We start from the raw sequence: 56,401 nt of genomic DNA on the forward strand, positions 1-56,401 counted from the left end.
CTGGTGGGCGAACAACCTCAGCCGCGCGTGCATTGTCTGCTTCGACCTGCCCGAGGGCGTGGCGGGCATCCAGATGACCGGCTGCCGGGGGATCGAGATCCGCGGCGTCAACTTCTGCCGCACCACGCCCGGCTGCCTCATCACCGACAGCAACGCCGAGGGACGCAACTCGGGTGACCACACCTTCGCCGAGTGCGGCTTCTACCGCCGCACGCACGACGCCAAGGACGACATCCCCGACCTGCTCGGCGGGCTCGCCATGGACGAGCAGGCCGGCCACTACGGGCTGGGCGTCTACGGCTCCAATGGATGCGACGCGTACACGTTCGTCGACTGCGTGTTCAAGAGCCTCGACCGCGGCGTTGACCTCGACTGCCCGCAGACCACCCGCATGATCTTCGTCCGCACGCACTGGCGGCGGTGCGGCACGATGGGCAGCTTCCGTGGATCCGGGAACATTGCCTGCCACTCGTGCGGGCGGTACGACAGCGGACCGCTGACGCTCGAAGACTGCCCTGAGGCATTGACCTCGGTCGCCTGGATAGGCGGCTGGCTCGACACGTCGCGCCGCAAGGCCCAAGAGTCCGGCATGCAGCCGCTGGTCGACTTCAGCAAGAACCCAACCGGCCGGCTCGTGCTGGTCGGGGGCAACGGACGGAAACTAGGCAACCTCGCACCGGGAGTACAATCGCCGCCGCTGGTGATCCCCCCGCGGGACCGCTCGAAGCTCAGCCTGCAGATCGACGGGCCGTGGTCGGCCAACCAGGCTCTGCTGCCGCCCGAGGGGGGCGCGGAGTAACCGGCGCCACGTCGAGCCAGCATTCGCGGATAAACGCCGGCTGCTACTTTTTCTTGGTAGCCTTCTTTGTCGTCGTCTTCTTCTTGGCGGCCTTCTTGGTCGCCTTTTTCTTCGCGGCCTTCTTGGTGGTCTTCTTCTTAGACCCTCCGGCGGCCGCCCGCGCGGCGAGCAGGTTGAGGGCTTCGTTGAAGTCGAGCTCGTTGGGGTCGGCTCCCTTGGGCAGCGAGGCGTTGGTCTCGCCGTCGGTCACGTAGGGTCCGTACCGGCCCTCGAGCAGCTGGACCTTGGTCCCGGTGATCGGCGACTCGTCGAACTCCTTGATCGGCGGCTTGGCGGCGCCCCTACCACGGCCACGGGCCTTCGGCTGGTTGAGCAGTTCGATCGCCTGCTCCACGGTCACGTCCAGCGGCGAGACCTCCGCCGGCAGGCTGCGGGTCTCGTCGCCGCACTTAACGTACGGGCCGAAACGGCCGTTCTGCACGACCATGTTCTTTTCGAGCTTGGGGTGCACGCCGAGGTCCCGCGGCAGGCTGAGCAGCCTCAGGGCCAGGGCCAGGTCGACGTCGTCGACGCTCATCCCCTTGAGCAGCGAGGCGTTCTTCGGCTTCTCGTCGTCCTCCATCGTGCCGCGTTGGATGTACGGTCCGAAGCGGCCGGTCTTGAGGTAGATCGGCTTGCCGGTCTCCGGGCAGGTTCCCAGCGGCTCGTCGGCTTTGGCGGCCTGCAGCAGCAGTTCCAACGCGTACTCGAGCTTGACTTCGTCCGGCGGCAGCTCCTCCGGCAGCGAAGCTTTCCGCTCGCCCTTCTCAACGAACGGAGAGAACTTGCCGACCCGCACAAACACCTCGTCGCCGTCGGCTTCGCCAATCTTGATGCGGCTGACGCTGCGGGGGTCGATGTCGTCAATCTTGTTCTCGAGCTGCTTCTTCAGGCCCGGCTTGCCGTTGCCGAAGTAGAAGTTCTTGAGGTAGTCGAGGTACTGCTTCTCGCCGCGGCTGATGGCGTCGAGGTCGTCCTCCATCTCGGCGGTAAACTGGTAGTCGACCAGCCCGCCGAGGTGGTCCTCGAGCAGCTTGATGACGCTGAACGCGACCCAGGTCGGCACCAACGCGCCGCCCTTCTTGAACACGTAGTTGCGGGCCTGGATGGTGTCGATAATTGACGCGTAGGTCGACGGGCGGCCGATGCCCTTCTCCTCGAGCGCCTTGGTCAACGCGGCTTCGCTGAAGCGGCTCGGGGGCTGGGTGGTGTGGTCCTTGTTGAGCATCTCGACGCAGGAGAGCTTCTCACCCTCCACGACGCTCGGCAGGGACTTCTCCTGGTCGGCCAGCTCGGCGTCCGGATCGTCCGAGCCCTCGACATACGCCCGCAGGTAGCCGGGGAAGTCGATGGTCTTGCCGCTGACCTGGAAGACGCAGCCGCCCCCCTCGATCGTCACGACGATCCGGCGGCCACGGGCGTTCTCCATCTGGCTGGCGACCGTCCGCTTCCAGACGAGTTCGAAGATCTTGAACTCGTCGGAGTTGAGCGTGCTCTTCAGGTCCGACAGCAGCGGGAACGGGTGGCCGGCGGGGCGGATCGCCTCGTGGGCCTCCTGGGCGTTCTTCACCTTGCCGGTGTAGGTGCGGGGTTCGCTAGGCAGGTAGTTGTCGCCGTATTCGCTGGCGACCAGGTTGCGTGCGTCCTCGACCGCCACCTTGGCCAGGTTGGTCGAGTCGGTACGCATGTAAGTGATGTGACCGTTCTCGTACAGGCTCTGGGCGGCGCCCATCGTCCGGCGGGCGGTGAATCCGAGCTTGCGGTTCGCCTCCTGCTGCAGCGTGCTGGTGGTGAACGGGGCGTACGGCTTGGTCGTGTACGGCTTCTCTTCGACCTTGCTGACGGTGAACTCGCCCGAGCGGAGCTTCTCGGCCAACGCCGCCGACGCCGGGCCGTCCAGCAGCAGCATGTCGGCGTTCTTGAGCAGGCCGGTGTGGGGGTCGAAGTTGGAGCCGCTGGGGATCTTGCGGCCGTCGACCGAGACGATGCCCGCCTCGAGCTTCTGCCCGTCGGACTTGGCGAACGTGCCGATCAGGTCCCACCAGGTCGCGGAGACAAACGCCATGCGGTCGCGTTCGCGCTCGACGATCAACCGGACCGCGACGCTCTGCACGCGGCCGGCCGACAGCTTGGGGCGGACCTTCCGCCACAGCAGCGGCGAGACCTCGTAGCCGTAGAGGCGGTCGAGGATGCGGCGGGTTTCTTGGGCGCGGACCAGGCCCTCGTCGACCTCGCGGGGTTCGGCCAAAGCCGCCTGGATGGCGTCTTTGGTGATCTCGTGGAACACCAGCCGGTGCACCGGCACCTTCGGCTTGAGGAGCTCGAGCAGGTGCCAGCTGATGGCCTCCCCTTCGCGGTCTTCGTCGGTCGCGAGGTAGAGGGTGTCGGCCTTCTTGAGCTGGTCTTTGAGGAGCTTGATCTGCTTGGTTTTCCCGGGGGAAACCACGTAGATCGGCGCGAAATTGTCCTCGACGTTCACCCCGAGGTTGGCCCAGGGCTCGCCCTTGTACTTTGCGGGGATCTGCTTGGCGCCCTGCGGCAGATCACGGACGTGCCCCACCGAGGCCTCGACGGTGTACCCCTTGCCGAGGTACTTGCCGATGGTCTTGGCCTTGGCGGGTGATTCCACAATCACTAACGCGTTGGTTGGAGACCCGCTTGCTGCCTTCTTCTTGGCCATTGCTTCCTACTTATTCGCGTCGTCCTGTCGGCCGCGGTCCCGGCCCCGACGGTGGGGTCCTGAGATCATCGTAGGACGCTATCCCTGTTTAGGTGAACTGGTGTTAGTCGAATTTCGGCAGCCGGAGTCGCCCACACTCCCGATTGCCATTGCATTTACGTCAATCTGCCATAGAATTGCCCGCTTCTAATCGATTGGTCGGGTTGTCAAGGATATAGGAACCCGCCGCAGACGCTGTCAAGTGTGCCCCCGGCCGCTTGGGGGCGGAAATGCTCAACCGTAAAGCAGAAAATGGCTAATTCATCTTTTGACTATTTCCGCAAGCACAGCAAGGTCGCCGTGGTGGCGTTGGGCATGCTGTGCATCCTGGCCTTTGTCGTAGCCGACCCGCTGATGCAGTGGCTGAATGCGTCGCAGGGCGGGGGAGGCGGCGGTCAGCGTGACCTCGGCGAGGTGGCGGTGAGCTGGGACGGCGGCGAGTTGACCGAGGGTGAACTCAGCTCGCTGGTGGCGAAGCGGAATATCCTGGCCGCGTTCCTGCGGCAGGTCGAGCAGGTCGGAGCCTACGAGGCGGTCGCGGCCGGAGCCCCCGCCAACCTGCCCCCACGGGTCCAGCCGCTGCGGCTCGCCACAGAGTACGAACAAGGCGTTGAGAGCGATGTCCTCCGCACCCAGGTGCTGGCCGACGCCGCCCGCGACGCCGGCATGATGATCAGCGACGACACCATCGTCGAGTACCTGCTGGCCCTCGGACGCGACCGCGTCAGCCGGGCGACCATGCGGGAAATGATCGGCGGGATCAACCTCGGCCGCAGCCGGGCGACCCCAGAATTCATGTTCGACCTGCTCCGCGACGCCCTGCTCTCGCAGAGCTACCTCGCCAGCCACACCTACGCCCAGGCGACCGTCACTCCCGAACAGCGGTGGTCCGACTGGCTGAAGGTCAACGACCGCGTCGTGGTCGAGACCGCCGCCCTCGACGTCGACGACTTCGTCTCGGAGGTGAAGGATCCAACCGACGCCGAACTCAAAGAGTTCTTCGAAGAGTACCGCGACGTCGTCCCGACGCCCGTCATCGTCAACAACCGCCAGCTCCCCTCGCCAACCCCGGGCTTCCGCAGGCCCGCGAAGGCCAAGCTGCAGTGGGCCCGCACCGACTACGCCCAGGCGCTCGAAGCTGCCCGCGACGAGGTGACCGACGAGGAGATCGCCGCGTACTACGAAGAAAACAAGGCGATGTTCGTCAAGTCGGCGACCGACATGTTCATGCCGGCCACCGGCCTTGAGGGCGCCGAGGAAGACCCAACCGAAGAAGAAGACGCGACCGAGGACGACGCCACCGAGACCGAAACGGCCGACGACGAAGCAGCCGCAGAGGACGCGTCGGAAGAAGAGGCCGACACCGAAGAAATGACGGCGGACGTGCTCGCCGACGAAGAATCGACTACCGACGAACCGACTGCCGACGGCGACGACGCGGGCGATACCGATCCGCCCGCAGAAGGTGACGAGGAGTCGACCGAGGCAGCCCCGGAGCAATCGAGCAGCGTTAACGCCCGCAGCCCGTTCCGCCTGGCGAGCTTCCTGCAGGAGGAAGAGGCCAGCGACGAGACTAACGAAGAAGCCAGCGAAGACGCGGAGGCCTCCGAGGGCGAGGCCCCGGCGTCCGGTGACGATGCTGCCGAGCCAGCTGAAAGCGGGTCGAGCCCGCTCGACGACTTCATGGAAAACGGCGAAGCGGCCGCCGCCGACGACGGTCAGGACGACGCCGCCTCGGCCGATGAACCGACGACCAACGACCCCGAGCCGGAGGTTGAGTACCAGCCGCTAGAAGAGGTGACCGAGGAAATCCGGACGAACCTTGCCCAGCAGAAGGCGATCACCAATCAGCAGCAGAAGCTGGACGACCTGATGGCGGTCCTCAAGCGGGACTACAACGTCTACTTCACGCAACGCATCGACGCCGAGGCGGCGGAGAAGGACGCTCCGGAGCCGCCCGCGGCGCTGGTCGACTTCAAGAAGCTGGCGGCCGACAACGGCCTCGAGTACGGCGAAACCGAGCTGCTCTCGTTCTTCGAGATGCAGAAGCTCGAGTCCCCAACGCTGATGTACTACTTCCAGCAGGCCGACCAGTCGCGGCCGCTGGCGGTGCAGGTCTTCCGCCGTGACGGGATGGCGCTCTTCGAGCCCGACACCGCCTACGACACCGACCGCAACTTCTACCTGGTGATGAAGATCGAGGAGGAGAAAGAGAGCGAGCCTAGCCTCGACAAACTCCGCGACGAGGTTGTCGCGGCCTGGAAGCACAAGCAGGCGGCGGAGCTGGCCCTCGCCAAAGCAGAAGAGATGGCCAAGCAGGCGACCGACTCCGGACGCTCGTTGGAAGACCTGTTCGCCGACCGCGACGGGACCGAGATCGAGGAGTCGGACATGTTCGCATGGTTCGAGCCGGTAGGGACTTCGGCGACGGGCATGTACGCCCTGCGTCTGGACGACCCGGGCTCACCCGAGAATGTTGGCCCCGAGTTCATGGAAGAGGTCTTCGGCCTCGGCCCGAACCAGGCGGGCGCCGCCCTAGACCACGGTCACGACAAGGCTTTTGTTATCCGGATCGCGCAGCGGGAGCGCTCGCGCTCGGAGCTGCGGGACTCGTTCCTCCGCGAGTGGCAGGTGTGGCCCGGCATCTACAGCATGCAGCGGAGCCACGTCAGCGAAGCGGCCCAGGCCGTGCTGCTGAACCTGATCGGCGGCGAGGCTCCCGACTGGAAGCGGACCCCCGACCAGTCGCCGATGGAGCGTGATGCTGCCGAAGGGGTGTAGCTCGGCTGCGGTGCAGCCCAGGCGGGACGAACCGATTTCGGCCGCCCTGGCTGCATGAACCGCGCGGCCCTGGCTGCATGAACTGCGTTGCGTGGGCCGAGAAGTGCTGCTTGCTAGGAACGCCGCGGCTTGAGCACGATGGTCGACAGCGGCGGCAGCGTGACCTCGAGCGAAGCGGGGCGGCCGTGGCTCTCGAGCGGGGCGGCCTGGATGCCGCCGCCGTTGCCAAGGTCGCTGCCGCCGAAGTAGGTCGAGTCGCTGTTGCTGATCTCGTCGTACCAGATCGCCTCGGGCACGCCGATCTTGTAGCCCTGCCGCGGGACCGGGGTGAAGTTGCTGCAGACCAACAGGTAGTCGTTGGGGTCCTTGCCACGCCGCAGGTAGGCCAGCACGCTGTCCTCGTGGTTGTGGCAGTCGACCCACTCGAACCCGCCGCTCTCGAAGTCGACCTCGTGCAGGGCGGGCTCGTTGCGGTACATGTGGTTGAGGTGCGACACGTACTTCTGCACGCCCTCGTGGCTCTCCCACTGCAGCAGGTGCCACTGCAGCGACTCGTTGTAGTTCCACTCGTGCCACTGGCCGAACTCGCCGCCCATGAACAGCAGCTTCTTGCCGGGGTGGGTCCACATGTAGCCGTACAGCAGCCGCAGGTTCGCAAACTTCTGCCACATGTCGCCGGGCATCTGGTCCAGCATGCTGCCCTTGCCGTGCACGACCTCGTCGTGGCTGAAGGGGAGGCAGAAGTTCTCGGTGAACGCGTAGATCAGGCTGAAGGTCAGCTCGTCGTGGTGGTACTTGCGGTGGATTCCCTCGTGGTGGAAGTACCGCAGGGTGTCGTTCATCCAGCCCATGTTCCACTTCAGGCTGAAGCCGAGGCCGCCGACGTACGTGGGACGCGAGACGCCGGTCCAGGAGGTCGACTCCTCGGCGATCGTCAGCACGCCCGGGTACTGCAGGTGGGTCTCCTCGTTGAACCGCTTGAGGAAGTCGATCGCCTCGAGGTTCTCACGGCCGCCGAAGCGGTTGGGAACCCAGTCGCCGTCCTCACGGCTGTAGTCGAGGTACAGCATCGACGCCACCGCGTCGACCCGCAGTCCGTCGATGTGGTACTTGTCGAGCCAGAACAGCGCGTTGGAGATGAGGAAGTTGCTCACCTCGTTGCGGCCGTAATTGAAGATCTTTGTGCCCCAGTCGGGGTGCTCGCCCTGACGCGGGTCGGAGTGCTCATAGAGCGACGACCCATCGAAGCTGCTGAGCCCGTGGTCGTCCTTGGGGAAGTGGGCCGGGACCCAGTCGATGATCACGCCGATCCCGCCCTGGTGCAGGACGTCGATCATGTGCATCAGGTCTTCGGGGGAACCGTAGCGGCTCGTGGCGGCAAAGTAGCCGACGGTCTGGTAGCCCCAGCTGCCGGTGAACGGGTGCTCGCTGACCGGCATCAGCTCGACATGGGTGAACCCCATCTGCTGGCAGTACTCGACCAGCTGCGGGGCGGTCTCGCGGTAGCTGAGCCAGCGGTCGGGCTCCGACGGGTCACGCCGCCAGCTCCCGAGGTGCAGCTCGTAGATCGAGATCGGCGCGTCAAAAGCGTTCAGCTTCTCACGCTCCGCCATCCACTCGCTGTCGCCCCAGGTGTACTGATTCAGGTTGGTGACGATGTTGGCGGTGCGGGGCGGGATCTCCGCGGCGAAGGCGTACGGGTCGCACTTCTCGACCACGCGTCCGTCCTGCTGCGTCACCGAGAACTTGTAGAGCGTGCCCTCGTCCAGGCCCGGCAGGAAGAGCTCCCACACCCCCGAGGGGATGTGCTTGCGCATCTGGTTGAGCTTGGCGCTCCAGCCATTGAAGTCGCCAACGATGCTCACCCCCTTAGCGTTGGGGGCCCAAACCGCGAAATTGACGCCGGTGACCCCGTCGATGGTCCGCAGGTGGGCACCCAGCCGCTCGTAGCTCGCCCAGTGCTTGCCCTCACCGAGGAGGTGCAGGTCCATTTCGCCGAGCAGGGGTTCAAATGCGTAGGGATCGTGCATGGTCGTCTGCTTGCCGTTCTTATCGATTACCTGTATTGCGTAACTTGCGCCGTCCAGCTGGCAGAGTCCGTTATCTTCCGTGGAATGGATCGCTTCGTATAGGCCCGCTGGGTGAATCCGCCGCATCGGACGATGCTGCCCGTGGGCGGCGTCGACCACCCACGCCTGCTTGGCGTCTGGCAGGAATGCCCGCACTGCCAACGCCTTGCGGCCGTCCTCCTCGACCTGGTGCGGGCCGAGCAAGGCGAACGGATTCTCGTGGTGACAACCGATCAGCGGCGAGATCGAATCGAGTGGAACTTGGGTGCGCATAATGGGTTGCGTTGTTCTCGAGGCAGGCGGCGCGCGGGTCTAACTGGCAGACGCCCGGGCGTACTCTGGGGAGACTTCGTCGCTCAGGTTGAGCCGCAGTCGGTTGCGTTTGGCCGCTGATCGAACCACTAGTAAAGCAGGTTCACGCAAAAACGAGGCCGAGATCCCCCCAGCGGGGCGGGGAGCAAAAGTCGGCTGCACTTTCTCGCTGCGCGGCTGATCGGCGGCCGAAACCTGGCGGGAGTTTGGTTGACGGGCGGGAAGGTTGGCGGCCTGGTGACCGGTGTGGTCTGCCACACATACCCGCCAGGATCGACACTGCACCTGATGGATCTGCAGAGCCTGATCAACTCTCTGCCAAAGATCGACATCGCGAATCGTCACGAGTCGTCCAAACCGTTCCCACTTCCAGCCGTTGCTCTTCCAACCGGCAAGTCCGGTCCGCAGACCGTCACGGAGAGTGCGGCACGAAGTCAGCACGGTCACCTGGCCGGGGCGTGGAACCGCCTCCAGCCCGCGCACCAACGCCAGCAGGGCCAAACGGTCGAGGTCGAAACCGGGCTCGGTGTCGCTCGCCACGACCAGCTGACCGGTCGATTGGTCGGTGAGCGTAAACCGCCACTCACCGGCAGCGGCGTGCAGGCAGAGCGCGTCTGCCTGGAGCAGGAAACTTGGGGAGGTGGGGAGCATCTTCAGGAAGGCGGGGTCAGGCGGGGTGCTGCAGTCGGCAGGGATGCCAGGCGGGGGCAGCAGATTACCTGAAAGACGTTATCGCCAAGAAGACCCCAGTCCCTCCAGTTTAACGGAGGGCGATACGCTAAATTCTATCCACCTACCGACAAATCGCCCGGCAGGTTGACAGCCTTCCCCGCCCCGGCAGCGCCGAACAGGGTGTGCAGGCCGCGGTCTAGCTCCAAAATCGACTCGAACGCCCGCTTGGCCTGGGGCTCCGAACTAACCAACTTGCCAAGTCGCTCGATCGCGGCCTGATCGGCGCTGCCGTCGATGGCGGCCCAACCGAGCGCTAGGACTTCGTGGTCTTCCGACGCGCCGAGGTCGAAGCCAAGAACGACCGAGTCCTCGCTGTCGCTGATCGGGGAAGGGCCTTGGTCTGGTTGCATGGGCATGGAATCCGTGTGTCGGTTTGGAATGCTGGAAAGGGTGCGGCGTTCGCCGCCGCCCTCACTCCAAAGGCAAACGTTGGGCCAAATCGAAGCGGAGCGGTTCGTATTGCGACAACGCAAGGCTGTATCACTAGTTGCGCAGTCTGGTTGAGCCCGACCTCGGCTCCCCCACCAGCCGGTGGGGAGGTCCGATCGCCTCAATTTGTCGCAGCTTCGCCTAGCAAATTGGCGCCGATTGTAGATCCCGAAAACCCGCTGCAAACCGGCCTCGCCCCTATCGGCTACGCGCAGATTGCCGCGGGAACCGCTGCGTCGTCGGGGCGACTGACACACGCTTGAGTAGAGGGCCGTCGAACACCCCCACTCACTTCGCCGCAACGGGAGGCGCGCATGCGTTTCGGACTCTACCTGTACCACCAGAAGGTCATTACCGCCGAACAACTGATCGACGCCGTCGAGGAGCAGCAGCGACGCACCCCCCCGGTTGGGGAACTGGCGATCGAGGCCGGCCTGGTCTCGGTTCACAACCTGTTCGAAATCGTGCGGGCCCAGTCGGGCGTCCGCAGAGACCGCTTCGGCACGATCGCCATGGAGATGGGTCTGATGTCGCAGACCGAACTCGCTGAGGTCCTGATGCGGCAGGCCGACCTCCGCCCGCCGCTCCGCGAAATCCTCGTCGATCGAGGGATCCTCACGCACGAGTGCGCCGACGCCCACTACGACCACTTCCAGCGTCACATGGAGGATACTGGGGTCTTCCAGATGCCCCACTCAAAACAGACGGCTGGCGCCTAGCACTGCCGAGCTGCCTGCTAAGCTTGCCCCCCTCGTTGCTGGCGTCTATCCTGAGCTGTTCGGGCGACCGGCAATGGTCGGCGCCGCTTTGTTGGACAGGCAGTTAGCTATGGCTCAGGTTCTTCGCAATCGGACGCTGCGGGCGGCATTGGTCGCCCTCTATGCGCTCGTGGCGGGCCTGGATCAGGGGCTGCACTACCTTGCCCCTGCTGGGTCGTGCCACCAGCATTGCGACGCGGAACCGTGTCACGACGGCTGCTGCCAGGACTCCGCATTTGCCGGGTGGCGTCAGTCCCGCGGCCAAGTCCTGACGGCTTCGTCGCCGCGGCGGGCCGCCTCCCCGGCCTGGGAACGGGGCGACTCGCCCCCCGCATCGCACGATTGCGTCATCTGCCAGTCGCTGCGGCAGTTGGTCGGCCACGCCAGCGCCGGATCGCAGTCGCTCGACTCTTGCTCGGCCTCCAGCCCAGCGCTGCTCGGCTGCCCTGCCCAGGCCGAACGTCTTTCGCTAGGAACCCCGGCGGCCCGCGGCCCGCCAGCAGTCGTCGTTTGACGGCCTGCCTGGGCAGTTAACGTGAATCATGGGAGTTGGCGCCCTGCCCTCCCCTTCTGCGTTGCTGCGAATTTTTGCCGCCGGCGAGATCCGCCGCGGCAATCGGCGACGAGTCGCTCGCCGCCGTTCCTAGCCCCTAGCCGACGCCTCCTGCGCGTCAGGACTATCGATCATGAATAAACGTGGTTTTACGCTTGTTGAGTTGTTGGTGGTGATCGCCGTGATTGGCGCGTTGATCTCCCTGCTGCTGCCCGCTGTCCAGGCCGCCCGCGGAGCCGCGCGGCGGACCCAGTGCGCGAACAACCTCAAGCAGCTCGGCATCGCGATCCACCTCTACGCCAACGATCATCGAGGCCGCTTCCCCGAAGTGGCTCACTCTGACCACGACCACGATCATGGGCACGACGACCATGACGAGGATGAGGAGGAGGAAGACGAGCCCGTCTCGTGGGTCTACTCACTCGCCCCCTACACCGAGAAGACCGACAGCATCCGCATCTGCCCCGACGACCTCCGGCCCGAGACCCTGCTCGACCGGCAGAGCGTCTCGAGCTACGCGTTCAATGCCTACCTCGTGATCAAGACCGACCCCCGGCCGTCCTACGACGTGTCGGTCCGCAACCTGTTCGACCTGCCCCAGAGCCACAACACGATGATGCTGTTCGAGGCGCCCCCGGCCGAGCACCACGAGCACGACGGCGAAGAAGAAGAGGAGCACTCCTTCTTCGACCACGTCGACTCGCACGAGTGGTTCGTCGAGGAGGAAGGCCACGAGGACCACGACCACGACGACGAGGCCTCGGTGTTCGAGCGGATCCGCCACGACATCGCGATCGAACGGCACCAGGGGCAGTGCGCCAACTACCTGTTTGCCGACGGGCACGTGCACGCGGTTCCTGCGTCGCAGATCTCGGAGTGGGCCGCCGAGGGGTTCAACTTCGCCGAGCCGGCGCAGCCCTAGCCGAGTCCGCGACGCGGCCGGCTAGCCGACCCGGTCGATCGCTTCGGCGAGCAGTTCGGGCAGGTTCCGCAGGTCGCGCATGTCGTCGGCAACGCGGGGGTGCACAAACAGCCGCACCCGTTTGACGTAGTCGTCGAACTGCTCGCGGGCCAGGGTCCGCACGACCGGCGACACGTCGCCCAGCCGGCGGTAGGCGCGCTGCTTGGCGAAGTAGACGTCGATGTTGAACTCGACCTCCAGCCCAACCGGCGGGGCGTCGAACAGCACCTCGTGCGGGGCGACCACGCGTGACATCGCGGTGCTCGCGACCGACGCGAACTGCTCGGCGACCGCCGAGAGCCACGGGAACGGCTTGCGGGCGAGCCTAGCGTACAGGTGCGGCTCCTCGAACAGGCTGTACTGGGCGAGCCGCTTGTAGAGCCGCCGGCTAGGGCCGAACAGCCCGTCGAGCAGTTCGGCGGCGGGTCCGTCGCCGGCGGCGGCGCACATCGCGTCGATCATCGGCAGCTCGGTCATCCGGAACAGCGAGTCCATGTCGAGCGATCCGCTCAGCAGGTAGAACGCCCGCTGCAGCATGGCGGTCGCCGCGCGGACGGCGTGGTGCCAGTAGACCTCGCTGAACATGACGTAGCGGGCGAAGACCATCATCTCCGCGGCGGTCTTGCCCTTGTCGGTGATGGCCATGCCGTCGCCGGCCTCGTTCAGGCAGAGGCTCTGGATCAGGCGGCCGCGGTCGAAGTTCTGGCCGTAGGGGACGCCGGCGTGCAGGCTGTCGCGCATCAGGTAGTCGACCTTGTCGACGTCCAGCGGCCCGGAGAGCATCGACTTGAGGATCTTGCTCTTGCGGTCGGTTGGCTTGCCCGAGAGCAGCGTCACGACGTCCCGCGGGTTGACGCCCCAGTCGTCGCGCAGGCAATCGGCGACCTCGCCCTCGAGCAGGAAGCTGTTGGCGAACAGCTCGTGGTCCGGGGTCTGCGGCAGGCGGATGTCTTCGATCGGGTGGCAGAACGGCCAGTGCCCCAAGTCGTGCAGCAACGCCGAGACCAGGAACAGCTCGGCGTCCTGCACGCTTACCACGGCGGTGAAGCGGTCGTCGCAGGCCAGCCGGGTGAGGTAGTCGAGCGCCGAGCGGAACACGCCCAGCGAGTGCTCGTGGCGGGTGTGGTTGGCCGCCGGGTAGACGTGGGCCACCAGGCCGAGCTGGCTGATTCGCGAGAGCCGGCGGAACTCGGGCGTGTCAATCAACTGCCGGACGCGGGGCGTGAGCGGCACGTCGGTGTGCGGCGGGATCCGCACCAGGCTGGCTCCGCCGCGGAGGCTCGCGAGTTCGGGGATGTCGAGCAGCTTAGACACGGGGCCCGTGGTTTCAGAGGAAGCGTGTGCGGGCCGACGGCTACGCCCCGAGCCCGGGGAGGGCCGGCAGGTCCATCACCAGCCGGAGGACAATCGTGACGACAAAGTAGAACGCCGCCAGCAGGGTCGCGCTGATCGGCTCTAGGTCGAACGCCACAAAGGCGGCCAGCCCGCCAATCCCCAGCGCAAACCCGGCCGCGAAGAACGTGTAGACCATGTCGAGATCTCGGATGGGCCAGTCGCCGCCGCCGAAGTAGTAGCCGACATAGCAGTAGACGCCCCACCCCAGAGCGAACGCCAGCCCGCAGCCGGCCGCCCGCAGCCAGGCCTCGCCACCGCTGTACGGCTGCAGCTCGCTGTCGCGGAGGATCGGGTAGCCGGCCCAGGCGAGCAGCGGGCCGAGCAGCACGGCCCCGCCCGCGAGCACCCACTCGTCCGGCGACTGACCGCGGAGCAGGAACGCGCCGAGCAGCATCAGCAGCACCACGCCGCCGACGGCCGACGCCATGATCGGGTTGAACTTGGCGTCCTTGTACTTGGCGGTCTTGAGGACCGAACGCCCCTTGGCGTCCTTGGGGCCGCTGGTCTCGTCCGGGGCGTGGATGACCACCTGGTCTTCCAGCTTCGGGATCTCCATGACCGTCTTGCACTGCGGGCACGGCCCCTTCTGACCAGAGAACTTGTCGCTGACCTTGAATCGCTTGTGGCAGCCCGGGCAGGTGACGTCTATCGGCATGGGATCAGCAGCAACCGCCGTCGGAGCGGTTCATCGAGTAGGTGGCGGCGAGACACGTTGACTCGCCGGCGAGGAAGGACACGCGCCGCGTCGGCGCCTAGTTATCATAGTCCTTCAGCTCGTCCTCGTGGATCAAATGGAACCCCTTCGACTCGAGGGTCTCGAGGGTGTGTTCGATGTTGTCCACCATCAGCGCGACCGCGGGCCGCCCGGTGGGACGCACGATCAGCGGGTAGACCTGCGAGATATTAATCTCCGCGGCCAGCAGCGCCGTGCAGACCTGCAGCATCGGCTGGGGCGAGTCGGGCAACTCGACCCCCACGAGGTCCGACTCGACAATCGCCAGACCGGCCCGTTCGAGGATCTCCCGCCCGATTTCGGGATCGCTGAGCAGGAAGCGGACCAGGGCGCACTCGGTCGAGTCGGAGATGGTCAACGCGACAATCCGCACGTTGCTCCCCTCGAACCGCCTGACAACCTCCATCAGCTGCCCCACGCGGTTCTCGAGGAAGACCGTGAACTGGCGGATAGTTGGGTAGTCCCGACCACGAGCGGTCATGAAGTCGGAACCGAGTCCTTCGCCCGTGCTCATAACGGTTGCCCTGTTGGATCCTAAGAAGCTAAAACGGGGTGACGCGGTGGGCCGGCCCGTTTCGCCATGCCCTGCAAAACGGCCGCAAGTGTAAGCAATGAAAGGCCTTGTTGCAACTCGGCCGCCGCCCCACGCCCCCTCCCCGACCCCACTTGGCTGGATGTCCCGCGAGTTTCAATTCGACCTGACGGTCCGCTACTACGAGGTCGACGCCCAGGGCGTCGTGCACCACGCGAACTACCTCAAGTACCTCGAGATCGCCCGGATCGAGCAGTTCAGGTCGGCCGGATACGACTACGCCGAGTTCGAACGCAGCGGCCTGATGCTGGTGGTGAACAAGATCGCCTGCAAGTACCACCGCCCCGCCCGCTTTGGCGACACGCTCACCATCTGGCTGCGGACCGAGCGCGCCCGCGGCGCCCGCATCGATCACGTCTACGAGGTCAAGCGGGGCGGCGAGCTGCTGGCCGAGGCGACCAGCACCATCGCCTGCATCGACCGCGACGGCCGCGTGCAGCGGATCCCCGAGTACCTAGAAATCGAGTAGGCGCTGGCTAGAGGGCGCTGGCCGCTAGGTCCTGAGACTTGGCTCTGCTTCATATTCATAAACATAGCGAGGGTGCCCGGGGCGCTCCGCGCTAGCGGAAGCCCCGGACTGTTGAGCCTGCCTCACGAGTAGCTCTCGGGGGCTTCCCTGCGGGAGCGCCCCCGGCACCCGCTCTCGAATTGCTGGTAAACTCTACCCCAACAATCCAGCGCGCTCCAACTAGCGCCCCACACCCTCTACCCACCCATCAAGCATGCCCAAGAAAATCCTCGTTCTCGCCGGCGACTTTGTAGAAGATTACGAAGTGATGGTCCCGTTCCAGATGCTGCTGATGCTCGGCTACGAGGTCCACGCGGTCTGCCCGAACAAAAAGGCCGGCGAGGTAGTCGCGACCGCCATCCACGACTTCGAGGGCGACCAGACCTACACCGAGAAGCGGGGGCACAACTTTGCCCTCAACGCCGACTTCGCCGCCGCCAAGGCAGACGACTACGCGGCGTTGGTGCTGCCCGGCGGCCGCGCGCCCGAGTACCTGCGGCTCGACCCGGCGGTGATCAAGCTGATCCAGGACTTCAACGCCGCCGGCAAGCCAATCGCCGCCACCTGCCACGCCGCCCAGCTGCTCGCCGCGGCCGACGTGGTCCGCGGCAAGAAGTGCCAGGCCTACCCCGCCTGCAAACCCGACGTGCTGTTGGCCGGCGGCGAGTGGGACGAGCCCTCCGCCGGGCTCGACAGCGCGTGCGTCGATCAGAACCTGGTGACGGCGCCGGCCTGGCCCGCCAACCCGGCGTGGATCCGGGCGTTGGCGGACACGCTGGGGGCGTCGATTTCGCTCGGCTGAACGGGCGACGGTGGATAGCGATCATCAGCGGGGTCACCCCGGCGTGCGCGGGACGATGAAGCCGGCGCCGTTTGGCAGCTCTTGAATCTGACCGAGGTTATGACAAGCTCAGCTGGTTGGTCCCTTTTCTCTAGCGCAGCGGCCGATGCATCCTGAACGGCAAACGGTCTCTGCGAATTGCGCCGCGAGCCTGCCCTGAGCTGCCTCGACGCCTCCGCACGCGATCACTACGGTTGACAATCCAAATTGCCGAGGCCGGCCAGAGACTCACTACGGCTTAGCCACCGTCCTGCTCGTCCTACTGCTCGAGGGTGATCGTGACCTTGTCAATTTTCCCTGTGAAGCGGCTTGAGTGCTCGTCGTAGTCGGACGAGACAGGCGTCTCCCGGTCGACGCCCACGTTAGCGGTCTCGTCGGCAGACCAGATCGCGAATTGGGTCTTCTCGACCTTGCCCGATCCGACCTTCTTGCCATCGATCAGGAGCGTAGCCGTGCCCCCCGCGCCGAGTTTCTGCTGGCCGTCCGACGACTGGCCGGCGTAATCGAACTCGAGCTTGATTGTGGCCTGCTTCTTCGGCAGGGCCTCGTCGGATTTAATGGTGTAAGAGTCGAGGCCCAGGAAGTTGTACGTGTAGACCGGCTTGCCCTGTTGCACGTACAGACTCCAGCCGCCGAAGCGGCCGCCCTGGCTCACGATCACGCCGGCCGCGTCGCCTTCGGTGTTGTCAATCTGGGCGACTATCTCGAACGACGTGTTCTTGGTGTCGATGAAATCATTCTCCGGCAGGAAGCCGAGGCCCTCGTAGACGGTGAGCGACTTGCGGTCGCCCATCAGCGTCGGCCTGCCGGCCAGCTTCGCATTGACCCGGAGCTGGCGGCGGTCGTCGAGCGGCAACACCTTATATTTGACCGCCTCGGACAGGAACATCTCCTGGAGCTCCTTGAGCTTCTCAGGACGCTCGTCGGCGAGGTTGTTGGCCATGCTGAAGTCCTCGGTGACATGGTACAGCTCCCAGTCGTCGTTCTCGAACGTATTGCGCGGCGGCGCCCAAGGGTACATGTGCACCGTTCCAGCGAACCAGCCGTCGTAGTACAAGCCGCGGTTGCCCATGATCTCGAAGTACTGCACGAGGTGGCGGTCGGCGGCCTCGGCGTCGTCGAACGAGTAGGCCATGCTCACCCCCTCCATTGGCCGCTGGCCGACGCCGTTCACGGTCCGCGGCTGAGGGAGGCCGGCCGCTTCGAGGATGGTGGGCGCGATGTCGATCACGTGGTGCCACTGGTCGCGCAGCTCCCCCTTGGCCTTGATTCCGTTGGGCCAGTGGACGACCGTCCCCTGCCGTGTGCCGCCGTAGTTGGCCGGCACCTGCTTGGTCCACATAAACGGCGAGTCGAAGCAGACCGCCCATCCGGCCGCCATGTGTGGGTAGGTGCTGGGGCCGCCCCACTCGTCGTAGTGCTTGAGCATGTCGGGGACCGTCTCCTCGACGCCGTTGAAGTAGGTCATCTCGTTGTACATGCCGATCATCCCCCCTTCGGCGCTGGTCCCGTTGTCGCCGGCCATAAACACGATCAGCGTGTTATCCAGCTCGCCCATCTTCTCAACCGCATCGATCAGCCGACCGATTTCGGCGTCGGTCATGTCGAGGAAAGCGGCGAACACTTCCGCCTGCCGCGAGAACAGCTTCCGCTCGTCGTCGGAGAGGTCGTCCCAGTCCTTGATGTCCTTCGGCTTGTCAGCTAGCTCCGCGTCCGCCGGGATCACGCCGAGACGCTTCTGGTTCTCGAAGATCCGCTTGCGGATGACATCCCACCCCTCGTCGAAGGCGCCCTTGTGCTTGTCTATGTACGACTGGGGAACATGGTGCGGCGCGTGCGTCGCGCCGGGGGCGAAGTAAACGAAGAACGGCTTGTCAGGCGTGAGTGACTGTTGCGAGCGCACCCAGTTGATCGCTTGGGTGGTCATGTCGTTCATGAAGTGGTAGTCCGGGTCCCCCTTCGCCGGGTCGTCGACCGGCGTGACGCCGTCGTAGATAGCGGGCGACCATTGATTGGTCTCGCCCCCGAGGAACCCGTAGAACTTGTCGAACCCGGAGAGCGTCGGCCAGCGGGTGAGCGGACCCGAGGGGCTGATCTCCCAGGCCGCTACCTCGTGGCACTTGCCGAAGTGGGCCGTGCTGTAGCCGTTCAGGCGAAGCGTCTCGGGGAGCTTAGCGCAGCTCTCCGGTAGCTTGCCGGTCTGCCCAGGAAACGAAGTGGCGATCTCGGTGATCGACCCCATGTTGACGCTGTGGTGGTTACGGCCGGTCAGCAGCGCCTGCCGCGTCGGGGAGCAGAGCGCCGTAGAGTGAAACTGGTTGTACATCAGCCCGTTCTTCGCCAGGCGGTCGAACGAGGGCGTCTGGGTGACGCCGCCGAACGCGCTGGTCCCGCCGAATCCGAGGTCGTCGATCAAGATGATCATCACGTTTGGCGCGTCCTTGGGCGCCTTTACCTCGAACACCGGCGGCGCCTTGGCGTCGCGGGCGTCGAGCGTGTGGATCGGCGGCTGCCACGGCGCGGCGATAGGAAGGTCACGTCGGTTGACGGGGACTTCGTAGTCGTTTTCCTGAGCTCCCGATGGAGTCGCGATGAGAGCAGCAACGATTGTCGCTAAGCATGTTCGAATTAGAGCAAGACGAGAAAGTGATGTAGTCACGATAGAGCTCCGGCACTGTGATGTGGTCGTTCGGAAGAATATGGCCATTCGGCTTCCCATTACCGGGGGGCAATTTCTCGATAGGTCGCTTGGTTTGGCAGTTTATTGATGACTGCGCGGCGAATGAGCCCCTGATTTCCGGCTTCGCAGCACGAAACCGGCCTCCCGACGGTCGGCCTCGGCTCATTGGCGGCGCAGGGATCGATAGGACTGTGGCGAAGAACGCGACAAACGGCTGCGGTATTGCCCCCCCAGCAGCTGAAGTGTAGCTCCCACCGCATATTGGCGGAGTCATTTAACTGGCGGAATCACTCAAGTAGTCCGGTATGAACCTGCGCCTGCCAGGGTCTGCTGTCGTCGGAAATTCTAAGGCTGGGCCACCCGCTGCGTCAAAGCGTTCGGCACAACTGGGCGAGGTGTCCCCAACCTCAGCGACCTTGAGTCTCGTTCTTGGTGCACCGGCGCGACGCTGCTGCGCGGGCTGAGACTCGAAGAACACCGGGCGGAGCCAGTGGCGCCCGATCGAGGCCAGGAGCAGGAAGACGCAGAGAGCGCAGAGTGCTGGCGTGCCTAACTTCTCTCTGCAATCTCTGCTGCCTCCTGTTCCCAGCGTCAACGGCCGACCTGGCCCGCCGACAAACTCCCGATTTCTTTGTAGAGACGCTCCGCTCCGCGCGGTCCAATGAGAGTGGCGAGGGTTCCCTGCAGGGCCAGGCCGCGAGTTCGTTCTGGGTAGCTACCGGCGGAAGCCGGCAGTTTGCGGGGTCGGTGCGCGCGCTGGGGGCACTGAAAACCTCCGGCTTCCACCGGAGGTTGCTGATGGGGTGGGTCTGCGGTGGCGGACAAAACCCCATGGCCTGCCTGCGACTACCAAGCCGCAAATCGTTACTTGGAAGGGGCTTGTAGCATTGGGCAGGCGGCGTGCGCGGGGGTTTTGTCCCCTCCGCTCGATATTTCGGACTTAACCGACTGCCGCTCTGGCAACGGACAAAACCACGTTCGTACAAGAAGGAGGGCCACGAACGACGCGACGCGGGCGGCGGTTTCGGCAGGGGTCAAAAAGTTATGGCCCGGCAAGACGATCCTTGTCTTGCCGGGCCATAGTCCACGCGGGAATCAGACTGCCCAGGCTTCCGTGCCTGTGGATGAAGCGGCCTGCCCCCCGTGGCGCCGGGCTGTCTGCGGGGACAACCCGGCCGCGTTCGAGAGCAACCGCAGGCTAGGCGACCAGTCGCATAGCCGAGGCGCCTTCCTTTGCGCCCATCAGGAACTCCTCGAAAATCCGTAGGTCAAGCGCCGAGGCGGTGTCGGCCTCGGGGTGGAACTGGGTGCCGATGGCAAACCAGTCCGGTGTGTTCGACTCGATCGCCTCGATGACGCCGTCCGGGCAGCGGGCCGAGACGTGGAAGCACGGGGCCAGCTCGTCGATCGCCATGTGGTGGCGGCTGTTAACGCGGAGCTCGCCGTCGCCGTAGACCCGCTCCATCAGCGTGCCGGGGGTCAGTTCGAGCGTGTGGCGGTGGGCCGGGTCGATCGGGTCGCGGTGCGGGAGGGCGCCCGGCACGTCCTCGGGGATGTGCAGGAACAGGTTGCCGCCCTGCGACACGTTCAGCAGCTGCATGCCGACGCCGATGCCGAAGGCCGGCACCCGCATGTCCGCGACCACGCGGGCCAGCATGCGGTCGAACGACTCGCGACGCGGGTCGAGCGGGCGGACCGAGGAGTGCAGCATCCAGCCGTCGCGACGCGGGTCGAGATCGGCTCCGCCGACGAGCATGACGCCGTCGACCTGTTGCAAAATTTGACGCAAATCGGCCTCTTCCTCCAGCGGGGGAAGGATCATCGGGATGCCGCCGATCTCGAGGATGGCGTCGTAGTACCCCGAGGCGAGGTACGAGAAGGCGGGCTTGTCGGCGGTTCCGCTACGGTAGTCGGCGTTAATCGCAATAACGGGCTTAGACATGACTTGGAATCTCCCTTTCCACAACATCCACAACGGGATGTCGTCCCTGATAATGTAGGGGTCGTGCTGCAGCGGCAACGCAGAAAGAGACAGGCGCCCGGCGAGGGAGCCTTCCAGTCACTCAACAATTTGTTGCAAGGCGGGGCGACAAGTCCCGGCAGGACCTGGCGTCGACTCGAGGCGTGTGTGCCCGACAAGCGGACAACGTGTCTTCCCTAACACGCCAGCGTGACTCTGTACCCACAGGCGGTTCGCCGCTTTGCTAGCGAGCGGAACGCGTCTGATTGGATATCCCTATCGATGTTGAAGTAGCGGCAAGACTCCTTATGGTTACAACCGTGTCACGCGGCTGCGTTGGGGGGATGCAAGTCGCCCGTGAGCCTACAGGACCGAGAGGGGGGAACAACCGCGGGACAGGATTTTGGGCCCACACCTGCGTGCTTGCACAAGATCGTGTGCGACGGTCGCGGGGCGTCCATGAACGTCTTGAACGTTTGTAACGGCCAATACCATTCCAAGTAGATTGCTTAACACGCACGTCGGTTTTCTGCTAGCCAGCGAACACAATGCGGTAGCCAACGGCAAAAATCGCCGTGTCGACCAGCAGGTGCCCCAGCCACGGCCCCAGCAGGCTTCGGCTGCGGTGGTAGAGCCAAGCCCAGAATCCGCCGCCCACCGCAACGCACAGGCTCAGCAGCACCGCCACGAGCGGGACGTGCGAGAAGTAGGTTGCTAGCACCAGCACGTGGTGGAGCATGAACCCGACCGACGAAACCGCCACGGCCCAGCCTAGGGGGAGGTGATCTCGCAGGCGACCAAACACGAACCACCGCCAGTAGTACTCCTCGAGCAGCGAGTGCACCGCCGCGTAGAACGTCCCCACCAGGGCGAACGCCAAGGGGCGGTCGATTCCCAGGCTGGCGACCTTTTCACGCACCTGAGTGGTGGCGTCCGCCATGAACTCGGCGCCCGCCAGGCCGCTGTAGCCAAACCAGGTGACCAGCAGCACCGCCACACCAAACAGCACGCCGACTAGCGCGTCGCCGCCGGAGCCCCAGGACCACCGCGGACGCCGCCGCAGCACGCCGAACACCCAGACCACCGGCAGCAGGAACTGAACCGCCTTGCCGACCCCGTAAACCCCCTGCTGCACGGCCGGCGACGCCGAGGCGACCAGCTTGAAGTAGGCCAGCGTCACCACGGTTGGCAGCAGCAGGGCGACGACCAGCAGGACCTTCTCTTGCCTGGGACTCGGCACAGGGCGCTCGGGGTTGGGGTCGGTTTACCTGCAGAATGCCACAAGATACCTTGATTACGAACGACCCGCCCCAAAGTTTGAACCGATTCCTATGCAATATTCGCGTGTCTGCCTCGAAGGGCTCGGCTGCGTCCTGCCCGAAGAGCGGGTCACTACCGCCGAGATCGAGCAGCGGCTGGCCCCGCTGTACGAGCGGCTCCGCCTGCCGGAGGGCCGCCTAGAACTGATGTCGGGCATCCGCGAGCGTCGGTTCTTCCCGCCCGGGACCCGGCCGAGCGACATCAGCATCCAGTCCGCCAACCAGGCGATTGAGGCCTCGGGCATCGAGCGGCGGCACTTCGGCGCCCTAGTGCACGGCTCGGTCTGCCGTGACTTCCTCGAACCGGCCACCGCCTGCCGCGTCCACCATGAGCTGGGCCTGCCCAGCGATTGCATGGTGTACGACGTGTCGAACGCGTGCCTGGGCGTGCTGACCGCGGCGGTGCAGGTCGCGGCGATGATCGAGCTCGGGCAGATCCGCGCCGGCGTCGTTGTAGGCACCGAGAGCGGCCGCGCGCTGGTCGAGAACACCATCAGCCGCCTGAACGCCGACCAGACGCTCACCCGCGACAAGGTGAAGCTTTCGGTGGCGTCGCTGACCATCGGTTCGGCTTCGGCCGCCATGGTGCTGTGCGACGTGGAGCTCAGCCGCACCGAGAACCAGATCACCACAGCCGTCTGCCGCAGCGCGACCGCCGGGCACGAGCTGTGCCAGAGCGTCGGGCTTTCGGAAGTTATGCAGACCGACAGCGAGCTGCTGATGCGGCAGGGGGTCGACGTGGGCGCCGAGACCTTCGCCCAGCTCAAAGCCGAGAGCGGCTGGTCTGCCGACGACCTCGACAAGACCTTCTGCCACCAGGTCGGCTCGGCCCACCGCAAGATGATGCTCGAGCGGCTCGGCATCAACCCGGCGATCGACTTCCCGACCTTCGAGTGGCTTGGCAACACCGGGTCGGCGGCGCTGCCGGCTGCCCTCTGTCTGGGTCGCGAACAGGGGTGGCTGGACCCCAATGACCGGGTTGCGTTGCTCGGTATTGGTTCGGGGATCAACTGCCTGATGATGGGGCTGCAGTGGCGAGAAAGCCCCGTGCTCAGCGCCAACGAACGCTCGGCGGCAGTCAACGCGTAGCGAACAACAGACGTTGTTGCTACGACGGCTTGATCAGATCAGCTGCCCGTCGAGTTGGCGATCACCAAGACAATCGCGATCAGGATGGCCACCGCCAGGCCGCCGAGCAGCCAGGCGACCCAATTTGTGCGGTTGTATGGGTTCTTGTAGCCCGGCGGGTGCAGCGGGTTGTATTCGCGACGGGCCTGGGCCTTGGCTAGCTCGGCGGCCTCGCGTTCCTTTTCTTCGAATTCTTCCTCGAAGATTGAACGCTTCTTCGCGGACGCCGAGGACGCCTTGCGGCTCGACGAGCCCGTGGCCGAAGAGTCGTCCGAAAGCACACCGGACGACGGCGCCGCCGGCTTCGGCTTGGGACGCGGGCCTTCGGCTTCTTCGTCCAACGGCGCGAGCTCGAGGTCTTCCTCGCTCACCGGGGCCGTGTCGGGGCCGTTGAGCTTGGTCGTGTCCCGCATGGGGGAGGAGAGCCCACCGCTGCTTTTCGGCGAGATCCCCGGGCCGCCGCTGGGGGGTTTGACGGAGAACCGGCTGAGGATGCCGCTGCCGACGCCGCTGTCGTCGCTGGACTCGTTCTTGCGGGCCCCGCCCGGCTTGCGGCCGCGTTCGCTGAGCCACGCGGTCATCGCCGCGGCGACCTCGCCTGCCGACTGGTAGCGTTCGTCGGCTTTCTTCATCATCATCCGGGCGCAGATCTCGAGCAGCGAGAGCGGCGCGTCGGGACGGAACTTGATGATCGGCTCGGGGGTCTCGACCTGGTGCTTCAGCAGCCGCTCGCTGATGGTCCCGTCCGGGAATGGCGGGCGACCGGTCAGCAGGTAGTAGAGCGTGCAGCCGAGGCTGTAGATGTCGGCCCGCTCGTCGGCGGTGTGGCTGTTGAGGGCCTGCTCGGGCGCGAGGTAGTCGGCGGTCCCCAGCACGTTCTCTTCGTGCGCCAGCGTCAGCGAGGCCTCGTCGTCGTTGGCCATCTTGGCCAGCCCAAGGTCCAGCAGCTTGACGGTCTCGTGCTGGTCGACCAGGAGGTTTGCGGGCTTGATGTCGCGGTGCACCAGGCCCATTTCATGGGCGTGCTGCAGCCCATTGGCCGCCTGGACCAGGTAGTCGGCGGCCGTGATGAAATCCAGGGGCCCGTTCTCGGCGACAATCTGATGCAGGTCCTTGCCGTCCACATACTCCATAACGATGTAGTGGACGTTTTCCTCGCTGTCGATGTCGTAGGCGCGGACGATGTTGGGGTCGTCCAGTCGGGCGACGGCGCGGGCCTCGAGCTGGAATCGCTCGAGGTAAGATTTGTCTTTGACGCGGCTGCGGGGCAGAACCTTGATGGCCACCCGGCGTTTCATCATTACGTGTTCGGCAAGGTAGACGCTGCTCATGCCCCCCTTGCCGATCTGGCCCAGGAGCTTGTACTTGCCGAGACGAAACCCTTTGTGCTTGCCGGCTAGCAGCTTGTCCGACTGCCACTTGGTGAGCATGCCGGCCTCGATCAGGCGATCGACGATCGCCTGATTATCTTCGGGCAGAGCGCCCCCGGACGCCTCAGCAAGCTCGTTGAGGAAATCGTCTAAACGATCCTCTTTGATGAGCCCGCTTTTGCGGATCAGCTCGACAAGTTTGTTGGCGGTCAATTCAGGCATGAGGGACGGGCCTGACTAGGCTCGGCGCTCGTTCTCGGTTCCGGTGCGTGAACTCACGTCCGCTTCTCTCGCTACGATAGGACTGGCGGTACAGCCCAACCGCTGTTCGCTTCCGATCGATGGATTTGTTGCGGTGTCGAATGTCTTCCTGACCTCTTCTTTCTTACTCCCCCACCTTGGGAGCCCACCTGAGAAAAGGCGCCTCCGTCGCGTCACTGCCGCCTCTAGGCAGGCCGCGCGGAAACCGTGGCTTCCGTACCCGGAAAACCACTTACTAGCATGGTATCACTAGCTACCTAAGTCTGCCAGCTTCTGCCAGTTACGAAAACTCCGATTCGCTCCATTGCGGCTTGCCGAATCCGCAAACTCGGCTCTGGCGGTGCAACCCGACAAGGTTACATGCAGTACCGCAGCCCAGCACTGCCGCTGGGGCGGGTTAGCCGCGATTCTCCACCGCCGACCGGACAATTGACTCGTCGAAGTAATTCACCCGCATCCCGGCGTCCAGAACGAGGTGCTGGGCGTTGATGCCGGAAGACCGCGGACTGAGCAGAAAAGCCGCCGCGGCCGCGACCTCGCTCGTCTGGACTGCCTTGCCCCGCAGCGTGGCCTGCTCGGCGTAAAGGTAGGAGTCCACGTACCCCGGAATCCCGGCGGAGGCCGAGGTCTTGAGCAATCCCGGCGCGACCGCGTTGAATCGGACCCGCGAGAAATTGCTGAACGACTTGGCCAGGAACGCCAGCGAGGAGTCGAGGGCCGCCTTGATGGGGGCCATGTAGCCGTAGTTCTCGCTCGCCATTTCGGTCGTCGAGATCGAAACCGTCACGACCGACGCGTCCTCCGACAGGCAGTTCTGCAGGGCATTGCAGAGTGCAATCAGCGAAAAACACGAGATATCGAATGCCCGGAGCATGGCCCGGCGGGTCGTCTCGTGGAAGGGCCGCATGCCGTCCTCGTAGTCGGCGAACGCAATCGAGTGGACCAGCCCATCGATCTTGCCGTGCCGCTGAGCGATGTCGCCTGCCAGGCGGTCGATCTGTTCCTGGTGCTCAACATCACAGACAAAGATGTCCTGATCACCGCCTAACAACTTGGCTAGCTGCTCGCGGCGGGCCTCGCTGCGGACCGAGTACAGCACCCGGCAGTCGGCGTCACTCAAGGTCTGAGCAACGTGCCAGGCGACGCTCTTCCGGTTGGCGACGCCGCACACCAGAATTGTCTTGCCGGCGAGTTGGAGGAAGTCTTGGGGCATGTCATTCCGCAACTGATTCTGGGGGATGGATCGCTAACTTTATCGAATCACCGCCAAGGCAACACAAGGGTCAGCCGACCACGTGCCAGGCGCCCGCTCCCGCGGGAAACCCGCATTGACCGTGTCGAGACTGAGATCCTGGCCCACAGGCCGATCCCCTGCCAAACCTCTGTGAGCGGTCGATGCCAATCCGGAAGATTTGCGCAGCAATGCTCGCCATTTTGCTGCTCACTGTATCGACTGCCAGGTCCGGCAGCCCAATGGGTCTCCCCAACCGTCGGGTTCAGATCTACGTACTTAGCGTCTTCAACCTCGGAGACGAGGACTTTGGGGCGTGTTCGCCAGTCTCGATCTGGTACGACAAGACCAACGATCAGCGGACCCGCATCGCGTTCGTCGAGGACGAGATCGACGGCTACGGCGAGATGTGGCGGCCGCGACCTGGCAGGCGGCGTTGGTGGCGGCGGACCTGTGCGGCCGGAACCTGGCGGGCGTGCGAATCTTTCAAGAGCGGAGCGGGCGCGTTGACGGGCCGAGCGCAGGGCGATAACTACGATTGGGGTGCTTGCCGCCCTGCGGGGCGACACCGTTAAACCGGACGTGGCGATGACCGGCACTATCAACCCCGACGGGCGGTCGGCCCGGTCGGCGGGATCTACTACAAGATCGCCGGCGCCGCCCAGGCCGGCATGAAGACCGTGCTCATCCCTTACGGCGCCCGCACCGAGTGGAATGCCGAGGTCGACAAGAACGTCGACCTGGTCCAGCACGGCTCCGACCTGGGCTTGGAAGTTCATTTGGTGGGCGACGTCTACTCGGCCTACAAGCTGGCTACCGGCGCCGCCCTCCCCCGCCCTCCCCCGCCCTCCCCCGCCCTGCGCCGGCGTCGGCGACCGCGTTGGAGAACCACGTCTATCAGAGCATCCGCATCTGCACGGACGAGTGGCTCGTCCGGTATCAGGATCAGCTCGCCAAGTACAAGGAGGTCCCGTCGGAGTACCACAGCGACTACTCCGATGAGCTCATCGCGGACGCCGCCGAGGCGGCTGGGCGGATCCACGCGATGGTCGCCCAGGGGCAAGCGCCGTCCGCCTACAGCGCAGCCTATCAAGCCGCGTTGGCCTCTGAGTTGTCACGGGCTTTGTGGGTAGACGACAAACGGGGGAGGGATCAGGCTCGGCTGTACGTCGCCCGGTTTGCCCAGACCAATTCGAAGATCAAGAACGCGGTCCAGAAGCTGAAGAAATTCCGCCCCAAGAACCTCGGTCAGCTCGGCAAGTTGATCTACTCGTACTCTTCCCTCACGCAATCGATTTGCCAGCACGAGATCGGCCAACAAATGGTCAGCGGCGAACTTAAGATGCCCACGTACCTCGAAGACGCCGATGAAGATGAAAAAGAGTTGGAACGACTGCTCGAGGCAGTCGAGTTCCTGCAATCGTCTGCCTACGATTGCCAGATCCTGGACGACATGCTTGAGATGGGCGTCGGGATGGAAGGGAAACCCCTGCCGGAAGACATGCCCATCGAAGCGACCTCCGATTTCTTTCGGCGGGCGTCACAGGCCAACCTCAACCAGTTCGAGAAGTCGGTCATCGACAGCTCCGCGGATTCGCAGCACGTCACGTTCGAGCTGGCGCAACGGGCCATGCTCTGCAAGGATATCGACTACCTGCTGGTCTGGTGGGAGGCAAACAAAGCCCAGCGGCAGATGCTGTTGATGTTCGACGAGACCACCATTGAGTACGCCCGACTCGGCATAGCGATCTCCAGCTACTCGTACTCCTACCTCCTAATGGCCAAGTACTACTCACTCGGCGTCATCTACGACGAGGATGAAGTGATAACCGGCGTGCGCCGCGAAGCCGCCCTCGACTACATGCTCGACTTCTCTGAAGACCAGGCCCGCCGCAATATCCAGTTCTTGACGAGCAACGGCGTGGACGCCTCGGACGTGATCTTCAGTCAGATGGGGGCGTCCCGACTTGCATCGGGCGACACGTGCGACCGGCTCATGGCGCTCCAGTACCTCTGGGAGGGCAATATTGGCGCCCGCACACTCGCCTACTTGGGTGGGTTTGCCGATGTCGGGACCCCACCGAACAGCGCCGCCCCGTAAAAAACACCTCCCAACCGACTTTTTACGTCACCATTTCATGGTTGGTGGTATTAGTCAGGTGGGTCGTGTGTCTGTGCCGATATCGAGCCCCCTGCTGCGCGGGCCATTTATTGCAGACACACCGCCATCGAGCACTAGATTTCGGTTATTATGTCTAGCTGCTCATTCCCGACCGGCTGAGTTGCCGCGTCGTTGGATTTAAGATGAGGTTAATCGCACAGGAGGATCACCCGATGCCACATGAGTCCGTCAATCGCCGTGGCTTTCTAGCCACGACCGCAGCGGGCGCCGCGCTCGCCGCAGCGCCGGCGGTAGCCGCCAGCGGGGCGAACGCCAACAACCGTCTCCGTCTTGGTTTCATCGGCGTGGGTGGCCGCGCGCAGACCCACATCAACTCGGCTCTCGCCCTGCAGAAGGAAGAGAACTTGGTTGAGATCGCAACCATCTGCGACGTCTTTAACCGCTACCGCGACACCACCGCGAAGCACGTCGAGACCGAGTCGGGCAAGCGTCCCAAGACGACCGGCGACTACCAGGAGATCCTGGCCGACGATTCGATCGACGCGGTGGTGATCTCCACCCCCGACCACTGGCACGCCAAGCAGACGATCGACGCCCTCAACGCGGGCAAGCACGTCTACTGCGAGAAGCCGATGACGCACTCCGTTGAGGAGGCGCTCGCCGTGCATCAGGCCTGGAAGGATTCGGGACAGGTGATGCAGGTGGGCGTGCAGTCGACCTCGCTGCCGGTATGGGAGAAGATCAACGAGCGGATCTGCAGCGGCGACCTCGGCAAGGTGATGCAGTACCAGACCGAGTTCTTCCGCAACTCCGACATGGGCCAGTGGCGTTACTACAACCTGGCCCAAGACATGACCCCCGACAACATCGACTGGGAGATGTTCCTGGGAACCAAGTACGGCCTCGCTCCGGAGATGCCGTTCGACCGCGCTAAGTTTGCCCAGTGGCGATGCTACTGGGACTTCGGCTCGGGCATGTTCACCGACCTGTTTGTCCACCGCACGACCTCGATGCTGAAGGCCACCGGCCTGCGGTTCCCGGGGCGGGTGACTGGCGCCGGCGGCATCTACCTTGAGTACGACGGCCGCACCGTGCCGGACGTCGCGACCGTCGTGGCCGACTTCAATGAAGGCGTCCAAGGCCTCGTGACCGCCACGATGTGCTGCGGCGAGACCCCCATCAAGCAGCTCATCCGCGGCCACAGCGGCTCGGTGGTGCTCGGCGTGGGCGAGGAGTTCACCGGCTACGACTTTGTCGCCGAGCGTCCGCAGGTCCACCACGAACGCGACCTGAAGAGCGAACGGGTGGAGGTAGGCGGGGTCAACAACTCCTCGAAGGTCCACTTCAAGAACTTCACCACCTCGGCGATCGCAGGCGACCCGAGCGCGGTCAACTGCTCGCCCGAGCTGGGCGCCGCGGCGATGACCATCGTCAAGCTCGGCTCCCGCAGCTACCGCGAGGGCAAGGTGTTCCACTTCGACCAGGAGAGCATGACCTTCTCCGACGGCAACTCCTCGTGGGCCCAGAAGTGGGAAGAGCGTTCGGCCGATCGCGGCGAGTGCTCGCATGTCGCTGGCTGGGCGGCCGAGCCGGCCGACCGGGGCAGCAAGCTGTTCCCGCGTCCCTATCAGAAGCTCGAGGGCCCGTGGATCGACGGCAAGGACCCCGCCGCCACGACCTAGGCTGCGTTTGCTGCAATCCAAGCCCCGCCGCGGCCACCGCGGCGGGGCTTTTTTTGTGGGCGGCGCCGATTGGGTAAGGCGGCGCGGCGCCCTAGGGCGCGCCCCGTGCAATATTCGTCGCTCCATCGGTAGCCCTCGGTCTTGCTAGCAGTTATTCTGTGGCGTTGAGCGGGCGGACGCTCTTCGCGCTGCTGATCTCTAGAATCACGGCCCCCGACGCTCGCAGGGCCGGTTCTCGTCTGTGTAGAAGGAGTCCAGAGTGGGTGTCGCAACACGGCTGAGCGTGATGATGTTCCTGCAGTTCTTCACCTGGGGGGCGTGGTTCGTCACGCTGTTCCTCTGCCTCGGCAATGCCGGGCTGGGTGATTTTGTCGCGAACGCCTATCAGAGCGCGCCGATCGCGGCGATCGTCGCTCCGTTGTTCCTCGGATTGATCGCGGACCGGCTCTTCCCGTCTCAGATCGTGCAGGGGGTCTTGATGCTGGTGGGCGCCGGCTTGATGTACGCCGCGGCCCAGGCGGTGCAAGCCAGCAATGGGACTCTCGCGGTGTGGCTCTTCATCGCCTACATGCTGTGCTACATGCCGACATTAGGGCTCGGCAACTCCATCGCCTTCGCCAACATCGATGACCAGAACAAGTTCCCCGCCATTCGCGTGTGGGGAACGATCGGCTGGATTGTCGCCGGCCTGTTCGTGGGAGTGCAGCAATGGTCTGACAGCGTCAACATTCTTTGGCTAGCCGCCGGTGCTTCGGCAGTGTTTGGGTTGTACAGCTTCACCCTCCCCCACACGCCGCCCCCCGCGAAGGGTAAGCCGCTCGACATGGGCAGCATGCTTATGCTCGACGCCTTCGGCTTGATGAAGAGCGTCCCGTTTCTTGTTTTCATTGTCTGCTCCACGCTGATCTGCATTCCTTTAGCGTACTACTATCAGTACGCAAGTGGAGTCATCGCACAGGTTGGCTTCGAGCAAGCCGCGTCGACGATGTCGCTCGGTCAAATGAGCGAAATCGTCTTTATGCTGCTAATCCCATTCTTCTTCCGCCGTCTGGGGGTGAAGTGGATGATCCTGGTCGGCATGGCGGCATGGGTCCTCCGGTACCTCTTGTTCGCTTTCGGCGCCCCCGAGCAGACCACCTGGATGATCCTGCTCGCCGTGCTGCTCCATGGCGTCTGCTACGACTTCTTCTTCGTCACCGGCTTCATGTACACCGATCAAAAGGCGCCGGCAAACGTTCGCGGCCAGGCGCAAAGCATGCTTGTCTTCTTCACCCAAGGTGTTGGCATGTTCATCGGTTATGCGGTCGCGGGCGAGTTGTTCAAGTCCACCATGACCACTCAAGAGGCTTACGGCGAAGCCTTGAAAGCCGTTCAGCCTAAGGAAACCCTCGGCTATCTCGAGTCATTCGGCCGGATGTTTAGCACATCCGACCTGGCCGGAATTGACCAGCAGTTGCTCTCCGAAACCATGCTGCAGTGGAAGGAGTTTTGGCTCGTGCCCGCCGGCATGGCCGCGGTCATCTTTGTGATCTTCCTGGTCGCCTTCCACGAAAAGCCCGAGGTCGAGCGGGCCGCCGCGGAGCAGCTCGCCGAGCCGCCGGCCGAAACGCCCGCCTAGCGGCGCCGCAGTGGGAGTTCCCACCCCTGGCGGGGTGGGCTGCGATAGACGGCGCCGTTTGATTGGAGGTCCTCTGATGTTGCTGCGCGCTGCGTTGTTGTTAGGAGCGGCTCTTGCCTCGGTCGCGGCCGCCGATGACCGGCCGCCCAATGTTGTGGTGATCTTCATCGACGACATGGGCTACGCCGACATCGGGCCGTTCGGCGCGGAATGCCCCACTCCCAACCTCGACCGCATGGCGGCCGAGGGCCGGTTGCTGACCGACTTCCACGCCGCCACGGCGGTCTGCAGCGCCTCGCGCGCCGCGCTGCTGACCGGCTGCTACCCGGATCGCGTGGGAGTGCAGGGCGCGTACGGTCCGCACTCGCGTGTTGGCTTGAACCCCGACGAGGTGACCATCGCCGAGCTCTGCCGCCAGCGGGGCTACGCCACCGCCTGCTTCGGCAAGTGGCACCTGGGCGATGCGCCCCAGTTCCTGCCGACCCGCCAGGGCTTCGACACGTGGTTTGGGCTCCCCTACTCGAACGACATGTGGCCGCTGCACCCCGACCTAGTGAAGCTGCCGCCGGACGCCGCCGAACGCAAGAGCCGCTACCCCAAGCTGCCCCTGTACCGCGACGAGCAGATCGTCGACCCGGAGGTCACTGCCGAGGACCAGGCCCAGCTCACCACACAGTACACCGAGCACGCGGTCGAATTCATTGACCAGCACGCCGACCAGCCGTTTTTCCTGTACCTGCCGCACTCGATGGTGCACGTGCCGATCTTTGTTTCCGACAAGTTCAAGGGCAAGAGCGGCGCCGGCCTGTTTGGCGACGTTGTGATGGAGGTCGATTGGTCGGTTGGACAGGTGCTCGACGCGCTCGAGGCCAACGGCATCGACGACAACACGCTTGTCGTCTTCACTTCGGACAACGGACCCTGGCTCTCGTACGGCGACCACGCCGGCAGCGCCGGCCCGTTCCGCGAGGGCAAGGGCACCATGTTCGAGGGCGGCTACCGCGAGCCGTTCATCGCCCGCTGGCCCGGCAAGATCCCCGCGGGCACAACCAGCGACGAGCTCGCCACCACGATGGACCTGCTGCCAACCATCGCCGGCCTGATTGGCGCCGAGGTCCCCACCGACCGCAAGATCGACGGGCAGGACATCTGGCCGCTGCTCTCGGGCGACGCCGACGCCGGATTCACCCACTCGCCGTTCTACTGCTACTGGCTCGGCGAACTCCACGCCGTCCGCGACAACCGCTGGAAGCTCCACTTCCCCCACAAGTACCGCACGCTCTCGGGCCGCCCCGGCGGGACCGGCGGCGTGCCGGTCGGCTACGATCAGGCGACTATCGGCCTCGCTCTGTTCGACCTCAAGTCCGACCCCGGCGAGACCACCAACGTCGCCGCCCAGCACCCCGACATTGTCGAGCGGCTGCAGGCCATGGCCGATGAGGCCCGGGCGGACCTCGGCGACCGGCTGACTGGCGCCAAGGGCGACGGCGCCCGCCCGGTGGGCCGCGTCGAACGCCAACGCCAAACCCAACGCTAAACGGCTACTGCGGCTCGGCCAGCGTGCAGGCGAACTCGAACCGGCACGCCAGCCTGCCCGCCGTAATGTTGGTGACCTTGGCCTTCATGAAGAACGCGTCGGCCAGCCGCTCAGTCAGCTCGACCGTGTACTCGACCGTGTCGCCCGGCCGCACCATCTGGCGGAACTGCACGTTGTTCGCCCGGGTGGCGACCGGCACCTTGCCGTCGGTTTCGCTGCCGAGCATGCCCGACAGCATCACCGCGCCGGCCTGCATCGCGCCCTCGCATAGCAGCACGCCCGGCATGATCGGGAAGTCGGGGTAGTGCCCGGCGAACCAGAACTCGTCACCGCTAAAGGTCTTGGTGCAGGTGATCGTGTTCTCGCCCCGCTCGGTGACCTCATCTATCAAGAGGAACGGCGGGCGGTGGGGGATGGCGTTGGTGATTTCTTCGGAGGACATGAAAACCGCGGCAATTCGTGCAAGGTGGACCTGGGCGCCCCAGGGGTTCTATAATCTAGGTATGAGCAACGTTATCAAGGTCGATCCGGAAATCCTAGGCGGCGCGCCCTGCTTCGCGGGCACGCGTGTGCCGGTCGTGTCCCTATTCGATTGGCTGCAGCGGGGGCACAGCATCTCGTACTTTCTAGAGCAGTTCCCTTCCGTGAGACGCGAGCAAGTTGTCGAACTCTTGGAAGAAGCAAAGGCTCAGACGATCCCACACACGACGGCCTCATGAGGTTGTTGCTCGACGAGAATCTGCCGCACGAGTTCCGCAATGACATAGTGGGGCACCAATGCGAGACCGTCGCCTACAATGGGTGGAGCGGGAAGAGAAACGGCGACCTCCTCCGCACGGCCGCCGCCGCCGGGTTCGACGCGTTGGTCACGAACGATTCGAATATCCCCCATCAGCAAAACATCGCGGCGTTACCGCTGTCGATCGTAAACCTGCTGGCGCCCACAAACAACCTCGAAGACCTGAGGCCGCTCGTGCCGGCGTTGCTAGAGTCGCTTCAAGCTCTTGAAGCTAACCAAGTGACCTACGTCAGGTAACGAAGCTACTATCTGCCTGAACGTGTAACACTGGCGAGTGCGTCGTGGCCTACACAGCCCCCGTCTGTCGCTCCCAAACCAAACACTCCTTCTCATCCACGCGGCCCGACGCCCCCAGGCCGAAGGCCTTCGGGTGGATGTTCTCGACCTTAAACGTCAGCCCGGTCGCCAGGCCCCACTCGAACGGGGCGGCATTGAGCTGCAGCGTGCGGTAGCCCCCCATCGCGATGTCGCCGTTGGCGGTGATTTGTCGTCGCCAGACGGGCGTCCCTAGGGCGTAGGTGGTCACGGTTCGGGCACGGTCGTTGGTGATCACCGCGTGCTTGAAACGGTCGAGCTGTCCACGGAACCGGTGCACGCAGTCGAGCGGCCAGTGCTGCAGCACGTCCTTGATCACCAGCAGGTCGGCCGCGGGGAGCTCGTCGCGGTTCGCGTCCAGGCAAACAAACCGCCGCCGCTCGTTGCCAAACCGCGTGTTGAGGTCGTCCACCAGGTCGGGCACGACATCCACGCCGGTGTAGTCGACATTGTCCCAGCCGAGGTTTTGGGTCGCCGTCCAGTCGCCGCAGCCGACGTCCACCACGCTGCCGACCGACCTGCTCTCGGCAAACTCCGCCAGCCACGCGTGGTACTCGGCGGTCGCCTTCGGCACCGAACCCGGCCCGCTGCGGCTCTCGCTGCCCCAGGCGTGCGAGCTGTAGATCATCGAGAACGCCTGCTCCGCAGTCTGACCCATGCTTGTCCTGCACTGGGATGAATCTTGTTGCCCGCCCGCGGCTCGTCCTTGTGAGTCCTAGCCCGCCGACACGTCCTCAACCACGCTCCGCTCCACCTCGCCCGTGTTGCGGCTGGCGTTGTTTTCCAGGCAGCCGTCGACCTCGTTCGCGACAATCACGCCGTAGTTCATTGCGCCGAGCCAGCCGCTCATGATGATGCCCACGCTGCCCGCGTGGTACAGGCCCTGAACTTGCTGCGGCAGGGCCCGGCTGACCGCAAGACCCTCGAACTTGGTGCCAAAGCTCGAGCCGGCCGGGTGGTGCGTGTAGTGCTGGAAGCTGCGGGGCGTGCTGGCCTCAACATGGCAGACCCGCTCGCGGACGTTCGGCAGGTACTTGTCGAGCGCGTCGAGGGTGGTCTCGCACAGGTCTTGCTTGCTCGCCTGGTACTCGTCCTCGGGCAGGTCGGCCCAGTCGGAGTAGTTGGCGTTGGTGCTGCTGACGACCAGGCACCGCGGGTCCTTCTGCGGGCGGGTCTTGGGGTAGTAGAAGCTGTAGGTGCGGCTGGTGATGTCTCGCGACAGCAGGGCCTCGGTGTGGAAGGTAGGCGCCGTGCTGCTGAAGAGCAGGTCGCCCAGCTCGTTGACGTCGAGCCGCTCGTCGTCGTTCATCGCGATGTAGACCTGCGTGCTGCTGTTGTTGAGCCGCACGGCCTTGGCGTCGTCGATGAACCCGCGGTCGAATTTCTCCTCGCCCACCAGGTCGAAAACCGTCTGCCGCACGTTGGCGTTGCTCACCACCGCGCCGCAGCGGATGGTGTGCGTGGCGCCCTTGGCGTCGATCTCGACCGACTCGACGCCTCCTCCCCCCGGACCGCCCTTGGTGTTGATCCGCTTTACGTCGCAGTTGATGCGGATGTCGACGCCGGACTTCTTCAGCTCGTCCTCCATCTGGCCGATCAGCTTGTCGGTGCCCCCCTGGAAGGTGAACACGCCCTTGGACATGAAGTTGCTGAACACGATGCCGTAGCTGATCGCCGGGTCCTCCAGCGTGCTGCCGTTGGCGTAGGTGATCGGCTCCATCAGCAGCCGCGTGACGTCCTCGCGGCCGGGGAAGAACTTCTCGAACAGCTCGCCGGTGGTCATGCCCTGGTCGTCGTAGAAGTTCATGCCGCGGGCGGTGTCGAAGAAGTCGTTGACCGTCTGCGGGGCGACGTTGAATTTTTCGATCAGCTGCTTGGTGAAGTCTTCCCGGGTAAAGCTGGTCCAGAGTGAGAACATCGGGTTGTCGAACCGGACGCCGTCGAGCTGCACGATCGACTCGGCGATCTCTTTGGACCAGTACCGGCGGCAGCTCTTCACCATGCCGAACGGGAAACCGTGCAGCGAGATGTCGAAGATGTGCCCGCCCGGCCGCTTGAACCAGGTCGCCATGCCGCCCAGCTTGTAGTGCTGCTCGACGAGCAGCACCGAGCGGCCCTGCCGGGCGAGGATATTGGCCGAGGTCAGCCCGGCCAGGCCAGAGCCGATGACGATGACGTCGTAGTAGTCCTGGGCACCTTTGAGGAAATCGCGTGGCATAGCGGGCGTGTTGCGTGGGCTCGTCGAGTGGGTCTGGTGTCCGGGATCCGTCTCGGAGAATCCAGTAGTTTAGCAGTTTACAGCGAGGGGCTCGATGGGCGCCGGCGGGGCGACTTTTGTCCCTTATTCGCGCATCCATTTATAGGGACAAAAGTCGGGCTCTGCAGCGGCCCCTGAAGTGCGTCCCACGCTTGTATAGCAGCGTCTTCGTCACATTGGGCGACTCGTCCGACGGCGACTTTTGTCCGTATTTGCACACTGCAGGGGACAATAGTCCGGGTTGAGGAAAAGACTAGCGGCAGAACCCGCAGCCACCCCTTGTATACCGCCGTGGGTGGCTCTTTGCGATCTAAAACGGAGCGGAGAATCGAGAGAGTGGGGCCCGAATCGGAATCTTGCATGGGGCATTGCCCAGGGCTGTGATAGCGCCCCGTTGGGGCTTTGATCCGCTGGCGACGACAACCGGAACGCGGGGCCCATTCCTTGGCCTGAAGGGCCAATCTACTGCAGCCCAGGGCATCGCCCTGGGTTGCCGACCGGGTTCAACCAATAAAACCCTGAACGGACGCGCTAATCCCAACCGCAGAACTAGCGCGTCCCGTTGGGACTCTCTGGACCCTTGGCGTCCGCCATCCCAGGGAGTTGCCCTGGGCTATGATAGCGCGCCCCGTTGGGGCTGTTGTTCGCTGGCGACGCCAACCGGCGTGCAAGTCCGCAAGCCTTGGGCTGAAAGGCCAACCTACTACAGCCCAGGGCATCGCCCTGGGTTAGAGACCGGGTTTAACTATCGAAGCCCTGAAGGGGCGCGCTATTCCCACACGTAGCGTTCGTCGAACTCAATGCCGTACCGCTCCAACAACGTCCGGTACTCTTCCTGGAATGACGCCTGACGATGATGTTCGCGCTGTCCCTCGATGTACCGCACCAAAGCCGGCAATTGGCTGGCGCCAACCGAGAAGGCGCCATATCCGTTCTGCCACGCGAACGCCTGGTAGGTTTCGCCCCTGGTCTTCACCCATTTCGACGAGTCTTGCTTGATACCTTGCACCAAGTCGGCCACCGAGACGGTGCGTCCCAGCCGGCACGCCAGATGAACGTGATCGTCAACGCCGCCCACCTTAATCGCCGGCGCCCCCATCGACCGGCAGGCCTTCGCCAGGTAGGCGTGCATCTCCGCTTCGATTCCCTGGTCGATCCAAGCGCGGCGATGCTTTGTCGAGAAGACGAGATGCACCAGAACGTTGGATAGCGACTGAGCCATGAATTGATCCCCAGGCGAGGCATGCGGCGAACCGTTTCATGGTAGTCAGCGTAGCGTGTGCCGTTGGGACTTTTTTCACACTTAGGCGACCGACCTCCCAGGGCGTTGCCCTGGGTTACCGACCGGGTTCAACCAACAAAGCCCTGAAGGGGCGCGCTAATCCAAGGCATCTTAGCGCGTCCCGTTGGGACTTCTTGATTTCATGGCGTCCGCGTACCCAGGGCGTTGCCCTGGGCTGTGACAGCGCGCCCCGTTGGGGCTGTTGATCGCTGGCGAAGCGAACCGGCGTGCAAGACCGCAAGCCTTGGCCTGAAGGGCCAACCTAATACAGCCCAGGGCATCGCCCTGGGTTGTCTGGGTCACCTTATGTCTTGAACCTCCCCATCCGCACGATGCCCCATCCGCCGGAAGGCCTCGGCGTCGACGTCGTACGCCACGAGCCGGGCGGAGCCGTCGCACCAGGAGAGGATGACGCCCGCGTCGTGGGCGCTGCCGAACAACTCACGCGGCAGCGTCTGCTGCAGCGAGGTGACGCCCGGCAGGGTGCGGAAGTCGGTGGAGTCGTGCCGCGGCATGTGGGTCGGGGTGACGCCGTCGTAGTAGGTGGAGCGGACGATGTCGTCCTGGAAGCCTGCGAGCATGCACCAGTCGTCGGCCAGCCAGAATTCGTCCCCCGCGTAGACCTCGACCGGCACCCACCGCTCCCCAAGGGCGATCGTCTTGGAGAGGCCGTCGGTGATCATGCGGGCGGGGACCGCGCGGCCGCAGTACGAGACCCCGCTGAACTCGCTCGCCGGCGGAGGGAAGTCGTCCCGCACCTCGTCGTACGCGCGGGGGCTGATCTGCAGGCAGCGGCCATCGAAACCCGTCTGGTCACCGGCGGAGATCGCGTAGTCGGAGCGGGCGGTGAGCGGCGGGTCGTAGCTGAGCACCCCGCCCTGGCCGTCGCCACAGATCGAGTCCTGCCTGATCCGCTTATCGTAGGGCCCGCCGTCGCGACGCGTCGGGCAGTTGGCGATCGAGATCGTTAGCGCGTCGCGGCGATTGAGCGCCGTGACGCGTTCGGCGCCGGCCAAGCCCTTGCCCATCGCCGAGATGGCGCCGTCCTCGACGTAGGGCGCGACAGCGAAGAACCACCCGCCGGGCTGTTCGGCCCCGACGCCGCGGTCGGGGTCGCCGGTCCAGTTGCCCGCCCACCCGGAGGACGGGTACCGCGCGTGCGCCGACTCGAAGTTGGTAAGTGCGAGCGTCAGGTTCTTGAGGTTGCTCAGGCACTGGGTACGCCGGGCCGCCTCGCGGGCCGACTGCACCGCCGGCAGCAGCGGAGCGACCAGCACGCCGATGATCGCAATCACTACGAGGAGTTCGACCAGGGTGAACGCGGAACGCCGTGCCATTACTCCTCCGGCGGCTTTGAGACGATCCACAACGCCACCCCATCGGTGGGTGGCGTGTCGGGCATGGAGTAACTCTTTACTCCATTAGCTAGGTTCTCTGAGTGAACAAATCGCCGGTTCAGCAGCACCAGCTGATCGCCCGGCTCACGCTCGACCGATGTGGCTTGCACCTCGGTGCCGAGGCTGAGCAGCCGCCCGTCCTTGTCGAGCGGCCACTGATCGGGTGTCGCGTGGATTTCGGCGCTGACGGTATGTTCGCCGCTCCGAGGTGCGGCCTTCATCGAAGAGCTGCTGCTTGCCGAGGGCTTGATACTGAGACCATAGGCCGCATCTCCGCTTGGCCTCTGCCAGGTTGAGAGCGTGATCAGCCACTCGCCTGGGGAAAGACCAGTAGCGAGGATCTGGTGGTCAAAGCCGTGGCTCGTGTCGGCGTTCGGAAAGATGGGTAGCGGGCTCACGCCGCTTTCCGGTAGCTCGTTCACCTGCACGGCGACGCCGTAATGACCGCCGGGCGGCAAGTAAATCCGCCACGTCCAGTCACTATTGAACCGCCGCGGCCGCTGGATCGCCTGGATCTTGGTCGGGTCGTCGATGTTGAGCACGCCGGCTTCTTGACGCAACCGCCGAACCTCTTCCCTTAGTGGCGCCAGGCGGACGATTACTAAGCCCATGACCACGACGGTGGCGAACAACAAGAGGTTCAACAGCGAGAAGCGGAACCGCCATGGTGGGGGCGTGTGGGACATGCGGCAATTGTAGCAGGCGCGGGGAAACGAGTCCTGTTGGGACTCTTTGCCGTTATGGCGACCGAACACCCTAGGCGTAGCCCTCGGTCGCGTATTGGTAGGATCAATCCCGCAAACAGTGCATGTTCGCCATGCCGATGCCGCTGACGATGCTGCCGATAATGCCGACGAAGCCCTGGTCGGTGCCGCAGATGAAGAGGTTGTCGAGGTGCGTCGCGCCGTCGAGCTGCTTCTCTGGCGCGCCGTACACGGCGCCGTTGTCGTGCCCGGTGAAGCGGACGATGGTGGTCGGGCTGAACATGTCGGTGTCGACCACTCGGGCGCGGTAGTCGGGGACGAACCTCACGGCGGAGTCGACAATGCGGTCGTACCAGCGGTGCTTGGCGAGCTGGTACTCCTCATCGGAGAGGTTGTTCCACCAGTCGAAGTTGGCGAGCACCGTGATCCGCATCACGCCCTCTCCTAGGGAACCAGCGAGCGACTTGTCGTACTCGAAGTTGTTCGGGCTGCAGATCACGCCGCTCCGCAGGTCGCACGGATCAGCGGGCGGGGTCCAGTCGAATTCGGCGTGGTCATTGAAGAACGTGATCGTGCGGTCGTAGCCGAGCTGCTTCGGGTCGACGTCCAGCGTGCTGATGGTCTCGCAGAAGCTGAGCTTGCCGGGCGCGCGGGAGTCGACCACCGGCGCGCCGTCGTCGCAGAGCCGCATGGTCTCGAACCAACCGGCGGACGACAGCACGCGGCGGGCCTGAATCTGTGTGCCGTCCTCGAGCTCGACGCCCGCCACGCGACCTCCGTCGGTGATGATTCGCTTCACCCCGGCGCGGAGCTTGAGCTCGCCCCCCATCGCCTTGTACTTCTTGACCAGGTTCTTGAGGATCAGCCGCACGCCGGCGTGCGGGCGGCCCAGGCCCTCGAGGAAGATGCTGCGGAACATGATGCAGAACTGGCCCCAGTCCATGTCGTGCTCGCGGGCCGAGCCGTAGAACATCAGCGGGCAGAACAGCATCTCGACCAGAAGCGGCTCGGTCAGGTAGCTCGACACCACCTGGCGGGCGGACTGCTGCTGGTGCTCCTCGGAGAGGTCGTCGTAGTCGACGATCGCCTCGACGAAGCGGCGCCAGTTGTCGGCCTGGGCGGGGAACTCGCGGGCGACCTCGGCGGCCAAGAGCTCCGGGTCGTTGTCGAACTTGAGCCGCGCGCCGGGGAACACCACCTGCGAGCCGATCTGTGGCGAGATCTGGAAGTCGTCCCACGAGAAGCGGAGCTGACGCAGCAGCCGGGCGAGCGGCCCCTTGCGGGCGCCCTTGGGCGTGATGTTGGTCAGCGCGTGCAGGCCGACGTCGTAGTCGCGGCCGCGGAGGCGGTAGAAGCTGTTGAGACCGCCGATGGTCCAGTGCTTCTCAACGATCAGCACCCGCTGCTCGTACATCGCCAGCCGGATGCCGGCCGCCAGCCCGCTCATCCCGGCGCCGATGATGAGGGTGTCGTACATGAGGTGAGGCAGGCGTTGAGAGTTCTTCCCTCCCTCTCAGGGAGGGTCGGGGGGAGGGTCGGGCGTTCAAGAGAGCGAAGCCCTCCTGTACTGCGAACCTCTACCCTCCCCTAACCCCTCCCTGCGGGGGAGGGGGATAGCGCGGCCGGTGGCCGCGGAGACTAAACCGTCGCCGCTACAGGTTGACCATCATCGGTTCGAGGTAGGCGACCGTGCTGTCCATGCTGGCCAGGTTGACGTAGTCGTCCTCGGGGATCTGCACGCGGTGCCGCTTGCGGAGCTCCATGACGATATCGAGGAAGTCCATGGAGTCGAGCTCCATCTGCTCACGGAAGCTGACGTCGTCCTTCAGGCCGGACAGGTCCTCGTCCGGGGCGATGTCGGCGAGGATGTCGAGGATCTCGTTGCGGATTTCTTCGCGGGTCATGAGTTGGGCTCTTGGCTGTTAGCTATTGGCCGTTGGCTTCGGCTACCGCGGCGTGACCCTGTGAGCCAACAGCCGATAGCTAACAGCCGACGGCTCCTGGTCACACTTTGTTGATAATCACGACGGAGTTGATTCCAAGCATGCCGAACGAGTTGTTCAGCACGCTGGTCACCCCGCTGGTTTCGAAAGGCTCGTTGAGGACTAGCCCGGGGACGTCGCACTTGGGGTCGAGGTCCTCGACATTGATTGTCGGGTGCACGACGCCGTCAGTAAACGACGGGAGGTTGCCAGCCAGCTCGAGGGCGCCGGCGGCGCCCATCGCGTGGCCGATGAAGCTCTTGGTGTTGTTGATGCGGGTCGACTGGCACTCGCCGAACACGGCCCGCAGCGCGGTGCACTCCTGGATGTCGCCGCTCTCGGTGGCCGTGGCGTGCGTGCTGACGATGCCGATCTGGTCGGCGTTCATGCGGGCGCGGCCGAGGGCCATCTCGACGCAGCGGGCCTGCTGCTTGGGGTTGGGCAGCACGAAGTCGCTGGCGTCGGAGTTCATGGCGTAGCCGGCGATCTCGCCGTAGATCCGCGCGCCACGTTGGGCGGCGTCCTCGTACCGCTCGAGGGTGTACAGGCAGCCCCCCTCGGAGACCACGATGCCGTTGCGGCCCTTGTCGAACGGCCGCGAGGCGCGGGTCGGGTCCTCGTTGGCGGCCAGCGCGCCCTGGCTGGCGAAGCCGGCGAAGATGCCGAACGTGTGGATGCTCTCGGACACGCCGCCGCAGATCGCGACGTCGCACTCGCCGAGCCGCAGCATCTGCGCGGCCTGGATCAGCCCGGCGTTGCCTGCCGCGCACGCCGCGCCAATAGTGTAGTGCGGGCCGGTGATGCCCATGTTGAGCGTGATCTCGCCCGCGGGGTTGTTGGCGACCGTCCGCGGGTTGTGGTGGTGCGACCAGACGCTGGTGTCGTAGTCGTAGGACTTGATCTCGTTGATCTCGTTCTCGGTCTCGACGTTGCCGTGCTCGGTCACCCCGATGTAGACGCCCACCCGTTCGGGGTCAACGTTCGGCCAGTCGAGGCCCGAGTCGTTCACGGCTTCGTTGGCGCAGTAGATGCCGATGCTGCCAGCGCGGGTGCCGCGGCGGACGTTGCGGCGGCTCTGGTGCTTGGTCTCGTCAAAATCGCAAACGCCGGCCAGCGTCTTGCCGACGTAGCGGATCTCGTAGTCGCGTACGCCGCTGCGGCCCTCGAGCAGCGCGGCGCGGTACTCGGCCAGCGAGTTGCCGTTGGGCGCGGTGAGGCCGATGCCGGTGATGACGATCCGATCGGTGGGCGATGCGGTGCTAATCATGCAGGAAACAGGCCGCAGGGCCGGTTGTGGTCGGGTGTGAACAAGCGATTCAACGTATCCGCTCGCCCGCAGATTGACAAGCGGCTCGCCCGGACTGAATCCGGCCCCTGCCGCCGCATTAATTACCGCTTGGGGGGCTCGTACTGTTCCACGCCCAGGTGCCGCAGGTAGCAGCTCCGCTGCCGCTGGCGGCCGACCTCGTCGGTCAGGGTGTCCCAGCGGTCGGCCGCTTGCCGCAGGGCGTCGAGCGGCTCGGATTGGCCGTCGATCGCCTGCTGGACCGCGTCGTCGAGCGCGACCAGGTACCGCTCAACCTCGATCAGCCGTGGGGCGACCAGCCGGAGTTTGTTCTGCCAGGCGGCGTCCAGCGCGGCGGCAAACTCGCGGCCCAGCCCCGCGGCTCCCTGCCCCTGCCAGTCGTCCGGCAGCCGGGAAAGCGAACGCCGGACATTCGCGACGTGACGGCTCGCCTGGGCTAGCTGCCGGGCGTTGCTCTTGCCTGCCAGCCAGGCGGCCAGCTTGAACGCCGCTGCGCCGTTGCGGGACGCGGCCGTGACGCCGACCAGGCGGCCGTCGACCCCGACCAGGCTGACCCGCCGGGGCGCCCCGTTCACGGTGATCCACTCGTTCCGCACCGGGTGATAGAAGCGGGACGCCCCTGGCAGCGGCGATACCCGCACCCCTTTGGCGGTCCCTGCGACTGCCTCCGCGGGCCGGCTGGGGACTACCAGTTGGGCCGGCGCCTGGTCGGCCGGCGGCGCAGCGACGAGCGCCTCGAGCGCGGCCACAAACGGCTCGCTGGTGATCTTTGGCGCCATGCTCTCGGGATCGAACAGCACCGACTCGCGTAGCTCGTGCACCGCCAGCGGCGCGGCCTGTGCGAGCAGCCGCCACGCGGGGCGGAGCGGGCCGGCCTGGGCGACCTCGGCCCAGCGGACCTCGCCTTCCCCCTGAGAGACCGCCAGCGGCGTCACGCAGCCGAGCGGCAGGGCCATCAGCCGACCTCCGTACGAGATCAGCTGCTCACGCACCGCCGGGTAGAGGTCCTCGACCGCCAGGGCGTCGGAGCGGAGTGCGCTGTCGCGGACAGGACGCAGCGTGCCGGCATCGCACAGCCCGCCGAGCGCGAGCGGCGAAAAGACGATTAGGTCGGCCGTGGCGCCGCCGTCCTCAAGCGGGCGGACCTCGAACCGCCCGCCGCTCACCTCGCGCCACTCGCCGGCGAGCAGCTCGATCGCGGCGGCCAGCTGCGGGTCATCCCCAACACCGATCGTCAGCGTTACACTAGCGGCAGACGGCCGCGGATGGCCGGCGTCGGCGGGCTTCGGCTTGTCCGCCTGGGGCCGCGGACAGCCCGCCGCCAACACCAACACCAACAGCCCGCCCAGCGCGATGCGACGCGTCGCCCGCGGGCGGCTCCTCCTCTCGAAGGCCCCCTCATCCATGAGCGCGTCGTCTAAGAACGTATTCCTCGGCGTCGACATCGGCACGTCCGGCACAAAAACGATTGCAATCGATGCCGCCGGCAACCTGCTGGCACAGGCGTCGGCGGCGTACCCCTGCCACCATCCCAAACCGCTGTGGAGCGAGCAAGACCCGGCCGACTGGCGCGCGGCGACCTTCAAGACCATCCGCGCGGTGGTGAAGAAGGCCGAGCTCAAGCCGGCCGACGTCAAGGCGATCGGGCTGTCGGGGCAGATGCACGGCTCGGTGTTCCTCGACAAATCGGACGACGTGATCCGCCCTGCCCTGCTGTGGAACGACCAACGCACCGCCGCCGAGTGTGACGAGATCGAAACCCGAGCCGGCGGCCGCAAGAAGCTGATCAAGCTGGTCGCCAACCCGGCGCTGACCGGCTTCCAGGCGCCAAAGATACTGTGGCTGCGGAATCACGAGCCGAGGAATTTTGCGAAGCTGCAGAAGGTTCTGCTGCCCAAGGACTACGTGCGGCTCCACCTGACCGGCGAGAGGGCCACCGAGGTTTCCGACGCTAGCGGCACGCTGCTGCTGGATGTCGTGAACCGACGGTGGTCGAAGCCGCTGTTGTCGAAGCTCGAGCTCGACGCCTCGCTGCTGCCGGCGTGCTACGAGTCGGAGGAGGTCACCGGCAAGCTGCTGCCGGCGGTCGCCAAGCAGCTCGGCCTGTCGACCGACTGCGTGGTGGTGGGCGGAGCGGGCGACTGTGCGGCGGGCGCAGTCGGCAACGGCGTTGTGCAGCGGGGCGTGGTAAACAGCTCGCTGGGGACCTCGGGCGTCGTCTTCTGCCACAGCGAGACCCCCGAGTACGACCCCGACGGTCGGCTGCACACGTTCTGCCACGCGGTCCGCGGCAAGTGGCACATGATGGGCGTCACGCTCTCGGCGGCCGGCTCGCTGCAGTGGTACGCCGACGCCCTCTGCAAAACGGCGGGCGGCAAGTCGGAATCGTTCGACAAGCTGGTCGCCGAAGCGGCCGAGACCGCTGTCGGCGCCGACGGGCTGTTCTTCCTCCCCTACCTGGCCGGCGAGCGCACCCCGCACGCCGACCCGCTCGCCCGCGGGGCGTTTATTGGGCTGACCCAGGCGCACGGTCGGGGAGAGTTGACCCGGGCGGTGCTCGAGGGCGTGACGTATTCCCTCCGCGACTGCCTAGACATCATGACCGGGCTGGGGGTCACGGCGAAAGAGGTTCGCGCGACCGGCGGCGGCGCCCGGAGCGAGTTTTGGCGTCAGCTGCAGGCCGACGTATTCGGCAAGCGGGTGGTCTCGATGCAGGCCGACGAGGGGCCGGCGTTCGGCGTCGCGCTGTTGGCGGCGGTGGGCGCGGGCGAGTACGCCAGCATCGCCGAGGCGTGTTCCGCTACAGTCCAGACCGCGACCGAGTCGAAGCCACAGGCCAAACCCCGCCGGTTCTACGACCGTGGGGTCGAGGTCTACCGCTCGCTTTACCAATCGCTGAAGGACGACTACCGCCGGATTGCCGAGCTCACAAGCTAGGGCTGAGAACTCCGGCCCGCTTCGGCTTTAGTTGCCCGGCGTCGTGGGCGGCAGCTGGAAGTGCACGCCGCTGTCTTCCGGGTTGCCGAGCATCGACAGCACCGTCGACGGCCTGGAGGGCTTGGATTCGGCAGGCGCAAAGTAGTCCATCAGGTCGCAGTGGAGCTGCATCCCCTGGACGTAGCGGAGGCGCGTCTGGTCGTTCTCGTGCAGGAGCGACTCGAGCTCCTGGAACTGCGGCTCGTCGATCAGCTCATCGACCAGCAGCGACACGAGCTCGTCAACACGGTCGAGCTTCTGCTCGAGCTCGTGGAGCTCAGCACTATGAAGCTCAGCGGCGCGGTCGGATTTCGGTGAGTCGGGGGTGGGACGGCTGGAATCGGGCATGATTCGACCTGCAAGTATGGGAGGGCCTGCCTGCTTCACTACGCAATCTGACTACGCAACCAGGGCGCCGGCGGTTCTGAATCTCCGGTTCGGAGGCTCCTAAAACCGAAACGCGCACCGATCTAGTATCAGTTTCGACCATTCGCCACAAGAGAATTGGGGCGATTTGTCAAATCAGGCGAGTTCTGCGGGCAGCACGGGGTGTGCTGTTCGGGGCGGGGGAACTCCTGACCGGGCGGCGGCTGGCGTGGGGCGCCAGCAGCCTGGTTGGTCGGCACCCATGCGGGGCGACGCCGCCCGCGGCCAGACCGAAGATCCAGCAGGAGCGTCGCGATGCGGGTGGTGCAGACCGACCGGCGTCCGGTAGGTTGTTCCACGGAAATCGTACCTTGAGCCCCGGCCGAATCTAGCGTGAAGTCCGATTATTCACAGGATCTTCCTAATCGCCTGAGCGCCGCGGCGCGGATCGTGGAGGTCCTGCTGGTCCTGACCGTTTTCTTTGTGATCGGCGGGACGCCGGTTCCCGGGGTCAACGAGCCGCACTATCTGGGCCGTTTCAAGCACTTCTGGGATCCTGCCTGGTGCCAGGGCGACCTGTTCTTCGAGTCGCCCGACGCCCACCTGACCGTGGTGCTGCTGGCGGGCTGGCTAACTCATTTCCTCAGCCTGCCGGCGTTTGCCTGGCTCGGCAGGCTGGCCGCGTGGGGGGTGCTAGCATTCGCGTGGCAGCGGCTGAGCTGGCGGGTCGCGCCGCTGCGGTGGTGCTCGGTCCTGACCGCCGCCCTGTGGGTGACCGGCATCGAGCAGCTGCACCTGGCGGGCGAGTGGGTCGTCGGCGGGGTCGAGGCCAAGGCCTTCGCCTACGCCTTCGTGCTGCTAGCGCTCAAGGCGTACCTCGACGATTGCTGGAGCCGTGTGTGGGTGCTGCTGGGCATCGCCAGCGCGCTGCACGCGCTGGTCGGCGGCTGGTCGGTGCTGGTGCTGCTCTGCCTGTGGGCCGCGTACCACCGCCGCGAGTCGCCGCTGCGGTCGATGCTGCCCGGCCTGATCGCCGGCGGGGCGATCTCGCTGCTGGGGGTGCTGCCGCCGATCCTGATGAACCGCGGCGTCGACCCGGAGGTGGTCTCGCAGGCGAACGAGATCTACGTCTTCTTCCGCCTGCCGCACCACCTAGCGTTGCTCTCGATGCGGGACGACTGGCTCTCGAACCGGGCTCTGCGGCACACGTGGATGCTGGTGCTGCTCGCCTGCTGCGGGGCGCTGCTCGTGCTCCGCCGTCGCCGTCTTGCCCCGCCGCTGCGGGAAGACCCCATCCAGAACGACGACGCCCCGCTGCGGCTGGTGCGGTTTGCGTGGGGCGCCGCCACGCTGATGCTGATCGGCTTCGCGATCGAGGCCGGCCTCGCCGATCACCCCGCGGCGGCCGCCAAGCTGCTGAAGTACTACTGGTTCCGGCTCACCGATGTGGCGGCCCCGCTGGCGGCCGCGCTGTGGCTGGGAGCGGCGCTCACCACCGCGGTCCGCGGGCAGAAACGCTGGTCGGCGGCCCTGCTGTTGGTGCTCTTGGCGGCGCCGGTCTGGCACTTCTCGACCGCGTTGTCCGCCCGCCTCGGCAAACCGGCGCCGCCGGCCGACCGCAGGGTCGCCGACTACGGCTCGTGGCTCGAGGCGTGCCGCTGGGTCGACGAAAACGCCCCGCCCGGCGCGCGGTTCCTGGTCCCGCTGCACTCGCACACCTTCAAATGGCGGACCGGGCACGCCGAGGTGGTCTCGTACAAGGACGTCCCGCAGGACGCCCCGCACCTTGTCCAGTGGCACGCGACGGTTAACGATATCTACTACCACACCAACGAAGCCGGCCAGCGGCGGTCCGTCCGCTCGCTCTCCCACCTCGGCGCCAGCCGGCTGCAAGAGCTCGGCCGGGAGTACGGCGCCGACTTCGCCCTCACCGTCAACTACCGCCCGGTCAGCCTGCCGGTCGCGCACCATAACGCCCACTACACCATCTACGACCTGCGAGACTAGCGTGACCAAGCCCATCCGCGCCGTGGCCTTCGACATGGACGGCACCATGGCCAACAGCGAAGACGTCTACGAGCACGTCGGGACCGAGACCCTCCGCCGCCGCGGGCACGAGTTCACCGACGAGCTGCGGCACCGGATGATGGGCCAGCCGGCGGCTCAAGCGCTCGCCGTGATGATCGCACACCACGGCCTGTCCGACACCATCGAGGCGCTCGAGGTTGAGGGCGAAGAGCTGTTCTGGGAGATCGCCCACACGATCCTCAAGCCGATGCCGGCCGTGCGGGAGTTCCTTTCCGCGGTCGACGGCGCCGGCCTGCCGCGTTGCGTGGTGACCAGCGGCTCGCGTCGCTACGCGGACCGCATCCTGGGCGAGATCGGCCTCGACGGCTTCCAGTTCAAGATCACCGCCGACGACGTCACCAACGGCAAGCCTCACCCCGAGCCGTACCTGCTGGCGGCGGAGCGGTTCGGCGTCGCGCCGGACGAGATGCTCGTGCTCGAGGACAGCGGCAACGGCTGCAAGTCGGGCGTCGCGGCCGGAGCGGTGACGGTCGCCCTGCCGAACCACCACACCGCGGGTCACGACTTCTCGGGCGCGACCCTGGTGGCCGACACGCTGGCCGACCCCGCGATCCGTGGGCTGCTCAAGCTGAGCTAGCAGGGGTAGCTGCGTCCAGCCCACCCAGCCAGGGGTGGGACTTCTCTGGTGCACGGTTCCCACCCCTGGCGGGGTGGGCTGATCTGGCTCGCGGCAGAGGGAACAGTACTTGGCGTTCGGAGAAATTCTCTAATCGCGCCAACCGGAACTGGCCGATCTACTCCCCAGGCGCCGCTGCGCCGCCGTTGAATCGCTTGCGCTACGGGAAGGAATCCACGATGTCTAAGCTAGCTGCCCGCTTGTTTGCCTCTCTGCTGTTTGCGTGCGGGGCCGCCGTGCAGGTCGGCTGCAGCGCGTGCGGGTCTTGCCACGACTACTCGTCGCCGGTCGCGAACTGCAGCTGCCAGGGCTGCTCCGACTGTGGCGGCGGTAGCCGCGCCGGTTCGAGGTCGATGGGCTACTACGCCGAGAACGGCGCGAAGCCCGACGTGGATTCGCTCGATCAGGCGGTCGAGGTCGCGCGGCTGCCGGATCCCGACGCCCCGCTGCGGCGTTAGGGTCCGCTGACTAGCGGCCTACTGACCGTCGGTGGCCTTAGTTCCGTACCGGCGGTTGAACAGCGCGGGGTCGAACTCGTCCCGCGCGCCGTGCGGCTTCACCCGCTGCTCGACCGAGTCGACAAACCGGTCGCGTTCGTGCTGGGCCTTCACGAGACCGAACACCCCGCCGGACTGCTCCGCACGGGCGGCGTCGGAGCCGGCTTGCTCTTCCGGCCGGCAGACCGAATTCACCCAGGCGACCAGATGCGCCTCGAGCGCCGCGTGCCGGCCGGTAAACGCCGGCGTCGTGCGGCCGGCGTGGGGCCGCTGGGCGGCATTAAGCAGCGTGCTCGCGGCCGGGTCGTGCCGGTCGATGTACTCGAGCACCGCCGTTAGGTTGGCGTGCGTGGTGCGGTGGTCGCCCTGACCGTGGAGCAGCGAGCGGTCGAGGATGAACTCCTCGGGGCCGGTGCCCTGGTGGCAGCCGCCCGCGGTGCAGTTGTTGACCAGGATCGGCTGGACGCGGCGGACGAACTGCTCCGCCACGCCGGGCGGGAGCGACTCGATCGCCGCGCTGGTCGTGGCCGGGGCCCTCGCCGGCGCAAGGACGGGCGCCTCGTAGCTGGCGGGACGCACCGCCGGGTCGGATTGCCGGGGGCGTGATGACTCGAACAGCCGCCGCTCGAGCACCGCGACACGGCGGTCGGTCGGATCAGCGACGCGGGCCTCAAGCAGCTCGCGTGACGCCTGCGGCATCAGCCGCTGCTCTAGGCACCACGAAGCCAGCCGCAGGTGGTCGTTGACGGTTGGCCGCTTGATGGCTGCTCGCTTCCACTGGTAGACCTCTTCGAGGGTCGCCGCCTCGTGGGCGATGGCGGACTCCTCGAGCCAGAGCTGCGAGCCAACATTGCTGAGCAGCACCCGGCCACCGGAGCGACTAACCCGGCCGGTCATGACGTTGCCGTTGTGCAGCAGCACGCAAGACACGCCGTCGGCCGCCGCCAGGCCGGCAAGGACCAGGCAGAGGGTGACGGTTAAGACGAAACTGCGGGTGTTAAAGACCATGCCGGGGCGAGGTTAGGGCCCCTCGGCCAACCGGTCAACCCTAGCCTGTGCAGGCGCCGGCATTTATACTAGCAAGCCTGCGTGGTGGCCCGTCGCGGTGGCCCGTGGTGGCCCCTCGTCGAGCCTCGGCGGGGGCCCGGAGCGGGCGCTTGGAGGTAGTTGCGGGAGAGGAAGGCAGCGGTGGAACAGCGAGTCGTACACTTCCAGGGTCGCGTCCAGGGAGTCGGCTTCCGCTACACCACCTGCCAGGAGGCCCGCGCGCTGAACGTGACCGGCTACGTCAAGAACCTGCCCGATGGGCGGGTTGAGCTGGTCGCCGAGGGCGAGCCGGCCGAGCTCGACCGGCTCCTCGCCGGGGTCCGCGAACAGCTCGGTGGCTTCATCCGTAGCGAGCAGACCGACACCCTCCCGGCGACCGGGCACTACAACGATTTCCGCGTCACGCACTAGCACGCTGTTCACGTCCCGCACCTGGTTCCCCTTTCCTCCTCCCCGAGCTAAGTCCAACACGATGCCCGTGCTCCCGCTCGCTAATCTGCAGTTGTGGCTGACCCCGTTGTGGATGGTGTCGCTCGGCGTGACGATCGCTGTGCTGGTGCTGCTAGCGGTGTACGGCGTGCTGTGGCTCGTTTCGCGCCGGGTCGCGGAGCGGATGGCGGTGTCGTTCAGCGAGGGGATGCTGCTGCCAATCAGCTACGTGCTGGGGGCCTTCGTGGCGGTGTTTGTGCTGGGCGCCGCAACCGCGCCGACCAGCCTGGTGCTCGACTCGTTCAAGCGGCTGCCGTATGTCCGGCCGATCGAAACCACGGTCGAGATCCCCGCCAACGTCGAGGACCACGAGGTGACGGCGGTCTCGTTCCAGGCCGAAGAACTCACCAGCTACCAGTTCACCAGCGACCAGGACGTGCGGATCGGCATCGAGCCGGGCCAGGCCTACGGGCAGTCGATGGTGGTGCTCGGCGGCGAGGCAGACGGCTACGAGTGGTCGCCCGGCAGCAAGAACCTGCGGGGCTTCGTCGGCAAGGTCGACAAGCTGTACGTCACCAACGAGGGGGACGCCCCCGCCCAGCTCACGCTGCGGTTCGACACCGACGTCCGGGTGCCGGAAGTGCACCACGTGCGGACGGTCGTGATCTCGGTGCTGAGCGTCTTTGCCCTGTACTTCGCCCTGCAGTGGCTGCTGCCGGCGATCTCGAACATCTCGGTCGCGACGGCCAAGGAGGCGGTCGGGCAGCCGCTGTTCCTGTTGTTCCTCTTGATCGGCGGCGCCGCGCTGCTGATCTACATCGTGATCCCCTACAACACCTTCGGCGAAGACGTCAAGATGCTGAAGGACTCGGGCCTGACCACCATCATGGTGCTGGCAATGATCTTCGCCATGTGGACCGCCAGCGCCACCGTGGCCGAGGAAATCGAGGGCAAGACCGCCCTCACGCTGCTCTCCAAGCCGATCAGCCGCCGGCAGTTCATCATCGGCAAGTACTTCGGCATCCTCTGGCCGGTGCTGGTGATGTTTGTCGTGCTGGGGCCGATCCTGATGGCGAGCGTGTCGTACAAGGTGGTGTACGACGCCCGCGAGACCTCCAACCCGCAGCCCAAGTGGGAGGAGTGCTACGACGAGATGATCCAGGTCCCCAGCGGCCTGACCCTGGCATTCATGGAGACCGCCATCCTGTCGGCCATCAGCGTGGCGATCTCGACCCGCCTGCCGATGATGCCGAACCTGATCATCTGCGGCTCGATCTACGTGCTGGGCCACCTGGGGCCGCTCATCGTGCAGTCGTCGATCGGGCAGATCGAGTTCGTGGCGTTCTTCGGGCGGCTGATATCGGTGGTGATCCCGAACCTCGACAACCTCAACATCCAGGCCGCCATTGCGGCCGGCGTGCCGGTGCCGTCGGTCTACCTCTGGATGGCGGCCGGCTACACGTTGCTGTACTGCACCGCGGCGATGCTGCTAGCGCTGATCCTGTTCGAGGACCGCGACGTCGCTTAAGCGGTTGGGCGCCAGCTTCTCCGCTTGCAGAAATCGGTGCGCCGGGTCGCGCCCGCGGCACTAAAAAAAACCGCTAAACAACCGCTCACGGCTGAACCGGGCTCGGGCACAACCAGCGTGGCCGTCGCCGAAGCCCTCTCGTACCAGCCATCCGAGTCGTTCCACATTGTGAACGTCGCAGTGTTGCCGCTAAATACAACGGAGTACCGAGTCCGAAATGGCTCGACAATTACCGTAGGCATGATATGGGACTCGGAAGTAAGTCCAATTAGCCCATCGATCGTTTGGAGATAAACACCGCGCCAACCACCGCTTGCGATTTCCGGCGGGGGCTCAAAGCGGCGTCCGAACTCGACAGGATCGAGCTCAACCGTTTTCTCCTGGATGCTCAGAGGCTCAACCACCACGCGTGTCGTGTGGAGATTCACTTGGGTGAATGTTAGGTCGAGCGTATCGAGACTACCGGTCTGGGTTTGGTGGTCCAGAATTACGGAGAAGCCGCCTGCGAACTCACCGGTTACGCGATCGGTCCGGTCGACGAACTGCCGGTCGTGGAAGTGGTAGTCGGACGATTCAAATCGGTAAGTACGTAGCTCTGAGCCGGCAGCGTACGCTGTTGACATGGCAAGCGCCGCCACAATGAGTGGAGTGCAATGCATTGCTGGCTCCTCGATTGTTACGGCGCGGCGAGTGGCAGACCTTAGGCCGCCCGGCGAGCAGGCTCCTCCACCGGCATCGCCGGCGAGGCGAACATCCCGTGGCGGCCTTCGGCCGACCCGTCCCAGCGGTGTTCTTCGACCTTGAGCAGGATCTGCTCGGCCACACCAACCGCGTCGCGGCCGTCGGCGCCGGTCACCCGCGGGGCGCTGCCCGTGATGATCGCGTGGGCGAAGTCATTCAGCTCTTCCTCCAGCGCGTTGACCGGCGGGACTTCCTCGGTGGTTTTCACCAGGAGCTCCTCGAACAGGTTGTCGCGGAGGTGAGCCTGTTGGTCGGCGCTCAGCGCGTCGACGTGGAAGCCGCGGCGGAGCACATCCTCACGCGGCTCGACGACGGTCGTCTGCCGGGTGTTAAAGTCGACCCCGACGTAGCCGCGGCTGGTGTACGCCTGAAGGGTGCGTTCCAGCTGGAAGCTGACCCGCGAGGCGTTGAGCTGCGCGACGCAGCCGTTCTCGAAGTTGAGTTGCGCGGTGACCATGTCCTCGTGGTCGCCCAGCACCGACAGGCCCATCGCCTCGACGGCGACCACCGGCGAGCGGACGAGGCTCAGCACCAGGTCGATGTCGTGGATCATCAGGTCGAGCACCGCGCCGATGTCGGTCGAGCGGAACGTGTAGCCACTGGTGCGGTTGCACCGCAGCAGCCGCGGGTCACGCAGCCTGGGAGCGGCGACCGACAGCGCCGGATTAAAGCGTTCGACGTGGCCGACCTGCAGCACGGCGCCCGAGGCGTCGGCGGCGGCGACCAGCTCGTTGGCCTCGCCAAGGGTCGGCGTCAGGGGCTTCTCGCACAGCACGTGCACGCCGGCGTCGAGCAGCTCCTTGACGATGCCAAAGTGGAGTACGGTCGGCGTGGCGACCACGGCGGCGTCGATCTTGCCGATCAGCGTTCGGTAGTCGGCGACCGCCTCGGCGCCGGTCTCGGCGGCGATGGCGTTGCGGTTCTGCTCGCTGGGGTCAGCAACCGCGACCAGGTCGAGCGACTCGATTCCGGCCGACAGCTTGGCGTGGAAACCACCCAGGCGCCCGGCGCCAACGACTGCGATTCTTGGACGTATCATGCGGCCCTCTTTGCTTCCCGGCCGCGTCCGTGGCGGCCTTCTTGTTGCCCCTCGACAAACGACAGCAGCTTCTTCACGCCCGGGGTGATGCGGTCGGCTCCGCGGAGCACCTCGCGGGCGGCCTCCAGGCCGACCTTCGAGCGGTAGAGCAGGCGGTGGGCCTCGGCGAGCGAGTCGATCTCGGCCGGGTCGAAGTTGTTCCGACGCAGCGCCACGATGTTGATGCAACGCGGGCGGGCGGGCGTGCCCTCGCACAGCATGAACGGCGGGACGTCGTGCAGCACGCGGCTTAGTCCGCCGATGAAGCTGTAGCTGCCGATGGTCGTGTAGTGGTGCACCGCCACGCCGCCCGAGAGCGACGCGAAGTCGTTCACGTGGACGTGGCCGCCGAGCAGCGTGCCGTTGGCGATGATGATACGGCTGCCGAGCTTGCAGTCGTGGGCGACGTGCGAGTTGGCCATCAGGAAGTTCTCATCGCCGAGCGAGGTGATGCCGTCTTCCTTCTCGGTGGCGCGGTTGACGGTCACGCCCTCGCGGAACATGTTGCCGTGGCCGATCACGACCTTCGTGGCCGAGCCGGTGTAGCTGATGTCCTGGGGCTCGCCGCCAATCACGACGTTCGGGTAGAAGGTGTTGTCGCGGCCGACGTCGACGTGGCCCATCAGGGTCACGTTGTTCAGGAGTCGAGTGCCGCGTTCGATCCGCACATTGGCGCCCACCGTGCAGAACGGGCCGATCTCGACCTCTTCGTCTAGTTCCGCACGCGGGTCCACCCAGGCGTTCGCTGCGATGCTGGTGGCCATGGGAAGTCTCCTCAGATAGGCGGGCAATCCTTTGCCCGCTCGTGAATGATTCGTTACGCCGACTTCCGCTGCTGGGACTGCTGCTCATCCATGAGCAGCTTCGCCACCAGCTCCCCGTTCAATTGGTGACCGCTGCGGTAGGCCACGACGTGCCCCACAATCGGTCGCCCGGCCAGGGCGAGGTCGCCCACGACGTCCAGCACCTTGTGCCGGACGCACTCGTCATCAAAACGCAACTGGTTGCCGATCGGGCCGTCGGGACCGAAGATCAGCAGCTCCTCGGGGGAAACGTGCGAACCCAGCCCGCGGGCGATCAACGCGTCGGCCTCGTGCTTGAGCACGAAGGTCCGGGCGGGCGCCAGCTCGGCGATGAACGCGCGGGCGTCGACGTCGGTCACCAGCCACTGCGAACCGATTGGGCTGTCGGGCCCGTAGTCCAGGCGGTACTCGATCGACATGCGGTCGCCCATCGGGGGGCGGACCTCGATCCACTTGTCGGCGTCGCCGCAGCGGAGGGGCCTTTCGACCACCAGCGGACGGACCAGCCCTGCCTGGGCGGTGAGCCCGGCCTGGGCGATCGCCTCGACAAAGGCGGCGGCCGAGCCGTCTAGGCCCGGCATCTCAGCGGCCGTGACGCCGATCTCGCAGTTATCGACCTCAAGCCCGGCGAGCGCCGCGAGGACGTGCTCGACCATGTCGACCGTGGCGCCGTTCGCGGCGAGCACGGTGCGGCGTTGGGCGTCGTTGCGACTGGCCGACGTGGCCGGTATGCGGGGGGCGCCGGGAAGATCGTCCCGGACAAAGAAGCGGCCCGCGCCAACCGGGGCGGGTCGGAACTCCACCCGCACCTCCTGGCCGGACCAGTACCCGATCCCTGTCACACCGACGGGTCGGGCAAGCGTGTGCTGTGTGCGCGACTGTGGCATCGCGGTAAACTCCCTGACTGGCTGCGTCCGAGGCGGACTAAGAATCAAGCGGGGGGCGGCAGAACGCCGGCAACGGCGCGCGGCGGCCCCAGCAGGGACCGCCGCGGCGGCTGCGTCAACTCAGCGAGTGGCGCCCGCACCCGAGGTGCGCTCGGCCACGTTTTCCTTGCCAGG

Annotated in this window: 50 protein-coding genes (2 of these 50 cut by a window edge); 21 read left to right on the forward strand and 29 right to left on the reverse strand. The window is 65.5% G+C overall.

The window, feature by feature from the left end:
- On the forward strand, positions 1 to 799 hold the 3' portion of the coding sequence (locus Pla123a_RS20940; RefSeq protein ID WP_146590634.1) for a hypothetical protein. Its footprint begins 239 nt before the window's first position; the window shows 799 of its 1,038 coding nt (coding positions 240–1,038); its start codon lies off the left edge, out of view; its stop codon occupies positions 797 to 799.
- 43 nt (positions 800 to 842) lie between these two features.
- On the opposite strand, the gene topA is transcribed toward Pla123a_RS20940, so the two are convergent.
- Positions 843 to 3,518, reverse strand: a complete 2,676-nt coding sequence (gene topA / locus Pla123a_RS20945; protein WP_146590636.1) for a type I DNA topoisomerase — start codon at positions 3,516 to 3,518, stop codon at positions 843 to 845.
- 291 nt (positions 3,519 to 3,809) lie between these two features.
- Here topA and Pla123a_RS20950 point away from each other — a divergent pair, with 291 nt between their 5' ends.
- On the forward strand, positions 3,810 to 6,338 hold the full coding sequence (locus Pla123a_RS20950) for a hypothetical protein (RefSeq protein ID WP_146590637.1): 2,529 nt from the start codon (positions 3,810 to 3,812) through the stop codon (positions 6,336 to 6,338).
- Between the two features lie 113 nt (positions 6,339 to 6,451).
- Here the strand turns inward: Pla123a_RS20950 and glgB are convergent, their stop codons facing one another.
- The 3 genes from glgB to Pla123a_RS20965 form a co-directional block, all read right to left on the reverse strand.
- A complete protein-coding gene (gene glgB / locus Pla123a_RS20955) occupies positions 6,452 to 8,680 on the reverse strand; it encodes a 1,4-alpha-glucan branching protein GlgB (RefSeq protein ID WP_146590639.1) in 2,229 nt (742 codons plus the stop codon).
- Between the two features lie 39 nt (positions 8,681 to 8,719).
- On the reverse strand, positions 8,720 to 9,370 hold the full coding sequence (locus tag Pla123a_RS20960; RefSeq protein WP_146590641.1) for an RNase H family protein: 651 nt from the start codon (positions 9,368 to 9,370) through the stop codon (positions 8,720 to 8,722).
- A 134-nt stretch (positions 9,371 to 9,504) separates the two neighbouring features.
- Entirely contained in the window at positions 9,505 to 9,807 is a 303-nt protein-coding gene (locus Pla123a_RS20965; RefSeq protein WP_146590643.1) for a hypothetical protein, read from the reverse strand.
- A gap of 387 nt (positions 9,808 to 10,194) precedes the next feature.
- Here Pla123a_RS20965 and Pla123a_RS20970 point away from each other — a divergent pair, with 387 nt between their 5' ends.
- The 3 genes from Pla123a_RS20970 (at position 10,195) to Pla123a_RS20980 (ending at position 12,113) form a co-directional block, all read left to right on the forward strand.
- Complete coding sequence (locus Pla123a_RS20970; RefSeq protein WP_146590645.1) at positions 10,195 to 10,599, forward strand: hypothetical protein; 405 nt, start codon at positions 10,195 to 10,197, stop codon at positions 10,597 to 10,599.
- A 109-nt stretch (positions 10,600 to 10,708) separates the two neighbouring features.
- Positions 10,709 to 11,152, forward strand: coding sequence for a hypothetical protein (locus tag Pla123a_RS20975; RefSeq protein ID WP_146590647.1), 444 nt, complete (start codon positions 10,709 to 10,711; stop codon positions 11,150 to 11,152).
- Between the two features lie 172 nt (positions 11,153 to 11,324).
- On the forward strand, positions 11,325 to 12,113 hold the full coding sequence (locus tag Pla123a_RS20980; protein ID WP_146590649.1) for a DUF1559 family PulG-like putative transporter: 789 nt from the start codon (positions 11,325 to 11,327) through the stop codon (positions 12,111 to 12,113).
- 21 nt (positions 12,114 to 12,134) lie between these two features.
- On the opposite strand, the gene Pla123a_RS20985 is transcribed toward Pla123a_RS20980, so the two are convergent.
- The 3 genes from Pla123a_RS20985 to Pla123a_RS20995 form a co-directional block, all read right to left on the reverse strand.
- Positions 12,135 to 13,466: an HD domain-containing protein gene (locus tag Pla123a_RS20985; RefSeq protein ID WP_146590651.1), complete on the reverse strand. Its 1,332-nt coding sequence runs from the start codon at positions 13,464 to 13,466 to the stop codon at positions 12,135 to 12,137.
- A 40-nt stretch (positions 13,467 to 13,506) separates the two neighbouring features.
- The gene (locus Pla123a_RS20990; RefSeq protein ID WP_146590652.1) at positions 13,507 to 14,202 is read right to left on the reverse strand and encodes a hypothetical protein; all 696 of its coding nucleotides are present in this window, start codon (positions 14,200 to 14,202) and stop codon (positions 13,507 to 13,509) included.
- A gap of 97 nt (positions 14,203 to 14,299) precedes the next feature.
- Positions 14,300 to 14,794: an acetolactate synthase gene (locus tag Pla123a_RS20995; RefSeq protein ID WP_146590654.1), complete on the reverse strand. Its 495-nt coding sequence runs from the start codon at positions 14,792 to 14,794 to the stop codon at positions 14,300 to 14,302.
- A gap of 160 nt (positions 14,795 to 14,954) precedes the next feature.
- Here Pla123a_RS20995 and Pla123a_RS21000 point away from each other — a divergent pair, with 160 nt between their 5' ends.
- Both Pla123a_RS21000 and Pla123a_RS21005 read left to right on the forward strand, forming a co-directional pair.
- Positions 14,955 to 15,341, forward strand: coding sequence for an acyl-CoA thioesterase (locus Pla123a_RS21000; protein ID WP_146590656.1), 387 nt, complete (start codon positions 14,955 to 14,957; stop codon positions 15,339 to 15,341).
- 253 nt (positions 15,342 to 15,594) lie between these two features.
- Positions 15,595 to 16,182: a DJ-1/PfpI family protein gene (locus Pla123a_RS21005; protein WP_146590658.1), complete on the forward strand. Its 588-nt coding sequence runs from the start codon at positions 15,595 to 15,597 to the stop codon at positions 16,180 to 16,182.
- Between the two features lie 298 nt (positions 16,183 to 16,480).
- On the opposite strand, the gene Pla123a_RS21010 is transcribed toward Pla123a_RS21005, so the two are convergent.
- From Pla123a_RS21010 to Pla123a_RS21020, 3 genes are all read right to left on the reverse strand, one after another.
- Positions 16,481 to 18,880: an arylsulfatase gene (locus Pla123a_RS21010; RefSeq protein ID WP_231956580.1), complete on the reverse strand. Its 2,400-nt coding sequence runs from the start codon at positions 18,878 to 18,880 to the stop codon at positions 16,481 to 16,483.
- Between the two features lie 1,219 nt (positions 18,881 to 20,099).
- Entirely contained in the window at positions 20,100 to 20,843 is a 744-nt protein-coding gene (locus tag Pla123a_RS21015) for a gamma-glutamyl-gamma-aminobutyrate hydrolase family protein (RefSeq protein WP_231956581.1), read from the reverse strand.
- Between the two features lie 550 nt (positions 20,844 to 21,393).
- Entirely contained in the window at positions 21,394 to 22,101 is a 708-nt protein-coding gene (locus tag Pla123a_RS21020; RefSeq protein WP_146590662.1) for a CPBP family intramembrane glutamic endopeptidase, read from the reverse strand.
- Positions 22,102 to 22,192: 91 nt separating this feature from the next.
- Between Pla123a_RS21020 and Pla123a_RS21025 the strand changes: the two genes are divergently transcribed.
- Positions 22,193 to 23,269, forward strand: a complete 1,077-nt coding sequence (locus Pla123a_RS21025; RefSeq protein WP_146590664.1) for a 3-oxoacyl-ACP synthase III — start codon at positions 22,193 to 22,195, stop codon at positions 23,267 to 23,269.
- 38 nt (positions 23,270 to 23,307) lie between these two features.
- Here the strand turns inward: Pla123a_RS21025 and Pla123a_RS21030 are convergent, their stop codons facing one another.
- Together Pla123a_RS21030 and Pla123a_RS21035 are read right to left on the reverse strand one after the other, a co-directional pair.
- Positions 23,308 to 24,900: a serine/threonine protein kinase gene (locus tag Pla123a_RS21030; protein WP_146590666.1), complete on the reverse strand. Its 1,593-nt coding sequence runs from the start codon at positions 24,898 to 24,900 to the stop codon at positions 23,308 to 23,310.
- Between the two features lie 436 nt (positions 24,901 to 25,336).
- Complete coding sequence (locus tag Pla123a_RS21035; RefSeq protein ID WP_146590668.1) at positions 25,337 to 26,152, reverse strand: enoyl-ACP reductase FabI; 816 nt, start codon at positions 26,150 to 26,152, stop codon at positions 25,337 to 25,339.
- 209 nt (positions 26,153 to 26,361) lie between these two features.
- On the opposite strand from Pla123a_RS21035, the gene Pla123a_RS21040 reads away from it, so the two are divergent.
- The 5 genes from Pla123a_RS21040 to Pla123a_RS21060 all read left to right on the forward strand — a co-directional run bounded on the left by Pla123a_RS21040 (position 26,362) and on the right by Pla123a_RS21060 (position 33,129).
- Complete coding sequence (locus Pla123a_RS21040; RefSeq protein WP_146590670.1) at positions 26,362 to 26,745, forward strand: hypothetical protein; 384 nt, start codon at positions 26,362 to 26,364, stop codon at positions 26,743 to 26,745.
- A gap of 305 nt (positions 26,746 to 27,050) precedes the next feature.
- A complete protein-coding gene (locus tag Pla123a_RS21045) occupies positions 27,051 to 28,271 on the forward strand; it encodes a hypothetical protein (protein WP_146590672.1) in 1,221 nt (406 codons plus the stop codon).
- Between the two features lie 233 nt (positions 28,272 to 28,504).
- Positions 28,505 to 29,974, forward strand: a complete 1,470-nt coding sequence (locus tag Pla123a_RS21050) for a Gfo/Idh/MocA family protein (RefSeq protein WP_146590674.1) — start codon at positions 28,505 to 28,507, stop codon at positions 29,972 to 29,974.
- 259 nt (positions 29,975 to 30,233) lie between these two features.
- Positions 30,234 to 31,592 carry a nucleoside permease gene (locus tag Pla123a_RS21055; RefSeq protein WP_261342773.1) on the forward strand — a complete coding sequence of 453 codons (1,359 nt, stop codon included), beginning with the start codon at positions 30,234 to 30,236 and terminating at the stop codon, positions 31,590 to 31,592.
- A 76-nt stretch (positions 31,593 to 31,668) separates the two neighbouring features.
- Positions 31,669 to 33,129 carry a sulfatase family protein gene (locus Pla123a_RS21060; RefSeq protein WP_146590676.1) on the forward strand — a complete coding sequence of 487 codons (1,461 nt, stop codon included), beginning with the start codon at positions 31,669 to 31,671 and terminating at the stop codon, positions 33,127 to 33,129.
- Positions 33,130 to 33,133: 4 nt separating this feature from the next.
- On the opposite strand, the gene Pla123a_RS21065 is transcribed toward Pla123a_RS21060, so the two are convergent.
- Positions 33,134 to 33,571, reverse strand: coding sequence for a 3-hydroxyacyl-ACP dehydratase FabZ family protein (locus Pla123a_RS21065; RefSeq protein WP_146590678.1), 438 nt, complete (start codon positions 33,569 to 33,571; stop codon positions 33,134 to 33,136).
- A gap of 61 nt (positions 33,572 to 33,632) precedes the next feature.
- Here Pla123a_RS21065 and Pla123a_RS25375 point away from each other — a divergent pair, with 61 nt between their 5' ends.
- Positions 33,633 to 33,848, forward strand: a complete 216-nt coding sequence (locus Pla123a_RS25375; protein WP_146590680.1) for a DUF433 domain-containing protein — start codon at positions 33,633 to 33,635, stop codon at positions 33,846 to 33,848.
- Complete coding sequence (locus tag Pla123a_RS21075; RefSeq protein ID WP_146590682.1) at positions 33,845 to 34,165, forward strand: DUF5615 family PIN-like protein; 321 nt, start codon at positions 33,845 to 33,847, stop codon at positions 34,163 to 34,165. Before Pla123a_RS25375 ends, Pla123a_RS21075 begins: the two co-directional genes overlap by 4 nt.
- A gap of 49 nt (positions 34,166 to 34,214) precedes the next feature.
- Here the strand turns inward: Pla123a_RS21075 and Pla123a_RS21080 are convergent, their stop codons facing one another.
- From Pla123a_RS21080 to Pla123a_RS21120, 9 genes are all read right to left on the reverse strand, one after another.
- Positions 34,215 to 34,901: a methyltransferase domain-containing protein gene (locus Pla123a_RS21080; RefSeq protein ID WP_146590684.1), complete on the reverse strand. Its 687-nt coding sequence runs from the start codon at positions 34,899 to 34,901 to the stop codon at positions 34,215 to 34,217.
- A 57-nt stretch (positions 34,902 to 34,958) separates the two neighbouring features.
- Positions 34,959 to 36,461, reverse strand: coding sequence for a phytoene desaturase family protein (locus tag Pla123a_RS21085; RefSeq protein ID WP_146590686.1), 1,503 nt, complete (start codon positions 36,459 to 36,461; stop codon positions 34,959 to 34,961).
- A gap of 808 nt (positions 36,462 to 37,269) precedes the next feature.
- A complete protein-coding gene (gene tnpA, locus Pla123a_RS21090; protein WP_146590688.1) occupies positions 37,270 to 37,722 on the reverse strand; it encodes an IS200/IS605 family transposase in 453 nt (150 codons plus the stop codon).
- A 359-nt stretch (positions 37,723 to 38,081) separates the two neighbouring features.
- Positions 38,082 to 39,119, reverse strand: coding sequence for a DUF1559 family PulG-like putative transporter (locus tag Pla123a_RS21095; protein WP_146590690.1), 1,038 nt, complete (start codon positions 39,117 to 39,119; stop codon positions 38,082 to 38,084).
- Positions 39,119 to 39,865, reverse strand: coding sequence for a hypothetical protein (locus tag Pla123a_RS21100; protein WP_146590692.1), 747 nt, complete (start codon positions 39,863 to 39,865; stop codon positions 39,119 to 39,121). Before Pla123a_RS21100 ends, Pla123a_RS21095 begins: the two co-directional genes overlap by 1 nt.
- Positions 39,866 to 39,968: 103 nt before the next feature.
- Positions 39,969 to 41,360: a phytoene desaturase family protein gene (locus Pla123a_RS21105; RefSeq protein WP_146590694.1), complete on the reverse strand. Its 1,392-nt coding sequence runs from the start codon at positions 41,358 to 41,360 to the stop codon at positions 39,969 to 39,971.
- A 175-nt stretch (positions 41,361 to 41,535) separates the two neighbouring features.
- A complete protein-coding gene (locus tag Pla123a_RS21110) occupies positions 41,536 to 41,787 on the reverse strand; it encodes an acyl carrier protein (RefSeq protein ID WP_146590696.1) in 252 nt (83 codons plus the stop codon).
- A gap of 100 nt (positions 41,788 to 41,887) precedes the next feature.
- Positions 41,888 to 43,132, reverse strand: coding sequence for a beta-ketoacyl-[acyl-carrier-protein] synthase family protein (locus Pla123a_RS21115; protein WP_146590698.1), 1,245 nt, complete (start codon positions 43,130 to 43,132; stop codon positions 41,888 to 41,890).
- 122 nt (positions 43,133 to 43,254) lie between these two features.
- A complete protein-coding gene (locus Pla123a_RS21120) occupies positions 43,255 to 44,616 on the reverse strand; it encodes a hypothetical protein (protein ID WP_146590700.1) in 1,362 nt (453 codons plus the stop codon).
- Here Pla123a_RS21120 and xylB point away from each other — a divergent pair.
- The gene (gene xylB, locus Pla123a_RS21125; RefSeq protein WP_146590703.1) at positions 44,576 to 46,108 is read left to right on the forward strand and encodes a xylulokinase; all 1,533 of its coding nucleotides are present in this window, start codon (positions 44,576 to 44,578) and stop codon (positions 46,106 to 46,108) included. The genes Pla123a_RS21120 and xylB overlap by 41 nt on opposite strands.
- Positions 46,109 to 46,135: 27 nt before the next feature.
- Here xylB and Pla123a_RS21130 read toward each other — a convergent pair whose 3' ends face one another.
- Complete coding sequence (locus Pla123a_RS21130; RefSeq protein WP_146590705.1) at positions 46,136 to 46,495, reverse strand: hypothetical protein; 360 nt, start codon at positions 46,493 to 46,495, stop codon at positions 46,136 to 46,138.
- A 411-nt stretch (positions 46,496 to 46,906) separates the two neighbouring features.
- Between Pla123a_RS21130 and Pla123a_RS24810 the strand changes: the two genes are divergently transcribed.
- The 3 genes from Pla123a_RS24810 to Pla123a_RS21140 all read left to right on the forward strand — a co-directional run bounded on the left by Pla123a_RS24810 (position 46,907) and on the right by Pla123a_RS21140 (position 49,675).
- Positions 46,907 to 48,520 carry a DUF6798 domain-containing protein gene (locus Pla123a_RS24810; RefSeq protein WP_197528166.1) on the forward strand — a complete coding sequence of 538 codons (1,614 nt, stop codon included), beginning with the start codon at positions 46,907 to 46,909 and terminating at the stop codon, positions 48,518 to 48,520.
- Between the two features lies 1 nt (position 48,521).
- Complete coding sequence (locus Pla123a_RS24815) at positions 48,522 to 49,178, forward strand: HAD family hydrolase (RefSeq protein WP_197528167.1); 657 nt, start codon at positions 48,522 to 48,524, stop codon at positions 49,176 to 49,178.
- A 218-nt stretch (positions 49,179 to 49,396) separates the two neighbouring features.
- The gene (locus tag Pla123a_RS21140; protein ID WP_146590707.1) at positions 49,397 to 49,675 is read left to right on the forward strand and encodes a hypothetical protein; all 279 of its coding nucleotides are present in this window, start codon (positions 49,397 to 49,399) and stop codon (positions 49,673 to 49,675) included.
- Positions 49,676 to 49,693: 18 nt separating this feature from the next.
- Here the strand turns inward: Pla123a_RS21140 and Pla123a_RS21145 are convergent, their stop codons facing one another.
- Positions 49,694 to 50,722, reverse strand: a complete 1,029-nt coding sequence (locus tag Pla123a_RS21145) for a hypothetical protein (protein ID WP_146590709.1) — start codon at positions 50,720 to 50,722, stop codon at positions 49,694 to 49,696.
- 180 nt (positions 50,723 to 50,902) lie between these two features.
- Here Pla123a_RS21145 and Pla123a_RS21150 point away from each other — a divergent pair, with 180 nt between their 5' ends.
- Together Pla123a_RS21150 and Pla123a_RS21155 are read left to right on the forward strand one after the other, a co-directional pair.
- Positions 50,903 to 51,172: an acylphosphatase gene (locus Pla123a_RS21150; protein ID WP_146590711.1), complete on the forward strand. Its 270-nt coding sequence runs from the start codon at positions 50,903 to 50,905 to the stop codon at positions 51,170 to 51,172.
- Between the two features lie 61 nt (positions 51,173 to 51,233).
- Entirely contained in the window at positions 51,234 to 52,718 is a 1,485-nt protein-coding gene (locus Pla123a_RS21155) for an ABC-2 transporter permease (protein WP_146590713.1), read from the forward strand.
- Here the strand turns inward: Pla123a_RS21155 and Pla123a_RS21160 are convergent.
- The 5 genes from Pla123a_RS21160 to Pla123a_RS21180 all read right to left on the reverse strand — a co-directional run.
- Positions 52,715 to 53,377 carry a hypothetical protein gene (locus Pla123a_RS21160; protein WP_146590715.1) on the reverse strand — a complete coding sequence of 221 codons (663 nt, stop codon included), beginning with the start codon at positions 53,375 to 53,377 and terminating at the stop codon, positions 52,715 to 52,717. The two genes, Pla123a_RS21155 and Pla123a_RS21160, sit on opposite strands and share 4 nt — an antisense overlap.
- A gap of 41 nt (positions 53,378 to 53,418) precedes the next feature.
- Entirely contained in the window at positions 53,419 to 54,498 is a 1,080-nt protein-coding gene (locus Pla123a_RS21165) for a Gfo/Idh/MocA family protein (protein WP_146590716.1), read from the reverse strand.
- A complete protein-coding gene (gene lpxA, locus Pla123a_RS21170; protein ID WP_146590718.1) occupies positions 54,495 to 55,301 on the reverse strand; it encodes an acyl-ACP--UDP-N-acetylglucosamine O-acyltransferase in 807 nt (268 codons plus the stop codon). Before lpxA ends, Pla123a_RS21165 begins: the two co-directional genes overlap by 4 nt.
- Before the next feature lie 53 nt (positions 55,302 to 55,354).
- Positions 55,355 to 56,227, reverse strand: a complete 873-nt coding sequence (gene lpxC, locus Pla123a_RS21175) for a UDP-3-O-acyl-N-acetylglucosamine deacetylase (RefSeq protein WP_146590720.1) — start codon at positions 56,225 to 56,227, stop codon at positions 55,355 to 55,357.
- Between the two features lie 120 nt (positions 56,228 to 56,347).
- Positions 56,348 to 56,401, reverse strand: partial view of an OmpH family outer membrane protein gene (locus Pla123a_RS21180; protein ID WP_231956585.1) — the end only. The gene runs 564 nt beyond the window's last position; the window shows 54 of its 618 coding nt (coding positions 565–618); its start codon lies beyond the right edge, outside the window; the stop codon is at positions 56,348 to 56,350.

Source organism: Posidoniimonas polymericola (genome assembly GCF_007859935.1).
In the GTDB taxonomy this organism is placed as follows: Bacteria; Planctomycetota; Planctomycetia; order Pirellulales; family Lacipirellulaceae; genus Posidoniimonas; species Posidoniimonas polymericola.

What these genes read in the sequence shown, in the direction of transcription:
- topA (WP_146590636.1), bottom strand. Translation starts at nt 3,518, where the DNA reads ATGGCCAAGAAGAAGGCAGCAAGCGGGTCTCCAACCAACGCGTTAGTG.
- Pla123a_RS20950 (WP_146590637.1), top strand. Translation starts at nt 3,810, where the DNA reads ATGGCTAATTCATCTTTTGACTATTTCCGCAAGCACAGCAAGGTCGCC.
- glgB (WP_146590639.1), bottom strand. Translation starts at nt 8,680, where the DNA reads ATGCGCACCCAAGTTCCACTCGATTCGATCTCGCCGCTGATCGGTTGT.
- Pla123a_RS20960 (WP_146590641.1), bottom strand. Translation starts at nt 9,370, where the DNA reads ATGCTCCCCACCTCCCCAAGTTTCCTGCTCCAGGCAGACGCGCTCTGC.
- Pla123a_RS20965 (WP_146590643.1), bottom strand. Translation starts at nt 9,807, where the DNA reads ATGCCCATGCAACCAGACCAAGGCCCTTCCCCGATCAGCGACAGCGAG.
- Pla123a_RS20970 (WP_146590645.1), top strand. Translation starts at nt 10,195, where the DNA reads ATGCGTTTCGGACTCTACCTGTACCACCAGAAGGTCATTACCGCCGAA.
- Pla123a_RS20975 (WP_146590647.1), top strand. Translation starts at nt 10,709, where the DNA reads ATGGCTCAGGTTCTTCGCAATCGGACGCTGCGGGCGGCATTGGTCGCC.
- Pla123a_RS20980 (WP_146590649.1), top strand. Translation starts at nt 11,325, where the DNA reads ATGAATAAACGTGGTTTTACGCTTGTTGAGTTGTTGGTGGTGATCGCC.
- Pla123a_RS20990 (WP_146590652.1), bottom strand. Translation starts at nt 14,202, where the DNA reads ATGCCGATAGACGTCACCTGCCCGGGCTGCCACAAGCGATTCAAGGTC.
- Pla123a_RS20995 (WP_146590654.1), bottom strand. Translation starts at nt 14,794, where the DNA reads ATGAGCACGGGCGAAGGACTCGGTTCCGACTTCATGACCGCTCGTGGT.
- Pla123a_RS21000 (WP_146590656.1), top strand. Translation starts at nt 14,955, where the DNA reads ATGTCCCGCGAGTTTCAATTCGACCTGACGGTCCGCTACTACGAGGTC.
- Pla123a_RS21005 (WP_146590658.1), top strand. Translation starts at nt 15,595, where the DNA reads ATGCCCAAGAAAATCCTCGTTCTCGCCGGCGACTTTGTAGAAGATTAC.
- Pla123a_RS21015 (WP_231956581.1), bottom strand. Translation starts at nt 20,843, where the DNA reads ATGTCTAAGCCCGTTATTGCGATTAACGCCGACTACCGTAGCGGAACC.
- Pla123a_RS21025 (WP_146590664.1), top strand. Translation starts at nt 22,193, where the DNA reads ATGCAATATTCGCGTGTCTGCCTCGAAGGGCTCGGCTGCGTCCTGCCC.
- Pla123a_RS21030 (WP_146590666.1), bottom strand. Translation starts at nt 24,900, where the DNA reads ATGCCTGAATTGACCGCCAACAAACTTGTCGAGCTGATCCGCAAAAGC.
- Pla123a_RS21035 (WP_146590668.1), bottom strand. Translation starts at nt 26,152, where the DNA reads ATGCCCCAAGACTTCCTCCAACTCGCCGGCAAGACAATTCTGGTGTGC.
- Pla123a_RS21040 (WP_146590670.1), top strand. Translation starts at nt 26,362, where the DNA reads ATGCTCGCCATTTTGCTGCTCACTGTATCGACTGCCAGGTCCGGCAGC.
- Pla123a_RS21050 (WP_146590674.1), top strand. Translation starts at nt 28,505, where the DNA reads ATGCCACATGAGTCCGTCAATCGCCGTGGCTTTCTAGCCACGACCGCA.
- Pla123a_RS21060 (WP_146590676.1), top strand. Translation starts at nt 31,669, where the DNA reads ATGTTGCTGCGCGCTGCGTTGTTGTTAGGAGCGGCTCTTGCCTCGGTC.
- Pla123a_RS21065 (WP_146590678.1), bottom strand. Translation starts at nt 33,571, where the DNA reads ATGTCCTCCGAAGAAATCACCAACGCCATCCCCCACCGCCCGCCGTTC.
- Pla123a_RS25375 (WP_146590680.1), top strand. Translation starts at nt 33,633, where the DNA reads ATGAGCAACGTTATCAAGGTCGATCCGGAAATCCTAGGCGGCGCGCCC.
- Pla123a_RS21075 (WP_146590682.1), top strand. Translation starts at nt 33,845, where the DNA reads ATGAGGTTGTTGCTCGACGAGAATCTGCCGCACGAGTTCCGCAATGAC.
- Pla123a_RS21080 (WP_146590684.1), bottom strand. Translation starts at nt 34,901, where the DNA reads ATGGGTCAGACTGCGGAGCAGGCGTTCTCGATGATCTACAGCTCGCAC.
- Pla123a_RS21085 (WP_146590686.1), bottom strand. Translation starts at nt 36,461, where the DNA reads ATGCCACGCGATTTCCTCAAAGGTGCCCAGGACTACTACGACGTCATC.
- tnpA (WP_146590688.1), bottom strand. Translation starts at nt 37,722, where the DNA reads ATGGCTCAGTCGCTATCCAACGTTCTGGTGCATCTCGTCTTCTCGACA.
- Pla123a_RS21095 (WP_146590690.1), bottom strand. Translation starts at nt 39,119, where the DNA reads ATGGCACGGCGTTCCGCGTTCACCCTGGTCGAACTCCTCGTAGTGATT.
- Pla123a_RS21100 (WP_146590692.1), bottom strand. Translation starts at nt 39,865, where the DNA reads ATGTCCCACACGCCCCCACCATGGCGGTTCCGCTTCTCGCTGTTGAAC.
- Pla123a_RS21105 (WP_146590694.1), bottom strand. Translation starts at nt 41,360, where the DNA reads ATGTACGACACCCTCATCATCGGCGCCGGGATGAGCGGGCTGGCGGCC.
- Pla123a_RS21110 (WP_146590696.1), bottom strand. Translation starts at nt 41,787, where the DNA reads ATGACCCGCGAAGAAATCCGCAACGAGATCCTCGACATCCTCGCCGAC.
- Pla123a_RS21115 (WP_146590698.1), bottom strand. Translation starts at nt 43,132, where the DNA reads ATGATTAGCACCGCATCGCCCACCGATCGGATCGTCATCACCGGCATC.
- xylB (WP_146590703.1), top strand. Translation starts at nt 44,576, where the DNA reads ATGAGCGCGTCGTCTAAGAACGTATTCCTCGGCGTCGACATCGGCACG.
- Pla123a_RS21120 (WP_146590700.1), bottom strand. Translation starts at nt 44,616, where the DNA reads ATGTCGACGCCGAGGAATACGTTCTTAGACGACGCGCTCATGGATGAG.
- Pla123a_RS21130 (WP_146590705.1), bottom strand. Translation starts at nt 46,495, where the DNA reads ATGCCCGATTCCAGCCGTCCCACCCCCGACTCACCGAAATCCGACCGC.
- Pla123a_RS21140 (WP_146590707.1), top strand. Translation starts at nt 49,397, where the DNA reads ATGTCTAAGCTAGCTGCCCGCTTGTTTGCCTCTCTGCTGTTTGCGTGC.
- Pla123a_RS21145 (WP_146590709.1), bottom strand. Translation starts at nt 50,722, where the DNA reads ATGGTCTTTAACACCCGCAGTTTCGTCTTAACCGTCACCCTCTGCCTG.
- Pla123a_RS21155 (WP_146590713.1), top strand. Translation starts at nt 51,234, where the DNA reads ATGCCCGTGCTCCCGCTCGCTAATCTGCAGTTGTGGCTGACCCCGTTG.
- Pla123a_RS21160 (WP_146590715.1), bottom strand. Translation starts at nt 53,377, where the DNA reads ATGCATTGCACTCCACTCATTGTGGCGGCGCTTGCCATGTCAACAGCG.
- Pla123a_RS21165 (WP_146590716.1), bottom strand. Translation starts at nt 54,498, where the DNA reads ATGATACGTCCAAGAATCGCAGTCGTTGGCGCCGGGCGCCTGGGTGGT.
- lpxA (WP_146590718.1), bottom strand. Translation starts at nt 55,301, where the DNA reads ATGGCCACCAGCATCGCAGCGAACGCCTGGGTGGACCCGCGTGCGGAA.
- lpxC (WP_146590720.1), bottom strand. Translation starts at nt 56,227, where the DNA reads ATGCCACAGTCGCGCACACAGCACACGCTTGCCCGACCCGTCGGTGTG.